The sequence below is a fragment of the Klebsiella sp. R390 genome (assembly GCF_051131745.1).
Classification (GTDB): Bacteria; Pseudomonadota; Gammaproteobacteria; order Enterobacterales; family Enterobacteriaceae; genus Klebsiella.
This window is the reverse complement of the sequence record NZ_CP180445.1, coordinates 3,889,948-3,946,403: the sequence shown is the minus strand read 5'-3', so window position 1 is coordinate 3,946,403 and position 56,456 is coordinate 3,889,948. Positions and strand designations below refer to the sequence as shown.

Genomic DNA, 56,456 nt, shown 5'->3' with positions numbered 1-56,456 from the left:
CAGCGCTTTTTCAGCCGGGTTACGGGAGGTGGTCAGGGTATCCCCAACCGGGGCGCCAAGGATATCTTTAATGGCGCACACCAGCCAGCCAACCTCGCCGCATTTCAGTTCGGTACGGTCAACCTGTTTTGGCGTAAAGATGCCCAGACGGTCAGCGTTGTAGACTTGTCCGGTGCTCATGACTTTGATTTTGTCGCCTTTACGCATGGTGCCGTTTTTAATACGCACCAGCGACACTACGCCGAGGTAGTTATCGAACCAGGAGTCGATGATCAGCGCCTGCAGCGGGCCATCCGCGTCACCTTCCGGTGGCGGGATATCGCGTACCAGACGCTCCAGAACGTCAGGAACACCAATACCGGTTTTCGCCGAGCAGCGCACGGCATCAGCCGCATCAATGCCGACAATGTCTTCAATTTCTTCAGCTACGCGCTCCGGATCGGCAGCAGGCAGGTCGATTTTGTTGAGGACCGGAACCACTTCCAGATCCATTTCCATAGCGGTGTAGCAGTTGGCCAGCGTCTGGGCTTCAACACCCTGACCGGCATCGACTACCAGCAGCGCACCTTCACACGCGGCGAGAGAACGAGACACCTCATAAGAGAAGTCGACGTGGCCCGGCGTGTCGATAAAGTTCAGCTGATAGGTTTCGCCATTGGTCGCTTTATAATCCAGGGTGACGCTCTGCGCCTTGATGGTGATGCCACGCTCACGCTCAAGATCCATGGAGTCCAGTACCTGGGCTTCCATTTCACGATCGGAAAGGCCACCGCAAATCTGGATGATACGGTCAGACAACGTCGATTTACCGTGGTCGATATGAGCGATGATTGAAAAGTTACGTATATTCTTCATATTTAGAGTTAATTTTGCCTTACGCGAATCATGAGGCCGCTGTTCTGTGCCTGACGTTTTTTAATCCGAAAACGCCGCATTCTACACTACATCCACGAAACCAGGAAATGCTCTTACCAGCAGCATAACCGTAACAAATGGTGAGTTGGTCTGAGCGTGGCTAATAAAAAATAAAGGCCAGTGGAATCACTGACCTGGCTCTGAAGAGGGTGTCTCTGTACGCAGTAAATCCGGCGGCAAACCCACGCTAATGATAACGGGCTGCCACGATTGACGAGCGGCTAACCCAGGAGAAAGCCCGCGCGCAATCAGAAATCCGCCAACGCCACCGAGCACCGCACCACACAGTGACGCGAAGTCATTGGCAAACAACACCTGAAAAATGGAAGCCACCACAAACAGCCCGACTAACGGCGCCATATAGACTAACACCGCAGAGCCTAGCAGGCTGCTTTCGGCAATTCCCAGCTCAACTTTCTGCCCGGCGGACAGCGGTTGATCGCTGGGAACGCTAATGGTATGGCTGGTTTGCGGTCCCAGCTTGTTCAGCACCCGACTGCCGCAGCCGGCACGCGAGGCACAGCTGCTACAGGAGGCTTTAACGTCGCAGTGCACCTGCGCCATGCCATTTTGCCAGGAGACGACCGTGGCCCACTCTTTAATCATTGTACTGCCTTGAACTTAATGCTGTCGGAGATGCGTTTAGCCGTTTGCGGCGGCATTTCGCCGACTACGGTTATCTCTGCGTTATCGCGGACCGTCGTGCTCACGGTGCGACGACCGGTGCGTAGCAGCTGATCGCTACTGGTTGAGGTGGCGCGATTAACGTTAATGGAGAAACTAAACAGCCCATCCGAATAGAGGCGGGATTCAACAGGACCATCAATGGTTGGCAGACGGCGTTGGCTGCTGGAGACTTCCGAAACCCCTTGTGGTAGCCAGGTTGGCGCCCAGTTGAAGTTGGCTTTATCGCCCCCTTCCGGCACCGACAGTTGAGGAGGCAGGCTCGCTTTTGCTAGCGTCTCCATACTACTGCTGACTTTATCGCCAACGCTAAAGGAGACGACCCGGAACTGCTCGAGGGTTTCCCCGTCGCGGTCGAGCAAATCAACCCGCATCGGCAGTTTCGTTTCGGCATCCAGCCAGACAATATAGCTATACCGCGTGCCATCGCGCGCGACCACACGAATCACCTCGCACAGACGATCGGCGATACGAGTCCGGCCAACGGAGATAAAGTCGTAGTAGGAAGCCAGCCGCTTGAAATCGGTATAAGCCAGCGACGGTAATGAGTCGACAATGTAGTCGCCATTCAGCGTGAAGGGATCGAGCCCAGGTTCAAAATAGCTGATTTCATTACCACGCAGCACAACTTCCCGGCGCGGGCCATCGAGTTGCAGCAGCTGTGCGAGAGGTTGATTGTTCAGGCGCGCGTGACGATAACGCAGCGACTCAACGCCCTGTTTGTTAATGCTGACAAAAGACAGCTCATAATTCAGGGACTGGCTGGCCAGATTCATTTGCTGCAACAACGCCCCGGACGATGTATCAGCCGAGGCGTTGACAGAGAAGAACAGGCTGCCTGCCATGAGCGACATGGCACACCAAAGTTGCTTCATTACTGCGATTGCGTTCCTAATGTTTGATAACCTGGCACCTGAACAGCGGCTTGCTGAGTCTGGGCTTGCCCAAACTGAAGCTGCTCTGCGTGCAGGCGGCGCTGCAATTCATAATCCTGCAGCATAGCATTAATGCGGCGACGTTGTTCTTGCACCTGCGCCTGCTGACCGCTTCCAGCAGAAGCATCTGCCGGAACGCCAAGGCTTACCGGGCTGGCTTTACCCATCATCGGCATGGTGTTGAACACCGGCGCTTCAGGTTGCTGGGATGATTCGTTCTGCCCATTATACTGCTGAACGCCGACGATAACAGCAAGCGATACGCACGCAGCCACACCCATCTGAGTCAAAGAGCTGGCCCATGGGCGGACTTTTTGCCAGAAAGGCATCTGGCGCCACTGGTGTGGAGCCGGCTGAGATTCAGGAATAAGCGGCACCGCCTGGCGAACAGGTTCATTTTCAATGGCGGCCATAACGCGAGCTGAGATATCAAAATGGAGCATCTCAGCGGTATCGCCTCGCAGCGAATCACGAATGAGATGATAGCTCTCCCAGGTCTTTTGCATTTCAGAAGAACGGCTCAGCTCATTGAGCAGCTCGTTATCCAGCGTTTCACCATCCATTAAGGCCGAAAGTTTTTCTTTCTGCATGCCTGATACCCTTTTCAGTATTCCGCTATCGTCAACGCCTGATGAGCGGTTGAACTTTATTATCAATAGCTTCTCGTGCCCGGAAAATACGCGAACGTACGGTCCCTACCGGACAATCCATGATAGCGGCTATCTCTTCATAGCTCAGGCCATCAAGCTCCCGCAATGTAATTGCCATGCGTAAATCTTCCGGGAGCGATTCAATGGTACGAAAAACTATTTGTCTCAGTTCTTCTGACAACATTAAATTCTCAGGGTTCGAAATTTCTTTCAGTGCCCCACCACTTTCGAAGTTTTCAGCCTCATTGGCGTCAACATCGCTGGACGGCGGGCGGCGCCCCTGAGCTACCAGATAATTCTTCGCCGTGTTGACGGCGATACGATATAACCAGGTATAAAAAGCACTATCTCCCCGGAAGGACTCCAGCGCGCGCCATGCTTTTACGAACGACTCCTGAACGACATCAGGGATATCGCCCGGTGGCACGTAGCGGGAAACCAGGCTCGCAACCTTATGCTGATAGCGTACCACCAGCAGATTAAACGCCTTCTGATCTCCTTTCTGGACCCGTTCAACGAGGACCTGATCCGTTAACTGCTCGCTCATCCGAGGTAATGTCTCCCCAAACCCAATTCCCATGCGCCTTCAAAGCACTACCCAATCACTGCATTATGAGCAAGCAGACGATTGGAGTGTCTGAAAACAATAAAGTTCCGTTACGCCTTTGTTTTTTCTCTGGCAACGGCGGACGATTTGTTATCTCTCATTATAAGTCCCGCAACTCAACGCCAGGTAAGATGATGAAGAAAAGCGTAAGGTCCGCCAGAAGGGTAACGTAACATCGTTTTTATTTCACTATAAAATCTGAAGCTAACGATCTGCTTCGCAAATATTTTCTCTCCTTTACCTGTACGCCGCTCCGCCAACCAGTGTTTAGTTTCCGCAACCAGTCGAAAAAAAAATGTACGATTCATCACAACCAGGTGCTATTGTGGCTTCATCGTGTTTAGTAAATTAAACAAAGCCCATGAATACTACACCTGACTTTTCCTGTGATGTGCTGATTATCGGTAGCGGTGCCGCCGGTTTATCCCTTGCTCTGCGGCTGGCGGAGAATAGCTCCGTGACCATACTGAGCAAAGGCCCAATCAGCGAAGGCTCTACGTTATACGCTCAGGGCGGCATTGCCGCGGTCTTTGATGAGACGGACAGCGTGGAATCCCATGTAGAAGATACCCTTATCGCCGGCGCTGGCCTGTGCGATCGCCATGCGGTCTCTTTCGTCGCCAGCAATGCCAAGCCTTGCGTGCAGTGGCTTATCGATCAGGGCGTCCTGTTTGATACCCAAACTCAGGCTAACGGCGAGCAGAGCTACCATCTGACCCGCGAAGGGGGCCACAGCCATCGTCGTATTCTTCATGCGGCCGATGCGACAGGCAGAGCGGTGGAAACCACGCTCGTCAGCCAGGCACTGTCTCACCCGAATATTCGGGTGCTGGAACGGAGCAATGCGGTCGATCTGATCATTTCCGATAAAATCGGCCTGCCCGGTACGCGCCGCGTCGTTGGCGCCTGGATCTGGAACCGTAATAAAGAAAAGGTAGAAACCTGCAGCGCTAAGTCCGTGGTCCTGGCCACCGGTGGTGCCGCCAAAGTATATCAGTACACTACTAACCCGGATGTCTCTTCCGGCGATGGCATTGCCATGGCGTGGCGAGCGGGCTGTCGCGTCGCTAACCTTGAGTTTAACCAGTTTCACCCCACCGCGTTATACCATCCGCAAGCACGCAATTTCCTGCTGACAGAAGCGTTACGCGGCGAAGGGGCATATCTGAAGCGCCCGGATGGCTCGCGGTTTATGCCCGATTTTGACGAACGCGGCGAACTGGCCCCGCGCGATATCGTCGCCCGCGCCATTGACCATGAAATGAAGCGGCTCGGCGTCGACTGCATGTATCTCGACATCAGCCATAAACCGGAAGCCTTCATCCGTCAGCACTTCCCGATGATCTACGAAAAACTGCTTGGCCTGGGGATCGATCTGACAAAAGAACCGGTACCAATCGTCCCTGCTGCTCACTATACCTGTGGTGGCGTGATGGTCGATGACCACGGCCGCACCGACGTCGACGGACTGTATGCCATTGGCGAGGTGAGCTACACCGGGCTCCACGGGGCTAACCGCATGGCGTCCAATTCGTTGCTTGAATGTCTAGTTTATGGCTGGTCCGCCGCCGAAGATATTATGAAGCGCATGCCGTTTGCCCAACCGGTCAACGGGCTCCCTTCCTGGGATGAGAGCCAGGTTGAGATCCCCGACGAGCTGGTGGTCATTCAGCATAACTGGCATGAGCTGAGATTACTGATGTGGGACTATGTCGGTATCGTACGTACCACACGCCGCCTGGAGCGCGCGTTACGCCGTATCACCATGCTGCAACAGGAACTTGACGAATATTACGCGCGCTTCCGCGTGTCTAACAATTTGCTGGAGTTACGTAACCTGGTGCAGGTTGCAGAGTTGATCGTTCGCTGCGCGATGCTGCGCAAAGAGAGCCGCGGATTACACTATACGCTGGATTATCCAGAGCAGCTCCCAAACAGCGGGCCGTCAATCCTCTCGCCCCTGCTTCACATAAAGAGATAGAAGTCCTGGGTCAGGGCAGTAAACCCTTCAGAGTATTGTTGCTCTGGCCCGCGGATAATCAGGCGATCGCTAAAACACTCTCCCGCCATCGGCGAGAACGCCAACAGCACCCGGTGCGGAGGTCGCATTTCCGTCTCCGCCACATCGGTACGCAAGCGCAAATGCCAACCCATGTTCTGGGCGCGCTGGACAAATGCGTTGCCGATATCCACCGGCAGCACCACACAGAAAAACCCTTCTTCTGTGATACACTCCGCGGCGCAGGTTAAAAGCGTCGCATGATCGAGCGTGGTGGTATATCGCGCCTGTTCGCGCTGCGATGTCGCGCAGGGAACACCTTCAGCAAAAAAAGGCGGATTGCTGACAATCAGTTCATAGCGCCGGGTTTGCGGAGGTTGCCATTGTTGAATATCCGCCTGATGAACCTGGATTCGTGCCGACCACGGAGACGCATCGACGTTTTCCCGCGCCTGGTCTGCCGCATTGTCGTCGAGTTCCACCGCATCTAACGTGACCCGAGCGTCGGTTCGCTGCGCCAGCATCAAGGCCAGCAGGCCGCTACCGGTGCCAATATCCAGCACCTGTTTTACCTGCGCGATCGGTGCCCACGCACCGAGCAAAATGCCATCGGTGCCCACTTTCATTGCACATCGATCGTGAGCAACAAAGAACTGTTTAAACGTAAAACCATTGCGCGGCAGCGCAAACTTCGACTGAGACATCCTTAATAACCTTGCGGACGAAAAACGCCTGGACTTGAGGCTATGCACAATACCGGAGAACAGATAGCCTTACAAACAGATGAACATTATGCCCGTAACGTCTATAATCGTCGGTCCACTCAGAGGTAGATCATGACTGTAACGACTTTTTCCGAACTTGAACTCGACGAAAACCTTCTGGAAGCCCTCCAGGAAAAAGGTTTCACACGCCCGACAGCCATTCAGGCCGCCGCTATTCCGCCTGCGCTTGATGGCCGTGACATTCTCGGTTCAGCCCCGACAGGCACCGGTAAAACTGCGGCATACCTGCTGCCAGCGTTGCAGCACCTGCTTGATTTCCCACGCAAAAAATCCGGACCACCGCGCATTCTCATCCTGACACCAACCCGTGAGCTGGCAATGCAGGTCGCTGACCACGCGCGCGAACTGGCTGCGCACACGCATCTGGATATCGCCACCATTACCGGCGGTGTCGCGTATATGAACCATGCGGAAGTGTTCAGCGAGAATCAGGATATCGTGGTCGCCACCACCGGACGACTGCTGCAATATATTAAAGAAGAAAACTTCGATTGCCGGGCTGTCGAAACGCTGATCCTCGACGAAGCGGACCGTATGCTGGATATGGGCTTCGCCCAGGATATCGAGCACATTGCCGGTGAAACCCGCTGGCGTAAGCAGACCATGCTGTTTTCTGCAACGCTGGAAGGCGATGCGATCAAAGACTTTGCCGAGCGTCTGCTGGAAGAGCCCGTTGAAGTCTCCGCCAGCCCCTCCACCCGTGAACGTAAGAAAATTCACCAGTGGTACTATCGCGCCGATGATATCAAGCATAAAACCGCGCTGCTGATTAACCTGCTGCAACAGCCGGATGCGACCCGTTCCATCGTCTTTGTACGTAAACGCGAGCGTGTTCATGAGCTGGCATCCTGGCTGCGCGAAGCGGGTATTAATACCTGCTGGCTGGAAGGCGAGATGGTGCAGGCTAAACGTAACGAAGCCATTAAGCGCATGACCGATGGCCGCATGAACGTGCTGATTGCCACCGACGTCGCCGCGCGCGGGATCGATATTCCTGACGTAAGCCACGTATTCAACTTCGATATGCCGCGCACGGCCGATACTTACCTGCACCGCATCGGACGCACCGGTCGCGCAGGGAAAAAAGGCATTGCCATTTCTCTGGTCGAAGCCCACGATCATCTGCTGTTGGGGAAAATTGGTCGTTACATCGAGGAGCCGCTGAAGGCGCGCGTAATTGATGAATTACGTCCAACCACCCGTGCACCGAGTGAAAAGCTGACTGGTAAACCTTCCAAGAAGGTGATGGCTAAGCGTGCCGAGCAGAAAAAAGAGAAAGACAAAGATAAGACACGCGTGAAAAAACGTCACCGTGATGCTAAGAATGTGGGTAAGCGTCGTAAACCAAGCGGTAGCGATAGCAGTACTCCGCAGTAAGCAGAGAGCAAAAAAAACGCCGGGATATCCCGGCGTTTTTATTTTCAGGCTTCGACTTACAGGCTTTCTGTAAAAGTACGAGCAATAACGTCACGCTGCTGCTCTGGCGTCAGGGAGTTAAAACGTACGGCATAGCCAGAGACACGAATGGTCAGCTGCGGGTATTTTTCCGGATGTTCAACCGCATCCATCAGCGTTTCACGACGCAGCACGTTAACGTTCAGGTGCTGACCACCTTCAACGCGGACTTCCGGTTTCACATCAAGCGGAACTTCGCGATATTCGATTTCGCCCAGTTTGCTCACCGCAACCACGTCATCTTCCGCAAAACCGCCTTTGGCACACAGGCAGCGCGCTTCGCCTTTTTCGCTATCCAGCAGCCAAAAAGAGTTCAGCAGGTCGTCATTTGCAGCTTTAGTGATTTGGATACCAGTAATCATTTGATGCCTCCCTTAGGCAATAGTTATTCGTCTTCCTGGCCTGTTCGCGGCCAATTGGTAAAACCATTGTTGTATGAGTGTATGTATATCAGTCAACCACCCGGCATTCATTGACCTAAATCAACAAAAACCATGCAGTACAAATGGGTATAGGGGGATATTATTGTTTTACATCAAGTTACGCCATAGCCAATGCAAAATAATTTTGTAAATTTTCAATTATTTTTGCATGTGAAACGTCAACTGCGGCGTGCAGATTTTGTTATGCAGAAAGAAGCAGTTAAGCTATAGCGATGACACTTTGCAGGAGAGCAGAATGACGACCCCATTGACCTGGCACGACGTGCTGGTGGAAGAGAAGCAGCAGCCCTATTTTGTGAATACCCTGAAAACCGTCGCCGAAGAACGCCAGTCGGGGATGACGATTTACCCGCCGCAAAAAGATGTCTTCAACGCCTTTCGTTATACCGAACTTGGCGATGTCAAAGTGGTGATTCTGGGTCAGGATCCTTATCACGGGCCTGGTCAGGCACATGGCCTGGCCTTCTCGGTACTTCCGGGGATCGCGACGCCCCCTTCGCTGCTCAACATGTATAAAGAACTGGAAGGGACCGTCCCTGGTTTCAGCCGCCCTGCGCACGGTTATCTGGAAAGCTGGGCACGGCAAGGCGTGCTGTTGCTCAATACCGTCCTGACGGTACGAGCGGGACAAGCCCATTCTCATGCCAGCCTTGGCTGGGAGACTTTTACCGATAAAGTGATTTCGCTGATCAATGAACATCGTGAAGGGGTGGTATTTTTACTGTGGGGCGCGCATGCGCAAAAGAAAGGCGCGATTATCGATCGCCAGCGCCATTGCGTATTGAAGGCACCGCATCCTTCACCGCTTTCCGCTCATCGCGGCTTCTTTGGCAGCAATCATTTTGTTCAGGCGAATCAGTGGCTGGCCGAGCGAGGCGAGCCGCCCATCGACTGGATGCCGGTGTTACCCGCCAGGCAGGAATAACCCCGTCAGCGTTCTGCAGAGACAAAAATGCCAGCATTACGCTGGCATTTTTTTAGATCAACTCTGCGATCAGGCCTTGTTCTGGCGCCACCATTCAGCGAGCAATACGCCGGTTGCGACAGAGACGTTCAGGCTTTCGACATTGCCGGTGCCTTCGATAGCAACGTTAAGATCCGCGCTGGAAATCGCCGCATCGGACAAACCATCACGCTCCTGACCTAACGCCAGCACCATTTTCTTCGGCAGCTCAGCTTTGTGCAGCGGCGTACCGTTGTGGCTGGAGGTCGAGACAATCGCATAGCCCGCTTTACGGAACTGCTCCAGGGTGTCGAGGAAGCTGTCACCGGTGATCGGCTCAACGTGTTCCGCGCCACCTTCTGCGGTACGGATCGCCGCACCAGATTCCAGCATACCGGCATCCTGTACGACCACGCCCTTCACGCCGAAATGCGCGCAGCTACGCATGATCGCCCCGAGGTTGTGCGGGTTGCCAACATCTTCCAGCGCCAGCACGCAATCTTCGGCATCGGCTTTAGCAACCCACTGCGCCACGGAGGTCCCGTTGCGTTTCTTGATCAGGAAGCATACCCCACCATGGTGTTCGGTACCGGAGGCTTTGGCCAGTTCGGCTTCATCAACAACATGATAAGCTTTGCGATTCGCCGCCATCCAGCGCAACGCTTCTTTGAAGCGTGGGGTCACGCTCTGGATAAACCAGGCGCGAACGATCGCATCCGGACGGCTCTGGAACAGTGCCTGGCAGGCATTTTCACCATAGACGCGGGTCTCTTCCGCACGCTGACGACGCAGCACTTCCGGATCGATAAAGCTTTTGCCGCTGATCCCACCGTGGTCTGGTTTGGCCGGCGCGTCATCATTCGGTGCACGCGAAACGGTGCGCCATGGAGAACCACCATCGCGATCGAAATCATCACGTTTACGATCGTCACGTTTGCGGTCATCGCCGCGGCTGTTTCGCTCATCGCGGGCAGGGCGGCTACGGCCGTCAACACGAGATTTTCCTGGGCGACCTCCCCCTTTCCCGGTTCGCGGGTTATGGGTACGTCTGTCAGAATCATCATCACTGCGGACATACATCACTTTGACCTTGCCGCTTTTATTTTTCAGTTCGTCGCTCATCAATTTTCTCCACCTGCGCTGCGCGAAGCGCGCAGATTACCCGATGTGTCACCGCCGCGCCATTCTTTCGTTTAAAAGATAGGGTCTATTGTACTCATCGAACAAAACGCATTGTTGTTTACTCGTCGCTAATCAATAATATGTAACATTACAGAAACAAATCGGCCACGTGCCACGCTGCAACCCATAACCAGAGGTTAGTTATGAATACCGTTTGTGCCAGTTGTCAGGCTCTGAACCGCATCCCCGACGAACGTAGCGCCGATGGCGCGAAGTGCGGACGCTGCGGCCACGATCTTTTTGACGGCGATGTGATCAACGCGACCGGGGCAACGTTGGATAAACTACTCAAGGACGATCTGCCCGTTGTTGTTGATTTCTGGGCGCCCTGGTGTGGCCCCTGCCGTAATTTTGCCCCCATCTTCGAAGACGTTGCGGAAGAGCGTAGCGGCAAGATGCGCTTCGTGAAAGTCAATACCGAAGCTGAACGCGAGCTCAGCGCACGTTTCCGCATCCGCAGTATCCCGACCATTATGATGTTTAAAAATGGTGAAGTCATCGACATGCTGAACGGTGCAGTACCAAAAGCACCGTTTGACAGCTGGCTTAACGAAGCCAACCAACAGTAAACCTGCTGGGGCACTGCTTGTGCCCCCTTTTTACCTCTGCGACAATGGCGTTTTTTCTTAGCGACCCTTTATGATGGACAACGCCGTTCTTCGTCTTCGCGCCGAACGTCTCGCTCGCGCGACCCGGCCTTTTCTCGCTCGTGGTAACCGTATTCACCGCTGCCAGCGCTGCTTACTGCCGCTCAAACAGTGCCTGTGCGCCACGCTAGTCCCGGCCACAGCCACCAGCCGTTTCTGTCTGGTAATGTTTGATACCGAGCCGATGAAGCCCAGTAATACCGGGCGGCTCATTGCCGATATTCTGCCGAATACCACCGCTTTTCAATGGTCGCGAACGGAACCACCGCAGGCGCTACTTGATGCTGTCGCCGATCCAAATTACCAGCCGATGGTTGTATTCCCGGCCTCTTATGCGGGAGCCGAACGCCAGGTACTGAGCGCGCCGCCAGCGGGTAAACCGCCGCTGTTTATTATGCTCGACGGCACCTGGACGGAAGCGCGAAAAATGTTTCGTAAAAGCCCGTATCTTGACGCGCTGCCGGTCATCTCTGTCGATCTCTCACGTATTTCGGCCTATCACCTGAGAGAAGCGCATGCCGAGGGGCAGTATTGCACCGCGGAAGTGGCCATTGCGCTGCTGGATCTTGCCGACGATCGGAAGGCCGCCCGCGCACTTGGCGATCATTTTAGTCTGTTCCGTTCCCGCTATCTGGCGGGAAAAACCCAGCATAAGGGCAGTATCACAGCACAAATAGCAGAAAGCGTTTAAAATCATTCGGTCACTGGGGATCAAAGGAGACCGGTATGAGCCAAAGAGGCCTGGAAGCGCTGCTGCGTCCGAAGTCGATTGCCGTTATTGGCGCGTCAATGAAACCGCAGCGTGCCGGTTATCTGATGATGCGCAACCTGCTGGCCGGTGGATTTAACGGCCCGGTGTTGCCCGTTACGCCCGCCTGGAAAGCCGTTCAGGGCGTGCTGGCATGGCCCACCATCGACAGCCTGCCCTTCACTCCGGACCTTGCGGTGCTTTGTACCAATGCCCGACGCAATCTTTCTCTGCTGGAAGCGTTAGGGCAAAAAGGGTGTAAAACCTGCATTATTCTCTCCTCTCCGCCGGACCAGTACCCTGCGCTGCTTGAATGCGCAACCCGTTACCAAATGCGCCTGCTTGGCCCCAACAGCCTCGGTCTACTCGCCCCGTGGCAGGGTCTGAATGCCAGCTTTTCTCCGGTTCCGATTCATCGTGGCAAACTGGCGTTTATCTCTCAGTCAGCGGCGGTTTCGAATACCATTCTCGACTGGGCGCAGCAGCGTGAGATGGGCTTCTCTTACTTTATTGCCCTCGGGGACAGCCTCGATATCGACGTAGACGATCTCCTCGATTTTCTGGCCCGCGACAGTAAAACCAGCGCTATTCTTCTCTATCTTGAGCACCTGAGCGATGCCCGTAGCTTTGTTTCCGCCGCACGCAGCGCATCACGTAATAAACCGATTCTGGTGATAAAAAGCGGCCGTAGTCCGGCGGCGCAACAGCTGCTGCACGTCAATTCCGGTATGGATCCGGCCTGGGACGCTGCGATTCAACGCGCGGGCCTGCTGCGAGTACAGGATACTCATGAGCTCTTCTCCGCAGTTGAAACCCTCAGTCATATGCGTCCACTGCGGGGTGAAAAGCTGATGATAATCAGCAACGGTGCCGCCCCGGCGGCGCTGGCGCTGGACGAACTGTGGCTACGCAACGGTAAGCTGGCCACGCTTAGCGACGAGACCTGTAGCCAGTTGCGCCAGGCCCTGCCAACCGGTATTGGTATCGCAAACCCGCTGGATCTCCGTGATGATGCCAGCAGTGAACATTACCTCAAGGCGCTGAACGTTCTGCTGGATAGTCATGACTATGATGCCCTGTTGGTGATCCACTCTCCCAGCGCCGCCGCGCCGGGAACGGAAAGCGCACTGGCGCTGATTGACGCGCTGAAGCAGCACCCACGTGGGAAATATGTCACGGTACTGACGAACTGGTGTGGCGAATACTCATCCCAGGAAGCTCGTCGTCTGTTTAGCGATGCGGGTCTGCCAACCTACCGTACGCCGGAAGGGACCATTACCGCATTTATGCACATGGTGGAATACCGACGTAACCAGAAACAACTGCGGGAAACACCGGTGCTGTCAGATATGGTGACGGCAAATACTGAACAAGCCCATATGCTGTTGCAGCAGGCGATTAACGAAGGCGCACATTCGCTAGATACCCATGAGGTCAGTCCGGTGTTACACGCGTATGGCATCCATACGCTACCGACCTGGATTGCCGCCGACAGCGCCGAAGCCGTACATATCGCCGAACAAATTGGTTACCCGGTGGCCCTGAAGCTTCGCTCGCCGGATATTCCGCACAAATCCGAAGTTCAGGGCGTCATGCTCTATTTGCGAACGGCCACCGAAGTCCAACGGGCGGCGGACGCCATTTTTGACCGCGTAAAAATGGCCTGGCCTCAGGCGCGTATTCACGGTCTGCTGGTGCAAAGCATGGCGAACCGTGCCGGGGCGCAGGAACTGCGTGTTGTTGTTGAGCACGATCCGGTTTTTGGCCCACTGATTATGCTGGGTGAAGGTGGTGTCGAATGGCGGGCGGAAGATCAGGCCGCCGTGGCTCTGCCACCGCTCAATATGAACCTTGCCCGCTATCTGGTGATCCAGGCGATCAAAAGCAAGAAGATCCGTGGCCGCAGCGCGCTACGTCCGCTGGATGTTTCCGGTCTGAGCCAGCTGCTGGTTCAGGTGTCGAATCTGATCGTTGATTGCCCGGAGATCCAGCGGCTGGACATCCATCCGCTGCTGGCCTCGGGGAACGAGTTCACGGCGCTCGACGTCACGCTAGGCCTTGCCCCGTTTAGCGGCGACAGCGAAAGCCGGCTGGCTATCCGCCCCTACCCTCAACAGCAAGAAGAATGGGTGGTGATGAAAAATGGCGAGCGCTGCCTGTTCCGTCCTATTCTGCCGGAAGATGAACCGTTGCTGATGGCATTCATCGCTCAGGTGACGAAAGAGGATCTGTATTATCGCTATTTCAGCGAAATCAATGAATTTACCCACGACGACTTAGCCAATATGACGCAGATCGACTACGATCGAGAAATGGCGTTTGTTGCCGTGCGTGCCACCGCCGAGGGGAATGAAATTCTCGGTGTAACAAGAGCCATTTCCGATCCTGATAATATTGATGCGGAATTTGCCGTGCTGGTCCGTTCCGACCTGAAAGGCCTGGGGCTTGGCCGGCGGCTGCTGGAGAAACTGATCACCTACACGCAGAGCCACGGCCTGCAGCGGTTAAATGGCATCACGATGCCAAATAACAGAGGCATGATTGGCCTGGCCAGAAAACTGGGATTCACGGTTGATATTCAGCTGGAAGATGGGATTGTCAGTTTATCCCTACAGTTTACACCGCAATAATCATAAACTGGCGGCCGCAATTGTTGACCACATTCGCGAACAGTAATGTTATTATTGCCCGCTTACGTCGTCTGCATGGTACAGAAGACCCTTCAATAAACAGAGAAGAAACGCACTGTGATGTTGTCAAAATTTAAGCGTAATAAACATCAACAACACCTTGCCCAACTCCCTAAGCTTTCTCAGTCAGTTGATGATATCGAGTTCTATTACGCGCCTGCGGATTTTCGTCAGGCGTTACTGGCCAAGATAGCCCACGCCACCCAGCGTATTTGTATTATTGCGCTCTATCTCGAGCAGGATGATGGCGGCAAAGGAATTCTGCAGGCACTGTACGACGCCAAACGCCAGCGTCCGGAGTTAGATGTACGCATTCTGGTTGACTGGCACCGCGCCCAACGTGGGCGTATCGGCGCCGCTGCGGCAAATACCAATGCCGACTGGTACTGTCGCATGGCGCAGGAAAATCCTGGCGTCAATGTCCCGGTATATGGCGTACCGGTGAATACCCGAGAAGCCTTGGGTGTTCTCCACTATAAAGGTTTTATCATTGATGATTGCGTCCTCTACAGCGGCGCAAGCCTGAACGATGTCTACCTGCACCAGCACGATAAATATCGTTACGATCGTTACCAGTGTATTCGCAACGCCAAAATGGCCGATGTGATGTTCGATTGGGTCGATCACAACCTGGTCCAGGGGCGTGGTGTTAACCGTCTCGACAGCGCCAGCCGTCCGAAAAGCCCGGAAATCAAAAATGAGATCCGTCAGTACCGCCAGGACCTGCGTGACAGCAGCTATCATTTTGTCGGCAATGCTGATGACGATCGGCTGTCGGTCACCCCGCTGGTTGGCCTCGGCAAATCGAGCCTCCTGAACAAAACCATTTTTCACCTTATGCCCTGTGCTGAGCATAAGCTGACTATCTGTACCCCCTACTTCAACCTTCCCGCGCTGCTGGTGCGTAATATTATCCAGTTGCTGCGTAGCGGCAAGAAAGTCGAGATTATCGTTGGCGATAAAACGGCGAATGACTTCTATATTCCGGAAGATCAGCCGTTTAAGATTATCGGGGCGCTCCCGTATCTGTATGAAATTAACCTCCGCCGCTTTCTGAGCCGGCTGCAGTATTACGTCAATACGGACCAGCTGGTAGTGCGACTGTGGAAGGATGAGGACAACAGCTATCACCTGAAAGGGATGTGGGTTGATGATGAGTGGATGTTGTTGACCGGCAACAACCTCAATCCGCGTGCCTGGCGCCTGGATCTGGAAAACGCCATCCTCATTCACGATCCGCAGCAACAGCTGGGTGCGATGCGCGAAAAAGAGCTGCATCTGATCCGCGAGCATACCACCATCGTTAAACACTATCGCGATCTGCAAAGCATCGCGGATTATCCGGTTAAAGTGCGAAAACTGATTCGCCGCCTGAGGCGTATTCGTATTGATCGACTGATCAGCCGTATTCTCTGAACATCTGCCCCGTCTTGCCGGGGCTTTTTTCTGGAATGTGTATGCGTAATTTCATCATTCTTGCCCCACTACTGCTCACTGGTTGTAGCCATATGGCTAACGATTCGTGGCGCGGCCAGGATAAAGCTCAGCACTTTATTGCGTCGGCGATGCTCTCGGCTGCCGGGAATGAGTATGCCCAACATCAGGGCTACAGCCGTGACCGCAGTGCGGCAATTGGCTTTATGTTTTCCGTTAGTCTGGGGGCATCGAAAGAGCTGTGGGACAGCCGCCCTGCAGGAAGCGGCTGGAGCTGGAAAGACTTCGCATGGGATGTCGCCGGTGCCACAACGGGTTACGCCGTGTGGCAACTGGCGCATCAGTAATATCTAGAGTCTCAGCCCTTTGCCTTTACGGTGCAGCATCAGAGAGACCAGCAGCGCGATGGCGCACATCACGGTAACGTACCAATAGAAGACGTGTTCGATACCAACTGATTTCAGCGATAATGCAACGTACTCAGCGGAACCGCCAAACAACGCATTCGCCACCGCATAGGACAGGCCGACCCCTAAGGCTCGTACCTGCGCCGGGAACATCTCCGCTTTCAGAATACCGCTGATCGAAGTATAAAAACTCACAATCATCAACGCACAAATAACCAGCGCAAACGCGGCATAAGGTGAGGTCACATTCTGTAAGGCGCTTAAAATCGGCACCGTAAAGAGCGTTGCTAATGCGCTAAAGCAGATCATTGATGTCCGACGGCCAATTTTATCTGACAGCGCCCCGAACAGCGGCTGCGCCAGCATGTAGACGAACAGTGCCGCGGTCATGATCACGCTTGCCGTACTGGCACTCATCCCTGCCGTATTGACCAGATATTTCTGCATATAGGTCGTAAAGGTATAAAAAATTAACGACCCCGCGGCGGTAAAGCCCAGCACCATCATAAATGCTTTACGGTTGCGCCATAGCCCTTTGAAAGAACCCGCTTCTTTTAACGCTCGGGTCTCTTGCTTAGAGGTTTCATCCAACTGGCGACGCAGCCATAAGGCGACGACGGCGAGCACGGCCCCTAGCGCAAATGGGATCCGCCATCCCCATGCATGCAGTTGTTCATCGTTGAGGATTTGCTGTAAGGCCACGACCACAAGTACGGCCAGTAACTGTCCGCCAATCAGCGTGACGTACTGGAATGAGGCGTAGAAGCCTTTTTTACCTTCGACAGCGACCTCACTCATATAGGTTGCACTGGTCCCGTACTCCCCTCCGACGGAGATCCCCTGGAACAGGCGCGCTACGAGTAATAGTGCGGGAGCCCAGGTACCTATTGTTTCGTAGCCGGGTAAACAGGCAATGACCAGCGAGCCTGCACACATCATGCAGACGGAAATGAGCATTGAGGTTTTACGGCCACGGCGATCAGCGATACGTCCGAACAGCCACCCTCCAATGGGGCGCATCAGAAAGCCTGCAGCGAAAACCCCGGCGGTTTGCAATAGCTGAGTGGTCGTGTTTCCTGAAGGAAAAAAGATGTGTGCAAAATAGAGAGAGCAGAATGAGTAGACGTAAAAATCAAACCATTCGACCAGATTACCCGAAGATGCACCTACAATTGCCCATATGCGACGACGAGTGTCGCTGTGCTCCAGCGAGCCCCGTTCGTTAAGACTACTTTCTGCCATTGTTATTCTGCTCCAGCAAGGACTGCAATCTGTCTGGGCGTTCCACGTCACTGAGACAAATCAATTAGTAAACTAAATGTTATATAATTGTTATTTGATTATATGTGAATGAATTCACATTTTTTTCCGTCATCTGGTTTTCGGGATTAACGCTACAACATGGCCAGGGATAAAGTGGAATATGGTGAGGAGGCGGCGACAGCAGGCTTTTATGTTGCTGCTAAGTGTGGGTGTCGTGCCATTTTATGATGAATGGAGACTTTCGTGGGAATAAAACGCAGACAATACAAAAGGCCCGGTCTTTCGACTGAGCCCTTTGCTTTAGCAGATAAACAAAAAAACCCCATGCTTTCGCATGAGGTTTCTTTGTTTTATTTGATGCCTGGCAGTTCCCTACTCTCACATGGGGAGACCCCACACTACCATCGGCGCTACGGCGTTTCACTTCTGAGTTCGGCATGGGGTCAGGTGGGACCACCGCGCTATCGCCGCCAGGCAAATTCTGTTATCAGGATGCTAAAAGCACCCCAACTAATCTGTATCAGGCTGAAAATCTTCTCTCTGTCCACCAAAACAGCTTTGGCGTTGTAAGGTTAAGCCTCACGGTTCATTAGTATCGGTTAGCTCAACGTATCGCTACGCTTACACACCCGACCTATCAACGTCGTCGTCTTCAACGTTCCTTCAGGACTCTCAAGGAGTCAGGGAGAACTCATCTCGGGGCAAGTTTCGTGCTTAGATGCTTTCAGCACTTATCTTTTCCGCATTTAGCTACCGGGCAATGCCATTGGCATGACAACCCGAACACCAGTGATGCGTCCACTCCGGTCCTCTCGTACTAGGAGCAGCCCCCCTCAATTCTCCAGCGCCCACGGCAGATAGGGACCGAACTGTCTCACGACGTTCTAAACCCAGCTCGCGTACCACTTTAAACGGCGAACAGCCGTACCCTTGGGACCTACTTCAGCCCCAGGATGTGATGAGCCGACATCGAGGTGCCAAACACCGCCGTCGATATGAACTCTTGGGCGGTATCAGCCTGTTATCCCCGGAGTACCTTTTATCCGTTGAGCGATGGCCCTTCCATTCAGAACCACCGGATCACTATGACCTGCTTTCGCACCTGCTCGCGCCGTCACGCTCGCAGTCAAGCTAGCTTATGCCATTGCACTAACCTCCTGATGTCCGACCAGGATTAGCTAACCTTCGTGCTCCTCCGTTACTCTTTGGGAGGAGACCGCCCCAGTCAAACTACCCACCAGACACTGTCCGCAACCCGGATCACGGGTCTACGTTAGAACATCAAACATTAAAGGGTGGTATTTCAAGGTTGGCTCCACGCAGACTGGCGTCCACGCTTCAAAGCCTCCCACCTATCCTACACATCAAGGCTCAATGTTCAGTGTCAAGCTATAGTAAAGGTTCACGGGGTCTTTCCGTCTTGCCGCGGGTACACTGCATCTTCACAGCGAGTTCAATTTCACTGAGTCTCGGGTGGAGACAGCCTGGCCATCATTACGCCATTCGTGCAGGTCGGAACTTACCCGACAAGGAATTTCGCTACCTTAGGACCGTTATAGTTACGGCCGCCGTTTACCGGGGCTTCGATCAAGAGCTTCTCCTTACGGATAACCCCATCAATTAACCTTCCGGCACCGGGCAGGCGTCACACCGTATACGTCCACTTTCGTGTTTGCACAGTGCTGTGTTTTTAATAAACAGTTGCAGCCAGCTGGTATCTTCGACTGATTTCAGCTCCATGAGCAAGTCACTTCACTTACCATCAGCGTGCCTTCTCCCGAAGTTACGGCACCATTTTGCCTAGTTCCTTCACCCGAGTTCTCTCAAGCGCCTTGGTATTCTCTACCTGACCACCTGTGTCGGTTTGGGGTACGATTTGATGTTACCTGATGCTTAGAGGCTTTTCCTGGAAGCAGGGCATTTGTTACTTCAGCACCGTAGTGCCTCGTCATCACACCTCAGCGTTAACAGAAGTCCGGATTTACCTAAACTTCCCGCCTACATGCTTAAACCGGGACAACCGTCGCCCGGCTAACATAGCCTTCTCCGTCCCCCCTTCGCAGTAACACCGAGTACAGGAATATTAACCTGTTTCCCATCGACTACGCCTTTCGGCCTCGCCTTAGGGGTCGACTCACCCTGCCCCGATTAACGTTGGACAGGAACCCTTGGTCTTCCGGCGAGCGGGCTTTTCACCCGCTTTATCGTTACTTATGTCAGCATTCGCACTTCTGATACCTCCAGCAACCCTCACAGGCCACCTTCAACGGCTTACAGAACGCTCCCCTACCCAACAACACATAGTGTCGCTGCCGCAGCTTCGGTGCATGGTTTAGCCCCGTTACATCTTCCGCGCAGGCCGACTCGACCAGTGAGCTATTACGCTTTCTTTAAATGATGGCTGCTTCTAAGCCAACATCCTGGCTGTCTGTGCCTTCCCACATCGTTTCCCACTTAACCATGACTTTGGGACCTTAGCTGGCGGTCTGGGTTGTTTCCCTCTTCACGACGGACGTTAGCACCCGCCGTGTGTCTCCCGTGATAACATTCTTCGGTATTCGTAGTTTGCATCGGGTTGGTAAGTCGGGATGACCCCCTAGCCGAAACAGTGCTCTACCCCCGAAGATGAGTTCACGAGGCGCTACCTAAATAGCTTTCGGGGAGAACCAGCTATCTCCCGGTTTGATTGGCCTTTCACCCCCAGCCACAAGTCATCCGCTAATTTTTCAACATTAGTCGGTTCGGTCCTCCAGTTAGTGTTACCCAACCTTCAACCTGCCCATGGCTAGATCACCGGGTTTCGGGTCTATACCCTGCAACTTAACGCCCAGTTAAGACTCGGTTTCCCTACGGCTCCCCTATACGGTTAACCTTGCTACAGAATATAAGTCGCTGACCCATTATACAAAAGGTACGCAGTCACCTAACAAGTAGGCTCCCACTGCTTGTACGTACACGGTTTCAGGTTCTTTTTCACTCCCCTCGCCGGGGTTCTTTTCGCCTTTCCCTCACGGTACTGGTTCACTATCGGTCAGTCAGGAGTATTTAGCCTTGGAGGATGGTCCCCCCATATTCAGACAGGATACCACGTGTCCCGCCCTACTCTTCGAGTTCACAACGTGTGCATTTTAGTGTACGGGGCTATCACCCTGTACCGCCGGACTTTCCAGACCGTTCCACTAACACACGCGCTGATTCAGACTCTGGGCTCCTCCCCGTTCGCTCGCCGCTACTGGGGGAATCTCGGTTGATTTCTTTTCCTCGGGGTACTTAGATGTTTCAGTTCCCCCGGTTCGCTTCGTTAAGCTATGTATTCACTTAACGATAGTGTGACGAATCACACTGGGTTTCCCCATTCGGAAATCGCCGGTTATAACGGTTCATATCACCTTACCGACGCTTATCGCAGATTAGCACGTCCTTCATCGCCTCTGACTGCCAGGGCATCCACCGTGTACGCTTAGTCGCTTAACCTCACAACCCGAAGCTGTTTCGTAAAACAGTTCGCGTTGCGAAAATTTGAGAGACTCGAACACACCGCTTTTCCTTTCTTATTACGGAGAAAGGAAACAGTGTGTCGTTTCAATTTTCAGCTTGATCCAGATTTTTAAAGAGCAAATATCTCAAACGTGATTCCGGAGAACCAGTTTTGAGATATTGAGGTCGGCGACTTTCACTCACAAACCAGCAAGTGGCGTCCCCTAGGGGATTCGAACCCCTGTTACCGCCGTGAAAGGGCGGTGTCCTGGGCCTCTAGACGAAGGGGACACTGAAGTCTCAATCGCAAGACGCCTTGCTATTTACTTTTCATCAGACAATCTGTGTGGACACTACAAAGGCAGGTTCTTTCAGGTAAGGAGGTGATCCAACCGCAGGTTCCCCTACGGTTACCTTGTTACGACTTCACCCCAGTCATGAATCACAAAGTGGTAAGCGCCCTCCCGAAGGTTAAGCTACCTACTTCTTTTGCAACCCACTCCCATGGTGTGACGGGCGGTGTGTACAAGGCCCGGGAACGTATTCACCGTAGCATTCTGATCTACGATTACTAGCGATTCCGACTTCATGGAGTCGAGTTGCAGACTCCAATCCGGACTACGACATACTTTATGAGGTCCGCTTGCTCTCGCGAGGTCGCTTCTCTTTGTATATGCCATTGTAGCACGTGTGTAGCCCTACTCGTAAGGGCCATGATGACTTGACGTCATCCCCACCTTCCTCCAGTTTATCACTGGCAGTCTCCTTTGAGTTCCCGGCCGGACCGCTGGCAACAAAGGATAAGGGTTGCGCTCGTTGCGGGACTTAACCCAACATTTCACAACACGAGCTGACGACAGCCATGCAGCACCTGTCTCAGAGTTCCCGAAGGCACCAAAGCATCTCTGCTAAGTTCTCTGGATGTCAAGAGTAGGTAAGGTTCTTCGCGTTGCATCGAATTAAACCACATGCTCCACCGCTTGTGCGGGCCCCCGTCAATTCATTTGAGTTTTAACCTTGCGGCCGTACTCCCCAGGCGGTCGACTTAACGCGTTAGCTCCGGAAGCCACTCCTCAAGGGAACAACCTCCAAGTCGACATCGTTTACAGCGTGGACTACCAGGGTATCTAATCCTGTTTGCTCCCCACGCTTTCGCACCTGAGCGTCAGTCTTTGTCCAGGGGGCCGCCTTCGCCACCGGTATTCCTCCAGATCTCTACGCATTTCACCGCTACACCTGGAATTCTACCCCCCTCTACAAGACTCAAGCTTGCCAGTTTCAAATGCAGTTCCCAGGTTGAGCCCGGGGATTTCACATCTGACTTAACAAACCGCCTGCGTGCGCTTTACGCCCAGTAATTCCGATTAACGCTTGCACCCTCCGTATTACCGCGGCTGCTGGCACGGAGTTAGCCGGTGCTTCTTCTGCGAGTAACGTCAATCACTAAGGTTATTAACCTTAATGCCTTCCTCCTCGCTGAAAGTACTTTACAACCCGAAGGCCTTCTTCATACACGCGGCATGGCTGCATCAGGCTTGCGCCCATTGTGCAATATTCCCCACTGCTGCCTCCCGTAGGAGTCTGGACCGTGTCTCAGTTCCAGTGTGGCTGGTCATCCTCTCAGACCAGCTAGGGATCGTCGCCTAGGTGAGCCATTACCCCACCTACTAGCTAATCCCATCTGGGCACATCTGATGGCATGAGGCCCGAAGGTCCCCCACTTTGGTCTTGCGACGTTATGCGGTATTAGCTACCGTTTCCAGTAGTTATCCCCCTCCATCAGGCAGTTTCCCAGACATTACTCACCCGTCCGCCGCTCGTCACCCAGAGAGCAAGCTCTCCTGTGCTACCGCTCGACTTGCATGTGTTAGGCCTGCCGCCAGCGTTCAATCTGAGCCATGATCAAACTCTTCAATTTAAGTTTGATGCTCGTGAATTAAACTTCGTAATGAATTACGTGTTCACTCAGAGACTTGGTATTCATTTTTCGTCCGAGGACGTTAAGAATCCATGTCACTTTGAGTGCCCACACAGATTGTCTGATAAATTGTTAAAGAGCAGTGCCGCTTCGCTTTTTCTCAGCGGCGCGGGGTGTGCATAATACGCCTCCCCACTTCAGAGTCAAGCATTTATTTTTTGCTTTTCTCTGTCAGGTAACTCGACTGGCTTTCAGTGGAGAACCCTGCTGGCCCGGCGGCTTGTTGGCCGTTGTTCCGTGTCAGTGGAGGCGCATTATAGGCAGTAATTCTGACGTGACAAGTTTAAATTCACAAAAATGATTCGTTCGCTTACTTATTAATCAATTTCGCATTCGGACTTTAATTCTTGCCTGGTTTTTAAACAAAAACGAGCCCATTGGGCCCGTTTTTGTCGTTTTGTGATTTACTGCACTGCGACGATATGGTCGTTTTTAACCACCAGCTGGACTTCTTTGCCAGGAATCAGCTCACCGGAAAGAATTTGCTGCGCCAGTGGGTTTTCGATCTGCTGCTGGATAGCGCGTTTTAACGGACGCGCGCCGTACACCGGATCGTAACCATTCGCGCTCAGCAGTTTCAGCGCTTCATCGGACATATGAACGTCGTAACCACGTTCTTCCAGACGTTTGTACAGACGCTGCAGCTGAATCTGCGCAATAGAAGCTATGTGTTTTTCACCCAAAGGATGGAAGACCACCACTTCATCGATACGGTTAATGAACTCCGGGCGGAAGTTCTGGCTGACCACACCCAGAATCAGATCTTTCATATGGCCGTAATCCAGCTCCCCGAAACGCTCCTGAATCAAGTCCGAACCGAGGTTGGAGGTCATGATCACCACCGTATTGCGGAAATCGACCGTTCTCCCCTGCCCATCGGTCAGACGACCGTCGTCCAGCACCTGCAACAGAATGTTGAACACATCCGGATGGGCCTTTTCGACTTCATCCAGCAAAATGACGGAATACGGACGGCGACGAACCGCTTCAGTCAGATAGCCCCCTTCTTCATAGCCGACATATCCCGGAGGTGCACCGACCAGACGCGAGACGGAGTGTTTCTCCATAAACTCGGACATATCGATACGCACCATTGCATCGTCGCTGTCGAACATAAAGTTAGCCAGCGTTTTGCAAAGCTCGGTTTTACCGACACCGGTTGGCCCGAGGAACAGGAACGATCCGATTGGACGGTTAGGGTCAGACAGCCCGGCACGGCTACGACGAATCGCATTGGATACCGCTTCAACCGCTTCGTTCTGACCGATCACCCGACTGTGCAGTTCCTGCTCCATCCGCAGCAGTTTTTCACGCTCGCCTTCCATCATTCGCGCCACCGGAATACCGGTCCAGCGGGCCAGTACTTCGGCAATTTCCGCGTCGGTCACTTTGTTTCGCAACAGACGCATGGTTTTGCCTTCCGACTGGGTGGCAGCCGCAAGCTGTTTCTCCAGCTCCGGAATTTTACCGTACTGCAGTTCAGACATCCGCGCGAGGTCACCAACGCGACGCGCTTGCTCAATCGCGATTTTCGCCTGTTCCAGCTCGGCTTTGATCGTCTGGGTTCCGGAGAGTGACGCTTTTTCCGCCTTCCACTCTTCTTCTAATACTGAATACTGACGCTCTTTATCCGCCAGCTCTTCATTGAGCATATCCAGCCGTTTCAGGCTGGCCTCATCGGCCTCTTTCTTCAACGCCTGCTGCTCCAGCTTGAGCTGGATAATACGTCGGTCAAGTCGGTCGAGCTCTTCCGGCTTCGAGTCAATCTGCATACGAATGCTGGATGCAGCCTCATCGATCAGGTCGATGGCTTTATCCGGCAGCTGGCGGTCAGCAATATAACGATGCGACAAGGTTGCGGCTGCGACGATCGCCGGGTCGGTGATCTGTACGTGGTGATGCAGCTCGTAACGCTCTTTTAAACCGCGCAGAATCGCGATGGTATCTTCCACTGACGGTTCAGCCACGAACACTTTCTGGAAACGACGCTCCAGCGCGGCATCTTTCTCAATATACTGACGATACTCATCGAGCGTGGTCGCGCCGACGCAGTGCAGCTCCCCACGCGCCAGCGCAGGTTTGAGCATGTTGCCGGCATCCATTGCGCCGTCGGCTTTCCCGGCCCCCACCATGGTATGAAGCTCATCAATAAACAGGATGACGTTGCCTTCCTGTTTCGAGAGATCGTTCAGCACGCCTTTCAGGCGCTCTTCGAACTCACCACGATACTTCGCCCCGGCGACCAGTGCCCCCATGTCCAGCGCCAGTACGCGGCGGCCTTTCAGCCCTTCCGGCACTTCGCCGTTAACGATACGCTGCGCCAGTCCTTCCACGATGGCGGTTTTACCGACACCGGGTTCCCCAATCAGAACCGGGTTATTTTTAGTGCGCCGCTGCAACACCTGGATTGTCCGACGAATTTCTTCATCACGGCCGATCACCGGATCCAGTTTGCCTTGTTCAGCCCGCTCGGTCAGATCGACCGTAAATTTCTTCAATGCCTGACGTTGGTCTTCGGCACCCTGATCGTTCACGCTTTCACCTCCGCGCATTTGTTCAATCGCCTGAGTCACATTGGCGGTTGTTGCTCCGGCAGATTTTAAAAGGTCGGTCAGCGTACCGCGTGATTCAAGCGCCGCCAGAACGAACAGCTCTGACGAAATAAAGTTGTCCTTCCTCTTTTGCGCCAGCTTGTCGCAAAGATTCAGAATACGCACGAGATCCTGAGACGGCTGCACGTCACCGCCGGTGCCTTCCACCTGCGGTAAACGGCTCAACGCCTGAGTGATGGCCGTGCTTAACTCTCCGGCATTAATGCCAGCAGAAGTTAATAAAGGACGTACCGATCCCCCTTCCTGATTCAGCAAGGCGCTCATTAGATGAAGAGGTTCGATGAATTGGTTGTCGTGCCCAAGTGCAAGTGACTGGGCATCGGCAAGAGCAAGCTGGAATTTATTGGTAAGACGATCCAGACGCATAACTCCTCCCATAACAGGTCAAATTTGCTACTGGAGATTAAATGAGGTCATCCCTCAATTATTCAAGGTTAAAGACCTGAACTATGCGAAAAATATGTTTGCCGTCTGGATCGTCTTGACTCGCGAGGTTAGCTCAACCAGATGAAACTCGCCATACGACCCGTCGTCTTATCACGGCGATAAGAGAAAAAATCATCCTTTTCGCTTAGCGTACAGCGATCGCCGCCGAAGATCTGCGTCACGCCCACGTTAGCCAGGCGCTGGCAGGCAAGCTGATAAATATCGGCAAAGTATTTCTCACCAACCGGCCGAAAAGCGCTCTCGGCCTTCGGGTCTTTACTCATAAAGGCATCGCGCACTTCCGGGCCGACTTCAAACGCCTCGGGGCCGATGGCCGGGCCGAGCCAGGCCAGAATGTTTTCTGGCTTATCGGCAAAGCAAGCGACGGTTGCTTCGAGCACGCCGTCGCATAATCCGCGCCAGCCGGCATGTGCAGCGGCAATTTCAGTTCCTGCACGATTGCAAAAAAGCACCGGCAGGCAGTCTGCGGTCATCACGGCACACACCGTGCCCGGCATATTGCAGTATGACGCATCCGCCCGCTTTGACTCATATGGCCCGCCGTCCAGTTTCAGCACGGCAGTGCCATGCACCTGCTCCAGCCAGACCGGATACGACGGTAACCCGCCTGCGGCAAACATCCGCCGGCGGTTCTCTTCCACATGCTGCAGATTGTCTCCGCAATGGGCACCCAGATTGAGTGAATCGTACGGTGGCAGGCTGACGCCGCCAACACGCGTGGAGCTACAGGCCGCCACGCCTTCCGGCACAGGCCATTGCGGTACAATCAGTTTAGTCATAACCAGTCGATATCGTCCTTGTGGTCTTCGTAATCAGCACGCATTGCGTCAATCAGATCAACCATATCCTGTGGAATAGGCGCATGCCATTCCATCTCAATACCGCTGATCGGATGGTACAGACGCAACATCGTCGCGTGCAGAGCCTGACGATCAAACTTGCGCAGCGCAGTAATAAACGCTTCTGAAGCACCCTTCGGCGGGCGCGGACGGCCGCCATAGACCTGATCGCCCACCAGCGGATGGGTGATATGCGCCATATGCACACGGATCTGGTGCGTACGACCGGTTTCCAGACGCAGACGCAGGCGCGTATGGATACGGAAGTGCTCCATAATACGATAGTGAGTGACCGCCGGTTTACCCATCGGGTGCACCGCCATGTGCGTACGCTTAGTCGGGTGACGGCTGATAGGTTCTTCTACCGTTCCGCCGGAAGTCATGTGGCCAATCGCCACCGCTTCATACTCACGGGTGATTTCACGCAGCTGCAGCGACTCCACCAGGCGAGTTTGCGCCGGGATAGTCTTGGCGACGACCATCAGGCCAGTCGTGTCTTTATCCAGACGGTGAACGATACCCGCGCGCGGGACATCGGCAATCGGCGGATAATAGTGCAGCAGCGCATTCAGCACAGTACCGTCGGGATTGCCCGCGCCCGGGTGTACGACCAGGTCGCGCGGTTTGTTAATGACGAGGATGTCATCATCTTCATAAACGATATTGAGCGGAATATCCTGCGGTTCGAAGCGGACGTCTTCTTCGATTTCAACATCGATGGAGACCAGCTCTCCCCCTAAAACTTTCTCTTTCGGCTTGTCGCTGACAGCGCCGTTTACCAGCACTCGCTGGTCAAGGATCCAATCTTTTATTCGCGATCGCGAATAATCAGGGAACATTTCGGCCAAAGCCTGATCTAAGCGTTGACCGAGTTGATTTTCGGACACCGTTGCGGTGAGTTGTACTCGTTGTGCCATATACAGCTTCTTCGTTTAACGTTGGGTTTTACGGCTTTGCCGTTTAATATAGTGTGCTATTGTAGCTGGTCTTAATCGGGAGCAGGAACAGAGATTCTCCCGCATAAACATTTTGAGGAAGTCAAAACGTCATGACGCGCATGAAATACCTGGTGGCAGCGGCCACACTGAGCCTGGCTTTGGTGGGTTGCTCCGGCTCAAAGGAGGAGGTGCCTGATAATCCGCCGAATGAAATCTACGCGACCGCTCAGCAAAAGCTGCAGGACGGTAACTGGAAACAGGCAATAACGCAACTGGAAGCGTTGGATAACCGCTACCCGTTCGGACCTTATTCCCAGCAGGTACAGCTCGACCTGATTTATGCGTATTACAAAAATGCCGATCTACCGCTGGCTCAGGCAGCCATCGACCGCTTTATTCGTCTGAACCCGACACATCCTAACATTGATTACGTCATTTATATGCGTGGTCTGACAAATATGGCTCTGGATGACAGTGCGCTGCAAGGATTCTTCGGGGTCGATCGTTCTGACCGCGATCCACAGCACGCACGTGATGCCTTTAACGACTTCTCCAAACTGGTACGCGGTTATCCGAACAGCCAGTATGCGACCGACGCCTACAAACGTATGGTGTTCCTGAAAGATCGCCTGGCGAAGTACGAGCTGTCGGTCGTGGATTACTACACCGACCGTGGTGCATGGGTTGCCGTAGTGAACCGTGTTGATGGCATGCTGCGCAGCTATCCGGATACACAGGCCACTCGCGATGCATTGCCGAAGATGGAAAACGCCTATCGCCAGATGCAAATGAATGCCCAGGCCGATAAAGTAGCGAAAATCATCGCGGCTAACGGCAAAAACACCTGATCGCATTTCAGATAAGCAAAACGGCAGCGATGAGCTGCCGTTTTTTATTGCTCAGACACCAAAGCTGAAGCGTTTTAGCGTCGAGTCATCCTATCAAATATGACGCCCTTTCCCCTATTCGACAAGTAAAATCTCACCTGTTCCTGCCCTGCCTCACAAAATGAATTCGTTGACAAAAAGTGACATTAAAATGTGATCTTAATCACACATCTTGACATTGGGCGAGGTATGCTGAGTTCACCAAGACGGGAAAGACAAGAGGTAAAATTTATGACAATGAACATTACCAGTAAACAAATGGAAATTACTCCGGCAATCCGCCAGCACGTCGCAGACCGTCTCGCCAAATTGGATAAATGGCAAACCCACTTAATCAACCCGCACATCATTCTCTCTAAAGAGCCGCAGGGTTTTGTCGCTGACGCAACCATCAACACGCCGAATGGCCACCTGGTTGCCAGTGGAAGAAGTGAAGATATGTACGTCGCTATCAACGAATTAATCAACAAGCTGGAACGGCAGCTGAATAAAGTGCAACACAAAGGGGAAGCCCGCCGCGCCGCAACATCGGTGAAAGAGGCAGGCTTTGTGGAAGAAGAAGAGTAATCCTTAACTTAATATTGTGTAACGCCACGCGCCTTCGGGCGCGTTTTTTATTGACAGGATGAAAACAGTACGGGTACTGTAACTGCCATCAACCAAAGGACATCACCGTGAAACAACTACCGTTCTTCTTCGCATTCTTTTTTACCTTCCCCTGAACGGGAGGCGATTCGTCGTGTGATAAAGAATGCGAAGACGAACAACAAGGCCTCCCAAACGGGAGGCCTTTTTTATTGATAAATGAATAACAAGAAAGGCAACACAATATGACCGAGGAAAACCCGTTACTGGCCCTGCGCGATAAGATCAGCGCACTGGATGAAAAGCTGCTCGCGCTGCTGGCAGAACGCCGCGGACTGGCTGTAGAAGTCGGTAAAGCAAAGCTGGCATCGCACCGTCCGGTCCGTGATATCGATCGCGAGCGCGACCTGTTGGAGCGCCTGATGACGCTGGGAAAAAGCCATCACCTGGATGCCCACTACATCACACGCCTGTTCCAGCTGATTATTGAGGATTCGGTACTCACTCAACAAACGCTGCTGCAGCAACACCTGAATAAAATCAATCCGCATTCAGCGCGGGTGGCGTTCCTCGGGCCAAAGGGGTCATATTCACATCTTGCCGCACGCCAGTACGCCGCTCGCCACTTCGAGCAGTTTATCGAGAGCGGTTGCGCTAAATTTGCCGATATCTTCAATCAGGTAGAAACCGGACAGGCTGACTATGCTGTCGTCCCCATTGAAAACACCAGCTCCGGCGGGATCAACGACGTCTACGATCTGCTGCAACATACCAGCCTGTCGATCGTTGGCGAGCTGACGATCCCCATCGATCACTGTGTGCTGGTCTCGGCGTCAACCGATCCGCAACGTATTCAGACCGTGTATAGCCACCCGCAGCCGTTTCAGCAGTGCAGCCAGTATCTGAGCCGTTATCCGCACTGGAAAATTGAATATACCGAAAGCACCTCGGCGGCGATGGAGAAAGTGGCTCAGGCTAACTCTCCTACCGTTGCCGCTCTGGGTAGCGAAGCCGGTGGCGCGCTGTACGGCCTGCAGGTGCTTGAGCACTGCCAGGCAAATCAAACACAAAACATCACCCGCTTCCTGGTGCTGGCACGCAAAGCGGTGAACGTTTCCGATCAGGTTCCGGCAAAAACCACGCTACTGATGGCGACCGGCCAACAGGCGGGCGCGCTGGTTGAAGCGCTTCTGGTACTGCGCAATCACAACCTGATCATGACCAAGCTGGAGTCGCGCCCGATTCACGGTAACCCGTGGGAAGAGATGTTTTATCTGGATATCCAGGCCAACCTCGAATCAATCCCTATGCGTAAGGCACTGAAAGAGTTGGCCGAGATTACCCGTTCAATGAAGGTTCTCGGCTGCTACCCGGGCGAAAACGTGGTGCCGGTCGATCCGATTTAACGCTCAATAAATACCGGTTTCGTCATCCCTGCCACCGCAACCGGCAGGGTGAAGATGGCGCCGGAGAGCGGGTATTGCTGTACTTCGTCGGCGTCCATATTTTCCCGGGTGGTAGTGATGTACAGCGTACGCATATCCGCGCCGCCAAAACAGACCATCGTCGGGCAGCGCACCGGCAGCCGGTAGGTTTCCAGCGCTTCTCCGCTCGGGGAAAAGCGGGCAATTCGCCAGCCGTCAAACATCGCACTCCAGTAGCACCCTTCTTCGTCGATAGCCGCCCCGTCAGGAATCCCCTCTCCCGGTTGAAAACGCCGAAATACTTCCCGCTTGCCGGGTTCACCCTGTGCATCCAGTGGCGTACGGTAAATAACGGCATTTGGCGTATCAGAGGTATACATCCAGCGCTTATCATCGCTAAATGCCAGGCCATTGGCACCATGTATGTCACACTGAATCACCCGAGGCGTCAGGTCATGGTTAATCCGCATCAGCAGCGCACCGTTAAAATCTCCCGGCCCCCAGAATGTCCCGGCGTAAAAGCGCCCCTCGCGGTCGGTGCCACCATCGTTAAAGCGTGCCAGCTGCGGGTTACTTGGGTTATCACAAATTTTACGTCGCAGCAGCCCGTGGGCATCGGTTAACCAAATAGCGCTGCGCAGCGCCACGATGAAGCCACCTTTCTCGCGCAGAGAGAAGCAGCCCACTTCTTCGGGAAACTGCAGGATCTGATGTTCACCACTGTTGATGTCATAGCGGTGGATTTCACACTCAAGGATATCGGCCCAGTAGAGCGCCTGCTCGGTCTCGCTCCAGGTCGGGCATTCCGGCAGATGTCCTGCGTAATCAAACAGCGGTTGTGGTTCAGCCATCGTTGTTATCCCTATAAAAAAAGCCAGCGGGTTTCCCCTCTGGCTTTGATTATATACGGTTTTCCGTTACTGCCGGTTATCATTCGCCTGACGCAGCAGCGTCCGGCTTTCGCTCTGGAAGCGCTGAGCATAATCGCCAAACCAGTGCTCCACTTTGCGGAAGCTGTCGATAAACGCCTGTTTATCTCCCTGCTCCAGCAGGCCAATCGCTTCGCCAAAACGCTGGTAGTAACGTTTAATCAGCGCCAGGTTATTTTCTGACGACATGATAATGTCGGCATACAGCTGTGGGTCCTGGGCAAACAGACGGCCCACCATCGCCAGCTCAAGGCGGTAGATCGGTGATGACAACGCCAGCAGCTGCTCCAGCCGGACGTTTTCTTCCGCCAAATGCAGGCCGTAAGCAAAGGTCGCGAAGTGGCGCAGCGCCTGAATAAAGGCCATATTCTGGTCATGTTCAACGGCGCTGATACGGTGCAGGCGCGCGCCCCAGACCTGAATTTGTTCCAGGAACCACTGATACGCTTCCGGCTGACGACCGTCACAGTACACCACGACCTGCTTAGCCAGGCTTCCACTGTCCGGGCCGAACATCGGGTGCAGGCCCAACACTGGGCCATGGTGCGCCGCCAGCATCGCCTGCAACGGTTCTGCTTTAACCGACGCCAGGTCCACCAGGATGCAATCCGCCGGTAATGGCGGCAGGCGGGCAATCGTCTCTACCGTGGTATGAATAGGCACGCTGACGATAACCATCCCGGCATCGGCAACAATCTCTGTCGCGCGTGGCCAGTCTTCTTTTTCGAGAATACGGACCTGGTAGCCTGAAAGCGTCAGCATTTTCTCAAACAGACGCCCCATCTGCCCGCCGCCGCCAACAATCACTACCGGACGCAGATTCGGACACAGCGTTTTAAAGCCTTTGTCGTTCTCGCTGGAATATGACTCGCGCATGACGCGACGCAGCACGTCTTCGATAAGATCTGGCGGGACGCCAAGCGCTGACGCTTCTTCCCGCCGGGAAGCCAGCATCGCTGCTTCACGTTCCGGAACGTAAATCGGCAGGCCATACTGGCTTTTAACTTCTCCGACCTCCGCAACCAGCTCCAGGCGGCGTGCCAGTAATCCCAGCAGCGCCTTATCGACTTCATCAATTTGATCGCGTAACGCGGTCAGTTCAGCAACCATACTTTCCTCTTACCCCAGACGAGCCGCCAGATGACCGCGCAGATCTTTATCAAGTTCGCGGAGCAGTGCATCGGTGGTTTCCCAGCTGATACAGGCATCGGTAACGGATACGCCGTATTTCATATCACAACGCGGTTGCTCAGAAGACTGATTACCCTCGTGGATATTACTTTCAATCATCAGACCAATAATGGAGCGATTACCATCTTTGATCTGTGCAACGACGGATTCTGCAACCGCAGGCTGGCGGCGGTAGTCTTTGTTAGAATTACCATGACTGCAATCTACCATCAGCGACGGTTTCAGTCCCGCCTGCGCCATCTCTTTTTCGCATTTCTCGACATCTTCCGGGCCGTAGTTCGGCGATTTTCCGCCGCGCAGGATCACATGGCCATTAGGATTGCCCTGGGTTTGCAGCAGACACACCTGACCCGCCTGGTTAATCCCGACAAAACGGTGTGGCATCGCGGCGGCACGCATGGCGTTGATTGCAGTTGCCAGACTGCCGTCGGTGCCGTTTTTAAAGCCAACCGGCATCGACAGACCTGACGCCATTTCACGGTGAGTCTGAGATTCGGTGGTACGTGCACCGATTGCAGACCAGCTAAAGAGATCGCCGAGGTACTGCGGGCTGTTCGGATCCAGCGCTTCTGTTGCCAGCGGTAACCCCATGCTCACCAGCTCAACCAGCAGGCGACGCGCAATCTTCAGACCGCCTTCAACATCAAACGAGCCATCCATATGCGGATCGTTAATCAGCCCTTTCCAGCCCACGGTGGTACGAGGCTTTTCAAAATAGACGCGCATCACCAGGTAGAGGCTATCGCTGACCTCTGCGGCAAGGGCTTTAAAACGATGAGCGTACTCAATTGCCGCTTCAGGATCGTGAATTGAACAAGGACCACACACGACCAGCAGGCGCGGATCGCGGCCGGCGATAATGTCAGAGATAGTCTGGCGGGACTGCGCAATCTGCGCTTCTTGTTCAAGGCTCAGCGGGAATTCAGCTTTCAGCTGATCCGGCGTGATCAAAACCTGTTCGTCGGTAATATGTACGTTGTTCAGCGCGTCTTTTTGCATGATGGCGATCCTGTGTAGCTCGTTTGCGATAATGGGTTCCTCGGCTGAGGAGTGACGTAACGATACCACACGCAGTAAAGATTTCAATCCATAATCCGTAAATTTTAGTTTACACCAGCAAATTAAATAGGCTGAAAATCGCCATTTCGTGTAAACTTATTTATACATTTCCGCAAAAGTGATACCCAGAGCGTCACTTTACTCCTAATGCCTTTACGAAAAATCCTGGGTGAAATTACCGCAAGGATTCGGCAGTGATTAATGACGGCCCTCGCCAACAATGGTATCCTGCGCCAGGGCATCAACGATCTGCACTTCATGCATTAATGACGAACCTGACGGATCCGTTAATGAAACAGTTTCACCGTCTTATTTTTATATTTTTATTATTTATCGTGGGCTACCCTGTTTTCGCCTCCGAGCCACCGAAAAATGTTCGGGCTATTGTTTCAGGTATTGTCACTTATACCCGCTGGCCTGCATTATCCGGTCTGCCTAAATTATGTATTTTTTCTACCTCACATTACGTACAGAGCCTTGCTCAGGAAAAACCTGAAGCGTTGCCATATCGGCCGGTCATTGTTCACAATACGCAAGAAGCAATGAATACGGTCTGTGATGGGTTTTATTTTGGCAGCGAGTCGCCGTCTCAACAGGCAGAACTCACCGCAAAATACCAATCCCGTCCCCTTTTGCTGATCGCAGAACAAAATAGCGAATGCGCGATCGGTAGTGCTTTTTGCCTGATTATCAATGACGAAAGGGTCAGATTCTCCGTGAATCTGGATGTCCTGACGCACAGCGGCGTACGGGTTAATCCAGACGTACTGATGCTTGCCCGGAATAGCGCACATGAATAAGGATTTATCACAGGCTCCACGCCCAACGTTTAAAAGAGCGCTGCGACGTATCAGCGTGATAAGCGTGGTGATCTCAATGACGCTGGTCTGGATGCTGCTGAGCACCGCCTCGGTATTTACGCTTAAGCAATATGCGCAAAAGAACCTGGCGCTGACCGCCGCCACCATGAGTCGAAGCCTTGAGGCCGCGCTGGTATTTGATGACAGTTCCGCCGCGGAAGAAACCCTGGCGACGCTCGGGAAACAGGGACAATTCTCTGAAGCCCTGGTGCTGGACAACCAGCAAAACCGCTTTGCGGTCTGGCGGAATACCGATCTGGTCCGCCACGAAAAGCTGAGCGGTATCATCAGCCAGTGGCTGTTCCCGGAGCCGACCACGCAACCAATCCTACATCAAGGAAAAGTCATCGGCGAGCTTCGACTGAAGGCGCTGGACAGCATGATCGGTCATTTCCTCGGGATCTCGATTATCGTATTAACCGGCAGTATTCTGCTGGCTTCTGTTATTTCCTTATTACTGACTCACTCACTGCATCACGGTATTATCACCGCTCTGCAAAGTATTACTGAAGTGGTCCACGACATTAGGGAAAATCGCCATTTCTCTCGCCGGGTTCCGGAAGAACACATTGAGGAATTCCATCTTTTTGCCCAGGACTTTAATAGCCTGCTGGGCGAAATGGAGGACTGGCAGCAGCAGCTGCAGGCTAAAAATGCCCAGCTGTTACGCTCGTCCCTGCATGACCCGCTGACCGGACTGGCCAACCGTGCCGCATTCCGCAGCATTATCACCGCATTAATGAAGGATGACACCGCGCGCCACCGCTCAGCATTACTGTTTCTCGATGGCGACAACTTTAAACTGATTAATGACAACTGGGGCCATGCAACAGGTGACAAAGTCCTGATCGACGTCGCCAGTCGGCTGATGGCCTTTGCCAACAAGCACCATCAGGCATGGCGTTTAGGCGGCGACGAGTTTGCCATCCTGCTGCGCGATGTTCACTCAGAGGCGGAAGTGCAGGCACTTTGCGCCACGTTATCGACGCTGTTTCTCGAGCCGTTTAATTTGCACAACGGCCATACGGCAACCTTGTCTCTCAGCATTGGCTATGCGTTGGCCTGGGAACATCATTCCGCAGAAAGCCTGCAGGAGTTCGCCGATCAAAATATGTATCGGAAAAAACACCAGCGCATTCAGCAAGTACAAAATTAAAGGGATCCAACATGCTCAGGAAATATTTTGCGCCCGCACTGATAGCAGTGGCTTTACTCAGTGGCTGCCAGACGGCACCGCAAGGGAAATTCTCTGCGGAACAAATTGCCGCAATGCAGTCATACGGTTTTACAGAAAGTGAGGGCGACTGGTCGCTGGGTTTATCCGACAGTATTTTGTTTGATAAAAACGACTACCATCTGCGCAGCGACAGCCAGGCGCAAATCCAGAAAATGGCCTCCCGACTGGCCGCAACCGGCATTACGCACGGCCGACTGGATGGCCACACCGATAACTACGGTGAGGACAGCTACAACGAAGCGTTGTCGCTTAAACGTGCTGATATCGTCGCTGATGCATGGACGAAAGGAGCCAACATCCCGCGCAGTAATTTAACCACCCGCGGGTTAGGTAAAAAGTATCCGATTGCCAGTAATGATACGGCGAAAGGCCGTGCTGAAAACCGCCGCGTCACGGTGGTGATCAGCACGCCTTAAGCGCCTTAGTCGACGGAATTCACGAGCCTGACGCCCGCAGCAGTACGCCAGCGGAGATAATCAATCACCAGGCATACCGCCAGACTGACGCCCATCAATGGCAGCGCCAGCCCTAACATTACCGCTATTACCAGCGAAATGGCACGGGCTGGCCATCCGAGATTCACCCACGCCTGAACCAGCGTATTTGCCGGGTTAAAAGTGGCGTGGGCCGGACGACGGATCCACCACAAACGATATCCCACCACGATCATTACGCACAGCGCGATACCAAAGGCGATCAGTAGCAACTGGTTAGCAAGTCCAAACAGAATCCCCATATGGAAATCCACCCCCCAGCGGGTCAGTTTGGCCATCAGCGGGAAATCAGCAAACCGGGTACGGTCCACTACCTGCATCCGTTCACCATCAATCGCCACCGCATCAACCTGGGTCGGCCAGCTTCTGTCGATCTCAGTGACCGTCCACGCCCGGTCGGCCGATGCAGGTGGGCGGATCTCCAGCTTGCTGGCATCCAGGCCCGCCGCCTGCGCCACCGTCAGCACGCGATCAAACTGCTCGCCCGATGCTGATGGCATGGCTTCCGTCATCGCCATATGCCCCATATGATGTTCAGCATGCGGGTCCTGCGGCATCGGCATCGCGCTATTCAGTTGGGCATTTACCTGCGGCGTCAGCCAGCCGAACGCGGCACGCATTTTATCGACGTTACCACCCGCCCACTGCGACCAGGTCAGACCGGTAGCAGAAAAAAGCAGCATGCCCGCCAGCAGCGACCAGCCCAAAGAGACATGCAAACGACGGTGGTTCTGCATCCGGTTGTTGATCCGTCGACGGGGACGGGTCATCGCCCAGAGCACGATCCCCCCGAGCGCCGCCACCCACATCCACGATGCCGCCAGCTCGCTATAAAGCCGCCCGCTATTCCCTAGCAGCAGCGATCGGTGGGCGTAATCGATCCACTGGCGCAGTGGTAAAATCCCGCTGGTTCCGTAGACGGTCATGTCCCCCACCACCTTCAGCGTCACCGGGTCGATAAAAATCGCCCGCGTTTCAGACTCCCCCAGCTGCGGGTCAGCAAACATCACCCGGGTGGTTTCACCGGCGCTGAGTGCCGGACGTACCGCCTGTAAACGAAGGTTACCGTTAGTGGCGTCTTGCGCCGCCGCCAGCTGTAAGCTCAGGGGCTGGCTTTCGCCGTTGAGCGTGCCGCGCAGGGCATCCTGATAAAGCCAGTTCTCCAGTTGCGGAGTGGCGACATACAGCGTACCGGTCAAGGCGGCCACAAAGATAAACGGCCCGATAAACAGACCAATGTAAAAATGGAGACGTCGCAGCAGGTTCAGCCATGCCGCGCGCGAGGTGCAGGTTGTCATACTTTTCCTTTCTGAAAGCAAAAGAGAACGTTGCGCAGTGCGCACATTATTTTTAGAAAGCGGGAAAAGCAGAACAGCGCGGCGGTGCGCGGGTTTCCGGGTAAAGCCAGGGGAAGTAATGTCGGCGTTTCAGCACCAGACAAGGGAAGAGGACCCGCACGCGACGCAGGACGATAGAGAGCAACACCGCCAGCGCAAAGAGCAGCCCCGGGACGTGGGCTAACAGCACGCAATAGCCGCAGGCTTCGGCATGGTCAAGCGGCTGAGAGTGCGTTGATGAGGGATCATGGGGCGTTGCAGAATGCGGTTCTGTCATATCCTGCGTCATGCCCATCATCGCATGGTGCATGCCGGGCATAGCGCTCATCGGATCTTTTTGCAACGAAACTGAAATCAGGGGTGCGATCACGATCAGCAGGATCGAAAAAAGCGCCAGCCATGCGGCTCGCCGTTCGATTGTTGCGTGTTGAGAAATATCGCTGACCACCGCCCCTCCGAGATGAAGGGATATTGTAAATGATTTACATCACGATGGTTAAATTTAAGATAAAAAAAGGGCCGGCCCATCAGGCCAGCCCTTTTCATCAGGATGTCGCGAAAGCGAATCTTAGTTAAGACGCTCTTTGATACGAGCAGACTTACCGGTACGCTCACGCAGGTAGTACAGTTTAGCTTTACGTACAGCACCACGACGTTTAACAGCAATGCTGTCAACTACCGGAGAGTGAGTCTGGAAGACACGCTCAACGCCTTCGCCGTTGGAAATTTTACGAACAGTGAATGCAGAGTGCAGACCGCGGTTACGAATAGCGATAACCACGCCCTCGAATGCCTGCAGACGTTTTTTGGAACCTTCAACAACCCATACTTTCACTTCCACGGAATCACCCGGGCGGAAGGAAGGTACGTCCTGCTTCATCTGTTCTTGTTCAAGTTGCTTAATAATGTTGCTCATAATTTAATCTCTTATCCTGGGTAAACTGATATTGGGGGCTTACGCCGTCCCATCATGTTTATGCTGCTGTTGTGCGTGTTCAGTTTTGAACTGCGCCAGCAACTTTGCTTGCTCTTCAGTCAGAGCCAGGTTTTCCAAAAGTTCAGGTCTTCTAAGCCAGGTCCGGCCCAGCGACTGTTTCAAACGCCAGCGACGTATCTCAGCATGGTTTCCCGACAGCAATACTGGCGGTACTTCCATCTCTTCTAACACTTCAGGACGAGTATAGTGTGGGCAGTCCAGCAACCCATCAGCAAAGGAATCTTCCGTTGCTGAAGCTTCATGGCCCAGAACTCCCGGAATGAACCGGGAAACGGAGTCAATCAGCGTCATTGCCGGTAACTCTCCACCGCTGAGAACGTAATCACCGATTGACCATTCTTCGTCAATTTCGGTCTGGATTACGCGCTCGTCTATCCCTTCGTAGCGACCGCACACCAGAATCAGTTTCTGATTCGTTGCCAGTTCGCTGACGCCTGCTTGATCAAGCTTGCGTCCCTGAGGTGACAGATAAATCACCTTAGCGCCTTCACCTGCCGCGGCTTTTGCTGTGTGAATGGCGTCCCGTAAGGGTTGCACCATCATTAACATCCCCGGTCCGCCGCCGTAAGGACGATCGTCCACGGTACGGTGCCGGTCATGAGCAAAGTCACGAGGACTCCAGCTCTGGATGCTCAGCAGGCCATTTTTTACTGCCCGGCCAGTTACCCCGTAATCGGTAATTGCGCGGAACATTTCAGGAAACAGGCTAATTATGCCAATCCACATAGCGCCGTCTTTTACCGTTTATCCGGATAATTTAAAAACCAGGATCCCAGTCTACTTCGATTGTACGAGTAGCGAGATCGACTTTCTTGATAACCTGCCCATCGAGGAACGGAACCAACCGCTCCTTGATGCCAAATGCATCTTTCAGGTTTGCCTTAATGACGAGAACGTCATTTGACCCGGTTTCCATCATATCGATGACTTTACCCAGGCCATAGCCTTCCGTGGTGACTACCTGGCAACCCATCAGGTCTTTCCAGTAATAGTCGCCCTCTTCGAGCTTCGGCAACTGCGAGGAATCTACGACAATTTCACAATTAGTCAGCAGGTTCGCAGCATCGCGATCGTCAATGCCTTTCAGCTTAATCACGATGTCCTGATTGTGGTGGCGCCAGCTTTCCAGCTCAACAACCTGCCACTGACCCGCCTTCTGGATTAACCAGGGCTGGTAGTCAAAAATGCTTTCAGCGTCTTCGGTGGAGGAAAACACTCTGAGCCAACCACGGATACCGTAGGAAGAACCCATCTTGCCCAATACGATCGGATCAACAGGTGCTTGTGCGGTGTGTTGCTTGCTCATCATGACCACCGTGACAGATTAAGCTGTTTTGTTTGCTGCTTTGATCAGCGTAGCTACGCGATCGGAAACTGTCGCACCCTGGCCAACCCAGTGAGCGATACGGTCCAGATCCAGACGAGTTTCTTCTTCGTTCGCGGAAGCGATCGGGTTGAAGAAACCAACGCGCTCGATGAAGCGACCGTTACGTGCATTACGGCTGTCGGTGACAACAACCTGGTAGAACGGACGCTTTTTAGCGCCGTGACGAGCTAAACGAATAGTTACCATAACATCCTCTTGTGTGAATAGAACACCCGGGCCCCATCGAGGAACGGAGCCCGGGTGTCATATTAAAAGCCCGAAAATTTTACTGATTTCTGTGCAAAAATCAATTCAAAACTGCAATACGCTAAATAATTCGAGTTGCAGGCAGGCGGTAAGTGAGTAAATCCCCGGGAGCGTACACAAGTACGCGACCGGGGTGAACGAACGCAGCCAACGCATCTGCGGCTTGAATGATGACGCGTATTAGCGACCTGGGAATCCTGGCGGCATCATCCCTTTCATGCCACGCATCATCTTCATCATGCCGCCTTTCGACTTCATCTTCTTCATCATGCGCTGCATATCGTCAAACTGCTTGAGCAGACGGTTCACGTCCTGCACCTGCATGCCGCAACCCGCGGCGATACGGCGTTTACGTGAACCTTTAATGATTTCAGGTTTGGCACGCTCTTTCAGGGTCATCGAGTTGATGATCGCTTCCATCCGCACCAGCACTTTGTCGTCCATCTGCGACTTGACGTTGTCAGGGATCTGCCCCATACCCGGCAGTTTGCCCATCAGGCTAGCCATACCGCCCATGTTTTTCATCTGGCGCAGTTGCTCAAGGAAGTCGGTCAGGTCGAAGCCATCGCCCTTCTTCAGCTTGGAAGCGAGTTTCTCGGCCTGTGCGCGGTCAACCTTGCTCTCGATATCTTCGATCAGCGACAGCACATCGCCCATGCCGAGAATACGGGATGCAATACGATCCGGATGGAACGGCTCCAGCGCTTCGGTTTTTTCGCCAACGCCGAGGAACTTGATCGGTTTGCCGGTGATATGGCGAATAGACAGCGCCGCACCGCCACGCGCATCACCATCAACCTTGGTCAGCACCACGCCGGTCAGCGGCAGCGCTTCGTTAAAGGCTTTGGCGGTATTCGCGGCATCCTGGCCGGTCATCGCATCCACGACAAACAGCGTTTCTACCGGATTCAATGACGCGTGGACCTGCTTAATTTCGTCCATCATCGCTTCATCTACGTGCAGACGACCGGCGGTATCCACCAGCAGCACGTCGTAGAATTTCAGCTTCGCTTCTTTCAGCGCCGCGTTGACGATATCAACAGGCTTCTGGCCCACGTCGGACGGGAAGAAATCAACGCTAACCTGCTCGGCCAGCGTTTCCAGCTGTTTAATCGCTGCCGGGCGATAAACGTCCGCGGAGACAACCAGCACTTTCTTCTTGTGCTTCTCACGCAGGAATTTACCGAGCTTGGCGACGCTGGTGGTTTTACCTGCCCCTTGCAGGCCCGCCATCAGCACGACAGCCGGTGGCTGTGCGGCTAAATCCAGCGCCTGGTTCTCTTCGCCCATCGCCGCAACCAGTTCGTTACGGACGATTTTGACGAATTCCTGGCCCGGGGTCAGGCTTTTATTAACTTCATGACCCACCGCGCTCTCTTTGACGCGGCTGATGAAATCACGCACGACAGGCAGAGCAACGTCCGCCTCCAGCAGCGCCATGCGCACTTCGCGCAGGGTGTCTTTAATATTGTCTTCGGTAAGGCGTCCGCGGCCGCTAATGTTGCGCAGCGAACGCGACAAACGATCGGTTAAATTATCAAACATTGTCTCTCGCCTGAGGTGGAAACTGTCGGTCGCGGTAGCGACACGAAAAACACGGATTTGGCGCAGTATAACACGACATGAAGCGCGATGTGATGCAACGGTTGGAGCAGACGTCGCGTAACGCTATACTGCTTATCTTTCTTACTTATTTAGTCAACAGTCGACGCCCATATGCCTGTTTTTGCTCTACTCGCGCTTGTCGCCTATTCCATCAGCCTTGCGCTGATCGTCCCCGGCTTACTGCAAAAAAACAGCAGCTGGCGGCGGATGGCGATACTTTCCGCAACAATTGCGTTGATTTGTCATGCTTTTGCGCTGGAGTCACGTATTTTCCCCGGCGGCGAGAGCGGGCAAAATCTGAGCCTGCTTAACGTCGGCTCGCTGGTAAGCCTGATGATCTGTACGGTGATGACGATTGTAGCGTCACGCAATCGTGGCTGGCTGCTGCTGCCCATCGTCTATGCATTTGCGCTAATTAATCTGGCTTTCGCTACCTTCGTCCCCAACGAATACATCACTCACCTCGAAACCACGCCGGGGATGCTGGTGCATATCGGTCTGTCGCTGTTCTCTTACGCGACGCTGATCATTGCCGCGCTGTACGCGCTGCAGCTGGCATGGATTGACTATCAGCTGAAAAACAAAAAACTCGCTTTCAGCCATGAAATGCCACCGCTGATGAGTATTGAGCGTAAAATGTTTCATATCACCCAGGTTGGCGTGGTTCTGCTGACCCTGACGCTCTGCACCGGCCTGTTCTACATGCAGAATCTGTTCAGCACGGAAAACATCGATAAAGCCGTCCTGTCGATCGTGGCGTGGTTCGTCTATATCGTTCTGCTATGGGGACATTATCATGAAGGCTGGCGCGGTCGCCGGGTCGTCTGGTTTAACGTCGCCGGGGCCGGACTGCTGACGCTGGCCTATTTCGGCAGTCGCGTGCTGCAACAGTTAATGAGTTAACCCAGACTACAAGCCTGGCCCGGCAGGTATCATCGAGACAAATAGCCCACCGGGTCAGGCGCTAAGGAGTCCCCCCTGGAACACATATCTACCACCACGCTGATCGTCACACTGATCATCATGGTGATCATCTCCGCCTATTTCTCTGGTTCAGAGACCGGCATGATGACGCTGAACCGCTACCGTCTGCGCCACATGGCCAAACAGGGCAACCGCCAGGCGAAGCGTGTCGAAAAACTGCTGCGTAAACCAGACCGCTTAATCAGCCTGGTGCTGATCGGCAACAACCTCGTCAACATCCTCGCCTCCGCACTCGGGACGATTGTCGGTATGCGCCTGTATGGCGATGCTGGGGTGGCGATTGCCACCGGCGTATTGACCTTTGTGGTGCTGGTTTTTGCCGAAGTCCTGCCGAAAACCATTGCCGCGCTGTATCCGGAAAAAGTGGCCTACCCCAGCAGTTTCTTGCTGGCACCGTTGCAAATACTGATGATGCCGCTGGTGTGGTTTCTTAACACCATCACCCGCCTGCTGATGCGCATGATGGGCATCAAAGCCGATATCATCGTCAGCGGCGCGCTGAGCAAAGATGAGCTGCGCACCATCGTGAACGAGTCGCGGACCCAGATCTCCCGCCGTAACCAGGACATGCTGCTGTCGGTGCTGGATCTCGAAAAAGTGAGCGTCAACGACATTATGGTCCCACGTAATGAAATCATTGGGATTGATATTAACGACGACTGGAAGGCCATCGTTCGCCAGCTGACCCACTCCCCGCACGGGCGCATTGTGTTGTATCGTGGCTCGCTGGATGACGCCATCAGCATGCTGCGTGTGCGTGAAGCTTACCGCCTGATGACCGAGAAAAAAGAGTTCACCAAAGAGGTGATGCTGCGCGCCGCGGATGAAATTTATTACGTTCCGGAAGGAACGCCGCTCAGCACACAGCTGGTCAAATTCCAGCGGAATAAGAAGAAGGTGGGCCTGGTGGTCGATGAATATGGCGATATCCAGGGCCTGGTGACGGTAGAAGACATTCTCGAAGAGATCGTCGGTGATTTCACCACCTCGATGTCACCCACGCTAGCGGAAGAAGTGACGCCACTAACTGACGGCACGGTGATTATCGACGGCAGCGCCAACGTCCGTGAAATCAATAAAGCCTTTAACTGGCACCTGCCGGAAGATGAAGCGCGGACGGTAAACGGTATTATTCTGGAAGCGCTGGAAGAGATACCGGTTCCCGGCACGCGCGTGCGTATCGAGCAATACGATATCGATATTCTCGACGTTCAGGACAACATGATTAAGCAAGTCAAAGTCATGCCGGTCAAACCGATTCGCGAAAGCGTCGCCGAGTAATCATTCGGCAAATCAGATACGGCGGGCCTGTGGTTCGCCGTTTTTTTTGCCCCGGAAACGGGCAGAAGATAAGAGAAAGAGAAAAACGGCCACCCGCTGGCGGCCGTTTGGAAGCGAATTACTTCGCTTTTGCCACGGTGACCATCGCCGCGCGAATGGTACGACCGTTCAGGGTATAGCCTTTTTGCATCACGCCCAGCACGTTGCCCGCAGCCACATCGTCGGACTCAACCATCGCGATGGCCTGATGGACGTTAGGATCCAGCGGTACGTTGGTATCGGCAATCACTTCCACGCCGAATTTGCGCACAACATCCAGCATCGACTTCAGCGTCAGCTCGATACCCTCAACCATGGAGGCCATGTCAGGGTTAGCTTTGTCCGCAACTTCCAGTGCGCGATCCAGACTGTCGATAACCGGCAGCAGCTCGTTGACGAACTTCTCAAGCGCAAATTTATGCGCTTTTTCGATATCCAGTTCGGTACGACGACGCAGGTTATCTTCATCGGCTTTCGCGCGCAGTTTCACTTCCAGTTCACGTTTCTGTGCTTCAGCAAGCTGTGCTTCCAGATTCGCAATTGTTTCATCGCGCGGATCCACCTGCTCAGCCGAAACTTCAGGCTCAACAGCCTCAACGCTCTCGTGCTGTTCCGTGATAATTTCTTCCGGGGCTTGCCCGTCAGGCGTTTTCTGTTCTTTACTACTCATGAATTTCTCCGCGTTTTTTTTCGCATTCATCTCGCTAACTTCGCTTATTATGGGGATCCGTTTCCGGGTTTCAAGGGAAGCCGTCAGATTGTCATCATTCATTTAACGCAAGGACATCCAGAACATGAAGAATCATTTCAAGTGTATAGGCATTGTGGGACACCCTCGTCACCCAACCGCGCTGACCACACATGAAATGCTCTGGCGCTGGTTAAGCGGCAAAGGCTACGAGGTCCTGGTCGAACAACAGATCGCGCATGAACTTCAGCTTAGCAATGTCAAAACCGGCACGCTGGCCGAAATTGGTCAGCAGGCGGATCTGGCGGTGGTAGTCGGCGGCGACGGCAACATGCTCGGCGCAGCGCGGACCCTGGCGCGTTACGATATCAACGTCATCGGCATTAACCGTGGGAATCTCGGCTTTTTGACCGACCTTGACCCGGATAACGCCCTGCAGCAGCTCGCGGACGTACTGGAAGGCCACTACATCTCCGAAAAACGCTTTTTACTGGAAGCGCAGGTGTGTCAGCAAGACTGCCAGAAACGCATCAGCACTGCGATTAATGAAGTGGTGCTGCACCCGGGTAAAGTCGCGCATATGATTGAGTTTGAGGTCTACATTGATGAGGTGTTTGCCTTCTCGCAGCGCTCGGATGGCCTGATTATCTCCACCCCAACGGGCTCGACCGCCTACTCGCTGTCCGCCGGCGGCCCGATTCTGACACCGTCACTGGACGCGATTACCCTGGTCCCGATGTTCCCGCATACGCTATCGGCCCGCCCGCTGGTGATTAACGGCGACAGCACCATTCGCCTGCGCTTCTCCCAGCGCTGCAGCGATCTGGAGATCAGCTGTGACAGCCAGATAGCGCTGCCGATTCAGGACGGCGAAGATGTGCTGATCCACCGCTGCGATTATCACCTGAATCTCATTCACCCCAAAGATTACAGCTATTTCAATACATTGAGTACCAAGCTCGGCTGGTCCAAAAAATTGTTCTGATTTTTACTACCGCCTCTTTACTGGATAAAAAACCAGTCTATACTGTACGAAAACACAGTAATGGTTTTTCATACAGGAAGGCGGTTATGCTGGCGCAACTCACCATCAGTAATTTTGCTATCGTTCGTGAACTGGAAATTGACTTTCACAGCGGCATGACCGCGATCACCGGGGAAACCGGTGCCGGGAAATCTATCGCCATTGATGCGCTGGGGCTGTGCCTGGGCGGAAGAGCAGAAGCAGACATGGTGCGACGTGGCGCCAGCCGCGCAGACCTTTGCGCCCGTTTCGCCTTGAAAGATACACCGGCAGCCCAACGCTGGCTGGAAGAGAACCAGCTGGAAAGCGGGTGTGAGTGTTTACTACGTCGCGTTATCAGCACAGATGGCCGCTCCCGGGGCTTTATTAACGGCACCGCCGTCCCGCTCTCCCAGCTGCGCGAACTCGGCCAGTTGCTTATCCAGATCCACGGCCAGCATGCACACCAGCGGCTGACCCGCCCCGAACATCAAAAAGCACTCCTCGATGGTTACACCTGTGAGTATGCGCTTACTCAGCGTATGGCTGAACACTACCACCAGTGGCACCAAAGCTGCCGCGAACTGGCGCAACATCAGCAACAAAGCCAGGAGCGCGCCGCGCGGGCCGACCTGCTGCAATACCAGTTAAAAGAGCTCAATGAGTTTAACCCGCTAGCGGGTGAGTACGAACAAATCGACGAAGAGTATAAGCGTCTGGCCAACAGCGGCCAGCTGCTGACGACCTGCCAGCACGCGTTGACGGTACTTGCCGACAGCGAAGAAGCTAACCTGCAGAGCCAGCTCTACACCGCCAGGCAGCTGGTGACCGAGCTCGCCGGCATGGATGGCAAACTCTCCGGCGTGCTGGACATGCTCGAAGAAGCAGCCATTCAGCTCAGCGAAGCCACCGACGAACTGCGTCACTATCACGACCGCCTGGATCTCGACCCGAACCGCCTGTTCGAGCTGGAGCAACGCATCTCACGCCAGATTGCCCTGGCGCGTAAACATCAGATCACCCCGGAAGAGCTCCCGGCCTTTTATCAGGCCCTGCTGGAAGAACAGCGTCTGCTGGACGATAGCGCCGGCTCGCTGGAATCCCTGAGCCATAGCGTCGTCGAACATCATCAGCTGGCACTGGAAACCGCCCGTCAGCTGCACGACCTGCGTCAACGCAGTGCGGAAGAGCTGACTCAGCTGATTACTGAAAGTATGCACTCACTTTCCATGCCTCACGGGGTGTTTGCCATCGATGTTGCCTTCGATGAGCGTCATCTTACCGCCGAAGGGGCTGACCGCATTGAGTTCCGCGTTACCACCAACCCGGGGCAACCGCTGCAGCCGATTGCGAAAGTGGCCTCCGGCGGCGAACTCTCGCGTATCGCATTATCTATCCAGGTCATTACCGCTCGCAAAATGGAAACCCCGGCCCTGATTTTCGATGAAGTCGATGTCGGAATTAGCGGCCCGACGGCGGCAGTGGTTGGCAAACTGCTGCGCCAGTTAGGCGAATCCACTCAGGTAATGTGCGTGACTCACCTGCCTCAGGTTGCCGGGTGTGGCCACCATCATTTCTATGTCTGCAAAGAGACCGATGGCGAAATGACGGAAACGCATATGCATCCGCTAGATAAACGGGCGCGACTGCAGGAGCTTGCCCGCCTGCTGGGCGGTAGCGAAGTTACGCGCAACACCCTCGCCAACGCGAAAGAGTTGCTCGCCGCGTAAACTTTTTGAATTTCGCAGAGTCATAGTGAACAGCAAATTGCCGCAAGACCTGCAGCCGAAGGTTTCCAACCGGGCAAAGGTCTATTATTATCGGCATATTACAGATGAGCCACGTACTGCTCGGGCCCGAAAAGGAATAAAATCACTATGCGCTGTAAAACGCTGACTGCTGCCGCAGCGGTTCTTCTTATGTTGACCGCAGGCTGTTCCACTCTGGAACGAGTGGTTTACCGTCCTGATATCAACCAGGGTAACTATCTGGCACCCAACGATGTAGCAAAAATTCGTGTCGGCATGACGCAACAACAGGTTGCTTATGCGCTGGGTACCCCAATGATGTCGGATCCGTTTGGCACTAACACCTGGTTCTATGTTTTCCGTCAGCAGCCTGGGCATGAAAAAATTACCCAGCAGACACTGACGCTGACGTTCGATAGCAGCGGCGTGTTAACCAATATTGATAACAAACCGGCGCTGACTAACGAGTAATCGGGTAAGTATCGGTCCAGAAATGCAAAAAGCGCTCATTGAGCGCTTTTTTTATCACCGCAATTACCGCCGTTACTTGCCGGCGCTTTTTTCCGCACGCTGGCGCCGCAGTTCTTTTGGGTCAGCAATCAGGGGACGGTAGATTTCAACCCGATCGCCATCATGCACCGCATCGTGCAGCTTAGCGGGACGGCTGTATATCCCGACCTTATTTTTGGTCAGATCGATATCGTCGCGCAGCGTCAGCAGACCGCTGGCCTGAATCGCCTGCTCGACGGTCGCCCCCTCTTCCAGCTTCACGCTTTGCAAATACTGTTTTTCCGGCAGCGCATAGGCAACTTCAACTACAATTTTAGCCGACACGATAAACCTCTTTGGCCCGGGCGGTGAATGCCTGCACCATGTTTATCGCCAGCTCTTTAAAGATGCGGCCAAACGCCATCTCGATCAGCATATTGGTGAATTCAAAATCGAGGTGAAACTCAATTTTGCAGGCATCCGGGCTTAACGGGATAAACTTCCAGCCACCAATCAATTTCTTAAACGGGCCATCGACCAGGCTCATCAAAATGCTGTGGTTGCTGGTAAGCGTATTGCGAGTGGTGAACGTCTTGCTGATGCCTGCCCTGGACACATCAACCGCCGCCATCATTTGCGTCGGCCCAGATTCCAGCACACGGCTCCCGGTGCAGCCAGGCAAGAAATCAGGATAGGACTTCACGTCATTCACGAGTTGATACATCTGTTCCACGCTGAAAGGCACCAGCGCAGTACGGCTAATCTGAGGCATAGCAAGTTCCACATTTAAACACGGCGCAAATAATATCATTTATCTGGCGCTAAAAAAAACGCTGTGCCACAACTCGTGCTAAGATAGCGCATTACACCTCGCAGGATGGATTGAGGTACTGTATTCCCGTTTAGCAATGACTTCAGGACATTATGACCAAGAAAAAAGCCCACAAACCTGGATCAGCCACCATTGCGCTGAATAAACGCGCCCGCCATGAATACTTTATTGAAGATGAATACGAGGCTGGTCTTGTTCTGCAAGGGTGGGAAGTTAAATCTCTGCGCGCTGGCAAAGCCAACATCGGCGACAGCTACGTTATCCTGAAAGATGGCGAGGCCTATCTCTTCGGTGCAAACTTTACGCCGATGGCCGTGGCCTCCACCCACTACGTGTGCGATCCAACTCGTACCCGTAAGCTGCTGCTCAATCAGCGCGAGCTGGATAACCTGTACGGCCGTATCAACCGTGAAGGCTATACCGTTGTGGCCCTGTCACTGTACTGGAAGAACGCCTGGTGCAAAGTGAAAATCGGCGTCGCGAAAGGTAAAAAACAGCACGATAAGCGTACCGACCTCAAAGATCGTGAGTGGGCGCTGGATAAAGCCCGCATTATGAAACACGCGGGCCGCTAATCCCCTCCTCAGGGCCAGCCCAGCTGGCCCTTCTGCGCTATATCGTTGTTGATGCTGCTTTTTTACCCACTCCCATGAAATAATCATCCTACGCAGTACTGGTAACCTCATTCACTAATCTGTTATACTTGCCGTAACGCATTGGGGCTGATTCTGGATTCGACGGGATTTGCGAAACCCAAGGTGCATGCCGAGGGGCGGTTGGCCTCGTAAAAAGCCGCAAAAAAATAGTCGCAAACGACGAAAACTACGCTTTAGCAGCTTAATAACCTGCTCTGAGCCCTCTCTCCCTAGCTTCCGCTCTTAAGACGGGGATCAAAGAGAGGTCAAACCCAAAAGAGATCGCGTGGAAACCCTGCCTGGGGTTGAAGCGTTAAAACTAATCAGGCTAGTCTGGTAGTGGCGTGTCAATCCGCAGGTGCCAGGCGAATGTAAAGACTGACTAAGCATGTAGTACCGAGGATGTAGGAATTTCGGACGCGGGTTCAACTCCCGCCAGCTCCACCAAAATTCTCCATCGGTGATTACCAGAGTCATCCGATGAAGTCCTAAGAGCCCGCACGGCACAAGCCCTGCGGGCTTTTTTGTGCCCTCAATTTGTCCTGCGAAGTCCGAAGAGAACTAATTAAATCCGAACCTTTTAGGCCCATTGATAGGCCCAACGAAAAGCTCTATTGTTTTCGTTGGGCCTAAACGCATGGAGACTCCCCATGGCAAGAAAAACCAAGCCGTTAACCGATACGGAAATCAAAGCCGCCAAACCTAAAGATGCCGATTACCAGCTTTATGATGGTGATGGGCTGACCCTGTTAATAAAGTCCAGCGGTAGTAAACTCTGGCAGTTCCGTTACTATCGGCCTCTAACCAAACAGCGAACCAAACAGAGCTTCGGTGCCTACCCTGCTGTCTCCCTTTCTGATGCGCGTAAACTCAGAGCTGAATCTCGAGTTTTATTGGCGAAAGACATTGATCCACAGGAACATCAGAAAGAACAGGTGAGAAATTCTCAAGAGGCCAAAACCAACACTTTCCTGTTAGTTGCCGAGCGTTGGTGGAATGTGAAGAGAGCCAGCGTAACAGAGGATTATGCCGACGATATCTGGCGCTCGCTTGAGAGAGATGTTTTCCCAGCAATCGGTGATATCAGTATCACTGAGATTAAGGCTCATACTCTGGTTAAAACAGTTCAGCCGGTTCAGGCCAGGGGTGCATTAGAGACTGTCCGACGCCTTTGTCAGCGTATTAACGAAGTCATGATTTATGCGCAGAACACTGGCCTGATTGATGCGGTCCCCAGCGTGAACATCGGGAAAGCATTCGAGAAACCGCAGAAGAAAAACATGCCAAGTATCCGCCCGGATCAGCTACCACAGTTAATGCAAACGATGCGTACAGCAAGTATAAGTTTGCCCACGCGGTGTCTGTTCATGTGGCAGCTTCTCACCATCACCCGCCCTGCCGAAGCCGCTGAAGCTCGATGGGATGAGATCGATTTTGATGCCAGCGAATGGAAAATCCCTGCAGCCCGAATGAAGATGAACCGGGACCATACGGTTCCACTATCCGAGGAGGCTCTCTCTATTCTGGAAATGATGAAGTCACTCAGTGGTGGCCGGGAATTTATCTTTCCCAGTCGCATTAAGCCTACCCAGCCGATGAACAGCCAGACAGTGAATGCAGCCCTTAAGCGTGCTGGTTTAGGAGGCGTACTCGTATCTCACGGCTTGCGTTCTATCGCCAGCACAGCACTAAATGAGCAAGGATTTTCACCTGATGTCATTGAAGCCGCACTTGCTCATGTGGACAAAAATGAGGTACGTCGTGCTTACAACCGAAGCGATTACCTTGAGCAACGTCGTCCGATGATGCAATGGTGGGCTGATTTTGTTATTTCAGCCGACAAAGGAACCATAATTACACCAAACACTGGTGTACTGAGACTTGTTGGATAAAAAATCAGGCGATTTGTTACATTAAAAATAGCGTTAAAATCACGCTATTTTTTTTACCAACCTTGACTCGAACTGTTGCTTCGAAGGCCGCTCTTACTTCAGCATTTTCGCGTGCCCAGCGTACGATAGTTGTGAGAAGCTCATCTTCATTAAGATCCAATCCCTCATTTTGTGCTTTCATTTTTTGCACAAAACTCATTAAATCCTGTTCGATAGCCTTTCCGGCTACGGTTCTGTTTTTCCAGCCTCCATTTGACGGAACATTTTTGTGGAGTAACCTTATTACCTCCTGCTTTACCGGAATATAGTGCTCAGCTTTTGCCTTTCCTCCTTTTTTGGCTGATTGCCGCCGGCCCTCACTCACCATTTTTTCACTATCAATCAATTGATTGAAATCCACAGCCCCACGACATTCATTCAAAGTTCGATTAGCGTGTAGAAAGGACTCAACCGCCATTTCTTGATCGACATCCCATATGTCTCTTCCCCAAAGCTGAAATACTCCGGCAGCGAACAGCGTATCTTTGAAGGTCTGTTTCAATCCTAGAGCCGAGTGCATCAAAGGTATGGTTGTCCATTTTAGCTTTAGCCGCTTCCAACATGCATCATGCTCGATGTACTGAGCCCTTAACTGTGAGACCTCATCTTTTACTTGGTCATTGTCCTCCGCGAGAAACAATAGTCCTTCCATCAAGGCATTCTTAAACGGCCACTCTGAAGACGTAAGAAGTCTATGCAGGTCCTTGCGTTGAACTTCGAACTCACTACAAAAAATTTTTAACATGCCAATTTAACCCCTTTATTTTCAATGCATTAACACAGAGACAGTATTGTAAAAAAAAACTTTTTGGCAAGTTAATTTTTTTTAAAACGCAGAAAGGCTATCTTCATCCCATCCCAAAACGCACAACCTACGAGAAACGTTGATGAACATATCCAATGCAAAAATGATACGGATTACATCTGTAATGAAAAAAATTGGCGTGGCCCGTTCGACTATCTATGATTGGCTTAACCCAAAATCCCCACGTTACGATGCGACATTTCCAAAACGTCGTCGCCTTGGTAAACAATCCATTGGCTGGCTTGAATCAGAAATTGACGAATGGATTTTACTTCGAGAGCCAGTATCTTCCTGAAGATATCGGCCAATATGATCATTTTTTATCCATAATCGAAATTTGAGGAACTCTAACGCATGCATAAATTAAAATATAGCATCACCTCTCATAGAAAAATTACATTAATATAAACTTTAAGACAATAATCATCAGATTATTCAAAGCGTACTTATAACGTGAAATATCTCTAGATTAAATCCACAAGACTTATAAACGCGCATATTAAAACAGGAATTCGCCATGTCATTAAAAGTAACATTTTCAACCAATCATGCATCTACAATTGATTATTATAAAAGAGTAAGTAAGCTTTCAGGTAGGTCTCTATCATCTATTTTATCAGAAGAGTTACAGAGAGCTTCGCAGTCACATGAAAATAAAAAGCCACCTATGCTTACGGATAAATCTAGCCAAAAAAAACTGATATAGAACTTTATGAAGGAATTTGGAAAGAGAAGATTTTATTACCTCAAAACGTCCTCGACGCAATGGAGGTTAGAAACAATGTTAACACAAACAGAATGTGCAGATTTGAAAAGAAAAAAATAAAGGTAAAACTTGAAGAGATAATTGAAAATGGAGAAATAAAAAATGCTATTTACATCTATACAGAGAGAAAATTGAACCATGAAAGATGGCTAACCGAGGGTATTGGTGTAATACTACTTTTAAGAAAAGTAGTTCATAATGATATTTTTTTTGACATAAAAAGGGCCATATTAGTTCCGATTATTGAACTTATTTCTTACAGAATAGATAGCATCCTAGAGAAGCATAATATAAATACTTCTTTCCCGCATATTTGCTGGATCCCGATTTACTACATAAACAACAAGGCTGTAGTGATACCTGTGATACGAAAATGTGATGTTTCATTAGCGGCTAAGTCAGAAGGAGAAACTATTATAATCAATCCATTTAACGAGTGAATCAATAACAAAGGAGATTAGCTAACAGCTGACAAGTAGGTCAGAAAGACATGATTTTAAAAAACTGAATGTTCAGATAGAGATTCAAGGTGAGAAGCAAGCAGTTTGTGGGAAGGTAGCAATAATTAATAGCTGACACTGGAGTTAAGCATCATGGCTCATTTTCTTTATCATCAATGCAAGGACTCGAAAGAATGTGAAGAGTTTGGAGATAAACCTGAGATGAAAGAAATCTGCAAAGCTTTGTTGATAAGCCCTGGAAAAATAATAATCGATAAGCAACTCGCACCAGACAGTTCGGATATTTTGAGAAAAGTGATCAATCGAGACATGAGCAAAGGAGATGACCTAGTTATTTTAGATCTCAACAGTCTGGGGAGTAATGCAGAAATGATTCAAGAGAATATAATACGATGCGCTAGAAAGGCTATACGCATCCATTGTTACTTCCCTCAAAAGGAGCTAACCCCGACTGCTGAGGGATATATTTTTACTTTATTACTTCCAAAGATACAAAATGGATGCTGGAAGATGAACTTAGCGGAGCTGAAGACAAGAAATATTACTAAACCATTAGGGAGAAGAGAAGGAAGCAAACATCGTGAAAGCATTGAGCAAGCTAAGCGCAGAGGTCTGACTCAATCGCAAACTGCAAAAGCATTGGAGATTAGCATATCAACAGTTAAACGTAATTGGAATAGTGGAATTATAGGTTAATTCAGCATACTAATTGTAGAGTGACTTTTATATAGCCATCACAGGCTGGGGCTGACTTTATCTTAAATTTAGATGTTGGAAAGGTATTATAATGGGTATGCTTCCTTAGTAAGTCAAATAACCAACTAATGGTAGAATTACTAATCAATTAATTATCAGATGACTACGGTGTGGGGATACTCAGATCTGGTGCCATTATATTCCTTAATCATCAGTAAGGTACAACCCTGCTTGTGTAGTAATAACTCATATGGTCTCGGACAGACTGTAGGACCAAACACATAGGTATATTGATATGAATTATGTAAAACTTTATCGGATGAAGATTAACGCATTGTTGAATGCCCTGACGAATATATATCCAAGAGTTATTGCCGTAAGAGTGGACCTTCATTATCCGGGGATTGTCGATAACGGTGATAATATTTGCTGCTTCCCTAACCTAGAACCAGGTGTGATGTCGCGGATGCGTAGCTCCCTTAAGGCTAAACTGGAAGCGGATAAGGTTCGCAAACAACGAGAGGGTAAACGTATCTATCGCTGCCCTATGTTTATTATGTGGGCAAGAGAGTTTTCAGAATCAGGTAAATGCCATTACCACATTTGCCTGTTGTTCAACAAAGATGCTTACTATCATCTCGGTGATTACAAGCAAGAAGACAACCTGAGAGGAATGATTACCGGGGCATGGTACAGCGCCCTGGGACTGGAACTAGACGATCACCAAGGTCTGGTGCATTTTCCAGATAATTGCCGGTATGTGCTGGATACCTACAACCCTGACTTTAAAGAACATTACCAGGAGCTGCTTGAGCGTCTGGATTATCTGAGCAAAGTCGAAACCAAAGTTTTTGGTGAAGGGGATCGTAACTTCGGTTGCAGTCAAATCGATTTGTAACTACTTGTGGTCTTCTCTATGTGGGAAGGCCTTTTTTACATTTGAGATAAATGGTATGTCACTGAACCAAACAAATCAATCCGATAGCTGTTTTCCGCCTACACCTACCGAAAAATAAGCGATGTAGTATATTTACGTATCTACTCAGGTAATTCACTCATATCGTCTAACGTTCTGCCAGTGTCTGAATATCCCTGCTGACATATTTATTTTCGGTAACGAATACGGTCTTCAATCTTCTGGATCGCGTTAAGTGCTTCATGACCTAGCTCCTCTTCGTCGCAAAGACTGCGTAAACGTTGTAGGTCATCGGCGTCACCAAACTGCCCAATCACTTGAATGGAAAAGGAAGCTATGCGCGCCAGATCATTCATTAATCCGTGTTGGTGGTACGTCTTCTGCGACCCAAGGTTGGTCAATGCATCGCGGCAGATAGCCAGGGCTGTTTTCGGATAGCACGCTGCAACGTTAATTCTTGTACCATCCGTAGACAACATTCGAGATGTTGAAGACCAAAGTGCTCCGGCACTTGCCGAAGAGGAGTAATCCAGTAATGTAGTCCGTGCACCGAGAGTCTGAGGTGAAGACTCGAGTTCGCAAATGCTTAACCGGCAAGCCCAGTAAGCTAATTCCCCGCAGGCCCGCATAGTTTCATCAACATCGATAGTCGATGTCACAGTGGCAGGAAGTGGGAGGTCTAAAATCCCCATCGCTTCGTGTGCTGCGAAAAACACCTCGACTGTATCTTGTGGCATAACCGACTTTTTGGCTGGCAGCCTAAGCCAAGGTTCAATAGCCTCAGAAACTGATGAGTCACCGAAATCTGCGAGCTGACGAATCAGAATATCGACAAACGAAACATACTCGGTGCTTGCCCCTTTGAG

Annotated in this window: 54 protein-coding genes, 1 tRNA gene, 3 rRNA genes, 1 other RNA gene and 1 other annotated feature (2 of these 60 only partly in view); of the genes, 28 read left to right on the top strand and 31 right to left on the bottom strand. The window is 52.5% G+C overall.

Going from position 1 to position 56,456, the window contains the following annotated elements:
* The 5 genes from lepA to rpoE all read right to left on the bottom strand — a co-directional run.
* Nucleotides 1-855: the beginning of a translation elongation factor 4 gene (gene lepA, locus ACMYSP_RS18565; RefSeq protein ID WP_434583513.1), read on the bottom strand. The gene continues 945 nt to the left of window position 1, outside the view; 855 of the gene's 1,800 nt are visible here — the first part of the coding sequence; the start codon lies at nt 853-855; its stop codon lies beyond the left edge, outside the window.
* Nucleotides 856-1,041: 186 nt separating this feature from the next.
* The gene (gene rseC, locus ACMYSP_RS18560) at nt 1,042-1,521 is read right to left on the bottom strand and encodes a SoxR-reducing system protein RseC (protein WP_123755415.1); all 480 of its coding nucleotides are present in this window, start codon (nt 1,519-1,521) and stop codon (nt 1,042-1,044) included.
* Nucleotides 1,518-2,474, bottom strand: coding sequence for a sigma-E factor regulatory protein RseB (gene rseB, locus ACMYSP_RS18555; RefSeq protein ID WP_434583511.1), 957 nt, complete (start codon nt 2,472-2,474; stop codon nt 1,518-1,520). The genes rseC and rseB overlap by 4 nt, the downstream gene beginning before the upstream one ends.
* Nucleotides 2,474-3,124 (bottom strand): anti-sigma-E factor RseA, encoded by a 651-nt coding sequence (gene rseA, locus ACMYSP_RS18550; protein ID WP_434583509.1) that lies wholly within the window; start codon nt 3,122-3,124, stop codon nt 2,474-2,476. The genes rseB and rseA overlap by 1 nt, the downstream gene beginning before the upstream one ends.
* A 31-nt stretch (nt 3,125-3,155) precedes the next feature.
* A complete protein-coding gene (gene rpoE / locus ACMYSP_RS18545; RefSeq protein ID WP_004866461.1) occupies nt 3,156-3,731 on the bottom strand; it encodes an RNA polymerase sigma factor RpoE in 576 nt (191 codons plus the stop codon).
* A gap of 421 nt (nt 3,732-4,152) precedes the next feature.
* Between rpoE and nadB the strand changes: the two genes are divergently transcribed.
* Nucleotides 4,153-5,772, top strand: a complete 1,620-nt coding sequence (gene nadB, locus ACMYSP_RS18540) for an L-aspartate oxidase (protein ID WP_434583507.1) — start codon at nt 4,153-4,155, stop codon at nt 5,770-5,772.
* Here nadB and trmN read toward each other — a convergent pair.
* Complete coding sequence (trmN, locus tag ACMYSP_RS18535) at nt 5,757-6,494, bottom strand: tRNA(1)(Val) (adenine(37)-N(6))-methyltransferase TrmN (protein WP_434583505.1); 738 nt, start codon at nt 6,492-6,494, stop codon at nt 5,757-5,759. The two genes, nadB and trmN, sit on opposite strands and share 16 nt — an antisense overlap.
* A 132-nt stretch (nt 6,495-6,626) precedes the next feature.
* On the opposite strand from trmN, the gene srmB reads away from it, so the two are divergent.
* Complete coding sequence (gene srmB / locus ACMYSP_RS18530) at nt 6,627-7,952, top strand: ATP-dependent RNA helicase SrmB (protein WP_434583504.1); 1,326 nt, start codon at nt 6,627-6,629, stop codon at nt 7,950-7,952.
* 56 nt (nt 7,953-8,008) lie between these two features.
* On the opposite strand, the gene grcA is transcribed toward srmB, so the two are convergent.
* Nucleotides 8,009-8,392, bottom strand: coding sequence for an autonomous glycyl radical cofactor GrcA (grcA, locus tag ACMYSP_RS18525; RefSeq protein ID WP_434583503.1), 384 nt, complete (start codon nt 8,390-8,392; stop codon nt 8,009-8,011).
* Nucleotides 8,393-8,708: 316 nt separating this feature from the next.
* Here grcA and ung point away from each other — a divergent pair, with 316 nt between their 5' ends.
* The gene (ung, locus tag ACMYSP_RS18520; protein WP_434583502.1) at nt 8,709-9,398 is read left to right on the top strand and encodes a uracil-DNA glycosylase; all 690 of its coding nucleotides are present in this window, start codon (nt 8,709-8,711) and stop codon (nt 9,396-9,398) included.
* A gap of 69 nt (nt 9,399-9,467) precedes the next feature.
* On the opposite strand, the gene ACMYSP_RS18515 is transcribed toward ung, so the two are convergent.
* Nucleotides 9,468-10,538, bottom strand: a complete 1,071-nt coding sequence (locus tag ACMYSP_RS18515) for a tRNA/rRNA methyltransferase (protein ID WP_123755423.1) — start codon at nt 10,536-10,538, stop codon at nt 9,468-9,470.
* A gap of 203 nt (nt 10,539-10,741) precedes the next feature.
* Between ACMYSP_RS18515 and trxC the strand changes: the two genes are divergently transcribed.
* The 5 genes from trxC to ACMYSP_RS18490 all read left to right on the top strand — a co-directional run bounded on the left by trxC (nt 10,742) and on the right by ACMYSP_RS18490 (nt 16,464).
* Complete coding sequence (trxC, locus tag ACMYSP_RS18510) at nt 10,742-11,167, top strand: thioredoxin TrxC (protein ID WP_434583501.1); 426 nt, start codon at nt 10,742-10,744, stop codon at nt 11,165-11,167.
* A gap of 70 nt (nt 11,168-11,237) precedes the next feature.
* A complete protein-coding gene (locus tag ACMYSP_RS18505; RefSeq protein ID WP_434583500.1) occupies nt 11,238-11,936 on the top strand; it encodes a tRNA-uridine aminocarboxypropyltransferase in 699 nt (232 codons plus the stop codon).
* Nucleotides 11,937-11,971: 35 nt separating this feature from the next.
* The gene (locus ACMYSP_RS18500) at nt 11,972-14,623 is read left to right on the top strand and encodes a bifunctional acetate--CoA ligase family protein/GNAT family N-acetyltransferase (RefSeq protein ID WP_434583499.1); all 2,652 of its coding nucleotides are present in this window, start codon (nt 11,972-11,974) and stop codon (nt 14,621-14,623) included.
* A gap of 120 nt (nt 14,624-14,743) precedes the next feature.
* On the top strand, nt 14,744-16,099 hold the full coding sequence (pssA, locus tag ACMYSP_RS18495) for a CDP-diacylglycerol--serine O-phosphatidyltransferase (protein WP_123755427.1): 1,356 nt from the start codon (nt 14,744-14,746) through the stop codon (nt 16,097-16,099).
* Nucleotides 16,100-16,140: 41 nt separating this feature from the next.
* A complete protein-coding gene (locus tag ACMYSP_RS18490; protein ID WP_434583498.1) occupies nt 16,141-16,464 on the top strand; it encodes a YfiM family lipoprotein in 324 nt (107 codons plus the stop codon).
* Between the two features lie 3 nt (nt 16,465-16,467).
* On the opposite strand, the gene ACMYSP_RS18485 is transcribed toward ACMYSP_RS18490, so the two are convergent.
* From ACMYSP_RS18485 to rluD, 8 genes are all read right to left on the bottom strand, one after another.
* Entirely contained in the window at nt 16,468-17,766 is a 1,299-nt protein-coding gene (locus ACMYSP_RS18485) for an MFS transporter (RefSeq protein WP_434583497.1), read from the bottom strand.
* A gap of 380 nt (nt 17,767-18,146) precedes the next feature.
* A 5S ribosomal RNA gene (rrf, locus tag ACMYSP_RS18480) occupies nt 18,147-18,262 on the bottom strand.
* A gap of 93 nt (nt 18,263-18,355) precedes the next feature.
* Nucleotides 18,356-21,261 (bottom strand): 23S ribosomal RNA (locus tag ACMYSP_RS18475).
* Between the two features lie 218 nt (nt 21,262-21,479).
* Nucleotides 21,480-21,555: transfer RNA gene (locus tag ACMYSP_RS18470), tRNA-Glu, on the bottom strand.
* Between the two features lie 85 nt (nt 21,556-21,640).
* A 16S ribosomal RNA gene (locus tag ACMYSP_RS18465) occupies nt 21,641-23,182 on the bottom strand.
* The 16S, 23S and 5S rRNA genes sit together here with 1 tRNA gene alongside, the layout of an rRNA operon.
* Nucleotides 23,183-23,646: 464 nt before the next feature.
* Nucleotides 23,647-26,220, bottom strand: a complete 2,574-nt coding sequence (gene clpB, locus ACMYSP_RS18460; RefSeq protein ID WP_434583496.1) for an ATP-dependent chaperone ClpB — start codon at nt 26,218-26,220, stop codon at nt 23,647-23,649.
* 128 nt (nt 26,221-26,348) lie between these two features.
* Nucleotides 26,349-27,080, bottom strand: a complete 732-nt coding sequence (gene yfiH / locus ACMYSP_RS18455) for a purine nucleoside phosphorylase YfiH (RefSeq protein ID WP_434583495.1) — start codon at nt 27,078-27,080, stop codon at nt 26,349-26,351.
* Entirely contained in the window at nt 27,077-28,057 is a 981-nt protein-coding gene (gene rluD, locus ACMYSP_RS18450) for a 23S rRNA pseudouridine(1911/1915/1917) synthase RluD (protein WP_123756924.1), read from the bottom strand. Before rluD ends, yfiH begins: the two co-directional genes overlap by 4 nt.
* A gap of 131 nt (nt 28,058-28,188) precedes the next feature.
* On the opposite strand from rluD, the gene bamD reads away from it, so the two are divergent.
* The 4 genes from bamD (at nt 28,189) to pheA (ending at nt 30,956) form a co-directional block, all read left to right on the top strand.
* Nucleotides 28,189-28,926 (top strand): outer membrane protein assembly factor BamD, encoded by a 738-nt coding sequence (gene bamD / locus ACMYSP_RS18445; RefSeq protein ID WP_434583494.1) that lies wholly within the window; start codon nt 28,189-28,191, stop codon nt 28,924-28,926.
* A gap of 270 nt (nt 28,927-29,196) precedes the next feature.
* Nucleotides 29,197-29,532 carry a ribosome-associated translation inhibitor RaiA gene (raiA, locus tag ACMYSP_RS18440; protein WP_004866516.1) on the top strand — a complete coding sequence of 112 codons (336 nt, stop codon included), beginning with the start codon at nt 29,197-29,199 and terminating at the stop codon, nt 29,530-29,532.
* A gap of 106 nt (nt 29,533-29,638) precedes the next feature.
* Nucleotides 29,639-29,763 (top strand) — a sequence feature (Phe leader region).
* Nucleotides 29,640-29,687: a pheA operon leader peptide PheL gene (gene pheL, locus ACMYSP_RS18435; RefSeq protein ID WP_125294913.1), complete on the top strand. Its 48-nt coding sequence runs from the start codon at nt 29,640-29,642 to the stop codon at nt 29,685-29,687. (Overlaps the previous feature by 48 nt.)
* A gap of 32 nt (nt 29,764-29,795) precedes the next feature.
* Nucleotides 29,796-30,956, top strand: coding sequence for a bifunctional chorismate mutase/prephenate dehydratase (gene pheA, locus ACMYSP_RS18430; protein ID WP_434583493.1), 1,161 nt, complete (start codon nt 29,796-29,798; stop codon nt 30,954-30,956).
* Here the strand turns inward: pheA and ACMYSP_RS18425 are convergent.
* The 3 genes from ACMYSP_RS18425 to aroF form a co-directional block, all read right to left on the bottom strand.
* Nucleotides 30,953-31,825: an SMP-30/gluconolactonase/LRE family protein gene (locus tag ACMYSP_RS18425; protein WP_434583492.1), complete on the bottom strand. Its 873-nt coding sequence runs from the start codon at nt 31,823-31,825 to the stop codon at nt 30,953-30,955. The two genes, pheA and ACMYSP_RS18425, sit on opposite strands and share 4 nt — an antisense overlap.
* Before the next feature lie 66 nt (nt 31,826-31,891).
* The gene (gene tyrA / locus ACMYSP_RS18420) at nt 31,892-33,013 is read right to left on the bottom strand and encodes a bifunctional chorismate mutase/prephenate dehydrogenase (protein WP_434583490.1); all 1,122 of its coding nucleotides are present in this window, start codon (nt 33,011-33,013) and stop codon (nt 31,892-31,894) included.
* Nucleotides 33,014-33,022: 9 nt separating this feature from the next.
* Complete coding sequence (gene aroF / locus ACMYSP_RS18415) at nt 33,023-34,093, bottom strand: 3-deoxy-7-phosphoheptulonate synthase AroF (protein WP_123756920.1); 1,071 nt, start codon at nt 34,091-34,093, stop codon at nt 33,023-33,025.
* A gap of 350 nt (nt 34,094-34,443) precedes the next feature.
* On the opposite strand from aroF, the gene ACMYSP_RS18410 reads away from it, so the two are divergent.
* From ACMYSP_RS18410 to ACMYSP_RS18400, 3 genes are read left to right on the top strand one after another with little or no spacing between them, the layout of a single operon-like run.
* Nucleotides 34,444-34,953: a YfiR family protein gene (locus ACMYSP_RS18410; protein WP_434587167.1), complete on the top strand. Its 510-nt coding sequence runs from the start codon at nt 34,444-34,446 to the stop codon at nt 34,951-34,953.
* The gene (gene dgcN, locus ACMYSP_RS18405) at nt 34,946-36,169 is read left to right on the top strand and encodes a diguanylate cyclase DgcN (protein WP_434583488.1); all 1,224 of its coding nucleotides are present in this window, start codon (nt 34,946-34,948) and stop codon (nt 36,167-36,169) included. The genes ACMYSP_RS18410 and dgcN overlap by 8 nt, the downstream gene beginning before the upstream one ends.
* Before the next feature lie 11 nt (nt 36,170-36,180).
* Nucleotides 36,181-36,666 (top strand): OmpA family protein, encoded by a 486-nt coding sequence (locus tag ACMYSP_RS18400; protein WP_434583486.1) that lies wholly within the window; start codon nt 36,181-36,183, stop codon nt 36,664-36,666.
* 5 nt (nt 36,667-36,671) lie between these two features.
* Here ACMYSP_RS18400 and ACMYSP_RS18395 read toward each other — a convergent pair whose 3' ends face one another.
* The 7 genes from ACMYSP_RS18395 to ffh form a co-directional block, all read right to left on the bottom strand.
* Nucleotides 36,672-38,042: a PepSY-associated TM helix domain-containing protein gene (locus ACMYSP_RS18395; RefSeq protein ID WP_434583485.1), complete on the bottom strand. Its 1,371-nt coding sequence runs from the start codon at nt 38,040-38,042 to the stop codon at nt 36,672-36,674.
* 52 nt (nt 38,043-38,094) lie between these two features.
* Entirely contained in the window at nt 38,095-38,529 is a 435-nt protein-coding gene (locus ACMYSP_RS18390; RefSeq protein ID WP_434583483.1) for a DUF2946 domain-containing protein, read from the bottom strand.
* Nucleotides 38,530-38,649: 120 nt separating this feature from the next.
* Nucleotides 38,650-38,997, bottom strand: a complete 348-nt coding sequence (rplS, locus tag ACMYSP_RS18385; protein ID WP_434583481.1) for a 50S ribosomal protein L19 — start codon at nt 38,995-38,997, stop codon at nt 38,650-38,652.
* 39 nt (nt 38,998-39,036) lie between these two features.
* Nucleotides 39,037-39,804 carry a tRNA (guanosine(37)-N1)-methyltransferase TrmD gene (gene trmD, locus ACMYSP_RS18380; protein ID WP_123756914.1) on the bottom strand — a complete coding sequence of 256 codons (768 nt, stop codon included), beginning with the start codon at nt 39,802-39,804 and terminating at the stop codon, nt 39,037-39,039.
* A gap of 31 nt (nt 39,805-39,835) precedes the next feature.
* A complete protein-coding gene (gene rimM, locus ACMYSP_RS18375; protein WP_004866548.1) occupies nt 39,836-40,384 on the bottom strand; it encodes a ribosome maturation factor RimM in 549 nt (182 codons plus the stop codon).
* A gap of 18 nt (nt 40,385-40,402) precedes the next feature.
* Nucleotides 40,403-40,651 carry a 30S ribosomal protein S16 gene (gene rpsP / locus ACMYSP_RS18370; protein ID WP_434583479.1) on the bottom strand — a complete coding sequence of 83 codons (249 nt, stop codon included), beginning with the start codon at nt 40,649-40,651 and terminating at the stop codon, nt 40,403-40,405.
* Between the two features lie 240 nt (nt 40,652-40,891).
* Complete coding sequence (gene ffh / locus ACMYSP_RS18365) at nt 40,892-42,256, bottom strand: signal recognition particle protein (RefSeq protein WP_123756912.1); 1,365 nt, start codon at nt 42,254-42,256, stop codon at nt 40,892-40,894.
* A 171-nt stretch (nt 42,257-42,427) separates the two neighbouring features.
* Here ffh and ACMYSP_RS18360 point away from each other — a divergent pair, with 171 nt between their 5' ends.
* Both ACMYSP_RS18360 and ACMYSP_RS18355 read left to right on the top strand, forming a co-directional pair.
* The gene (locus tag ACMYSP_RS18360; protein ID WP_123756911.1) at nt 42,428-43,219 is read left to right on the top strand and encodes a cytochrome C assembly family protein; all 792 of its coding nucleotides are present in this window, start codon (nt 42,428-42,430) and stop codon (nt 43,217-43,219) included.
* A 75-nt stretch (nt 43,220-43,294) separates the two neighbouring features.
* Nucleotides 43,295-44,581, top strand: a complete 1,287-nt coding sequence (locus ACMYSP_RS18355; RefSeq protein ID WP_434587165.1) for an HlyC/CorC family transporter — start codon at nt 43,295-43,297, stop codon at nt 44,579-44,581.
* A gap of 118 nt (nt 44,582-44,699) precedes the next feature.
* Here ACMYSP_RS18355 and grpE read toward each other — a convergent pair whose 3' ends face one another.
* On the bottom strand, nt 44,700-45,290 hold the full coding sequence (grpE, locus tag ACMYSP_RS18350) for a nucleotide exchange factor GrpE (RefSeq protein ID WP_148060401.1): 591 nt from the start codon (nt 45,288-45,290) through the stop codon (nt 44,700-44,702).
* Nucleotides 45,291-45,414: 124 nt separating this feature from the next.
* On the opposite strand from grpE, the gene nadK reads away from it, so the two are divergent.
* The 3 genes from nadK to bamE all read left to right on the top strand — a co-directional run bounded on the left by nadK (nt 45,415) and on the right by bamE (nt 48,530).
* The gene (gene nadK / locus ACMYSP_RS18345) at nt 45,415-46,293 is read left to right on the top strand and encodes an NAD(+) kinase (protein ID WP_004866566.1); all 879 of its coding nucleotides are present in this window, start codon (nt 45,415-45,417) and stop codon (nt 46,291-46,293) included.
* Nucleotides 46,294-46,379: 86 nt separating this feature from the next.
* Nucleotides 46,380-48,041: a DNA repair protein RecN gene (gene recN, locus ACMYSP_RS18340; protein ID WP_434583478.1), complete on the top strand. Its 1,662-nt coding sequence runs from the start codon at nt 46,380-46,382 to the stop codon at nt 48,039-48,041.
* Nucleotides 48,042-48,188: 147 nt separating this feature from the next.
* On the top strand, nt 48,189-48,530 hold the full coding sequence (gene bamE, locus ACMYSP_RS18335) for an outer membrane protein assembly factor BamE (protein WP_123756906.1): 342 nt from the start codon (nt 48,189-48,191) through the stop codon (nt 48,528-48,530).
* Between the two features lie 72 nt (nt 48,531-48,602).
* Here the strand turns inward: bamE and ACMYSP_RS18330 are convergent, their stop codons facing one another.
* Both ACMYSP_RS18330 and ACMYSP_RS18325 read right to left on the bottom strand, forming a co-directional pair.
* A complete protein-coding gene (locus tag ACMYSP_RS18330) occupies nt 48,603-48,893 on the bottom strand; it encodes an RnfH family protein (RefSeq protein ID WP_434583476.1) in 291 nt (96 codons plus the stop codon).
* The gene (locus ACMYSP_RS18325) at nt 48,883-49,320 is read right to left on the bottom strand and encodes a type II toxin-antitoxin system RatA family toxin (protein ID WP_217426898.1); all 438 of its coding nucleotides are present in this window, start codon (nt 49,318-49,320) and stop codon (nt 48,883-48,885) included. Before ACMYSP_RS18325 ends, ACMYSP_RS18330 begins: the two co-directional genes overlap by 11 nt.
* Before the next feature lie 152 nt (nt 49,321-49,472).
* On the opposite strand from ACMYSP_RS18325, the gene smpB reads away from it, so the two are divergent.
* The 3 genes from smpB to ACMYSP_RS18310 all read left to right on the top strand — a co-directional run bounded on the left by smpB (nt 49,473) and on the right by ACMYSP_RS18310 (nt 51,907).
* On the top strand, nt 49,473-49,955 hold the full coding sequence (gene smpB / locus ACMYSP_RS18320; RefSeq protein ID WP_434583474.1) for an SsrA-binding protein SmpB: 483 nt from the start codon (nt 49,473-49,475) through the stop codon (nt 49,953-49,955).
* Between the two features lie 143 nt (nt 49,956-50,098).
* Nucleotides 50,099-50,462: a transfer-messenger RNA gene (ssrA, locus tag ACMYSP_RS18315) on the top strand.
* Between the two features lie 203 nt (nt 50,463-50,665).
* Nucleotides 50,666-51,907: an integrase gene (locus ACMYSP_RS18310; protein ID WP_372477997.1), complete on the top strand. Its 1,242-nt coding sequence runs from the start codon at nt 50,666-50,668 to the stop codon at nt 51,905-51,907.
* 16 nt (nt 51,908-51,923) lie between these two features.
* On the opposite strand, the gene ACMYSP_RS18305 is transcribed toward ACMYSP_RS18310, so the two are convergent.
* Nucleotides 51,924-52,691 (bottom strand): hypothetical protein, encoded by a 768-nt coding sequence (locus tag ACMYSP_RS18305; RefSeq protein ID WP_434583472.1) that lies wholly within the window; start codon nt 52,689-52,691, stop codon nt 51,924-51,926.
* Nucleotides 52,692-52,833: 142 nt separating this feature from the next.
* On the opposite strand from ACMYSP_RS18305, the gene ACMYSP_RS18300 reads away from it, so the two are divergent.
* The 5 genes from ACMYSP_RS18300 (at nt 52,834) to ACMYSP_RS18280 (ending at nt 55,572) form a co-directional block, all read left to right on the top strand.
* A complete protein-coding gene (locus tag ACMYSP_RS18300; RefSeq protein ID WP_171825040.1) occupies nt 52,834-53,046 on the top strand; it encodes an AlpA family phage regulatory protein in 213 nt (70 codons plus the stop codon).
* Between the two features lie 222 nt (nt 53,047-53,268).
* A complete protein-coding gene (locus ACMYSP_RS18295) occupies nt 53,269-53,457 on the top strand; it encodes a hypothetical protein (protein ID WP_434583471.1) in 189 nt (62 codons plus the stop codon).
* Between the two features lie 59 nt (nt 53,458-53,516).
* Nucleotides 53,517-53,957, top strand: a complete 441-nt coding sequence (locus ACMYSP_RS18290) for a hypothetical protein (RefSeq protein ID WP_434583469.1) — start codon at nt 53,517-53,519, stop codon at nt 53,955-53,957.
* 153 nt (nt 53,958-54,110) lie between these two features.
* Entirely contained in the window at nt 54,111-54,674 is a 564-nt protein-coding gene (locus ACMYSP_RS18285) for a hypothetical protein (protein WP_253909514.1), read from the top strand.
* 295 nt (nt 54,675-54,969) lie between these two features.
* Nucleotides 54,970-55,572 (top strand): inovirus Gp2 family protein, encoded by a 603-nt coding sequence (locus ACMYSP_RS18280; RefSeq protein WP_372477999.1) that lies wholly within the window; start codon nt 54,970-54,972, stop codon nt 55,570-55,572.
* A 206-nt stretch (nt 55,573-55,778) separates the two neighbouring features.
* On the opposite strand, the gene ACMYSP_RS18275 is transcribed toward ACMYSP_RS18280, so the two are convergent.
* Nucleotides 55,779-56,456, bottom strand: the final stretch of a protein-coding gene (locus ACMYSP_RS18275; RefSeq protein ID WP_372478000.1) for an NERD domain-containing protein. 2,637 nt of this gene lie beyond the right edge of the window; only the last 678 of its 3,315 coding nucleotides appear in the window; its start codon lies beyond the right edge, outside the window — the gene reads right to left on this strand; it ends in the stop codon at nt 55,779-55,781.

What these genes read in the sequence shown, in the direction of transcription:
- grpE (WP_148060401.1), bottom strand. Translation starts at nt 45,290, where the DNA reads ATGAGTAGTAAAGAACAGAAAACGCCTGACGGGCAAGCCCCGGAAGAA.
- recN (WP_434583478.1), top strand. Translation starts at nt 46,380, where the DNA reads ATGCTGGCGCAACTCACCATCAGTAATTTTGCTATCGTTCGTGAACTG.
- rseC (WP_123755415.1), bottom strand. Translation starts at nt 1,521, where the DNA reads ATGATTAAAGAGTGGGCCACGGTCGTCTCCTGGCAAAATGGCATGGCG.
- nadB (WP_434583507.1), top strand. Translation starts at nt 4,153, where the DNA reads ATGAATACTACACCTGACTTTTCCTGTGATGTGCTGATTATCGGTAGC.
- ACMYSP_RS18500 (WP_434583499.1), top strand. Translation starts at nt 11,972, where the DNA reads ATGAGCCAAAGAGGCCTGGAAGCGCTGCTGCGTCCGAAGTCGATTGCC.
- srmB (WP_434583504.1), top strand. Translation starts at nt 6,627, where the DNA reads ATGACTGTAACGACTTTTTCCGAACTTGAACTCGACGAAAACCTTCTG.
- ACMYSP_RS18360 (WP_123756911.1), top strand. Translation starts at nt 42,428, where the DNA reads ATGCCTGTTTTTGCTCTACTCGCGCTTGTCGCCTATTCCATCAGCCTT.
- rluD (WP_123756924.1), bottom strand. Translation starts at nt 28,057, where the DNA reads ATGGCACAACGAGTACAACTCACCGCAACGGTGTCCGAAAATCAACTC.
- tyrA (WP_434583490.1), bottom strand. Translation starts at nt 33,013, where the DNA reads ATGGTTGCTGAACTGACCGCGTTACGCGATCAAATTGATGAAGTCGAT.
- ACMYSP_RS18310 (WP_372477997.1), top strand. Translation starts at nt 50,666, where the DNA reads ATGGCAAGAAAAACCAAGCCGTTAACCGATACGGAAATCAAAGCCGCC.
- ACMYSP_RS18490 (WP_434583498.1), top strand. Translation starts at nt 16,141, where the DNA reads ATGCGTAATTTCATCATTCTTGCCCCACTACTGCTCACTGGTTGTAGC.
- ACMYSP_RS18325 (WP_217426898.1), bottom strand. Translation starts at nt 49,320, where the DNA reads ATGCCTCAGATTAGCCGTACTGCGCTGGTGCCTTTCAGCGTGGAACAG.
- aroF (WP_123756920.1), bottom strand. Translation starts at nt 34,093, where the DNA reads ATGCAAAAAGACGCGCTGAACAACGTACATATTACCGACGAACAGGTT.
- trxC (WP_434583501.1), top strand. Translation starts at nt 10,742, where the DNA reads ATGAATACCGTTTGTGCCAGTTGTCAGGCTCTGAACCGCATCCCCGAC.
- ACMYSP_RS18280 (WP_372477999.1), top strand. Translation starts at nt 54,970, where the DNA reads ATGAATTATGTAAAACTTTATCGGATGAAGATTAACGCATTGTTGAAT.
- ffh (WP_123756912.1), bottom strand. Translation starts at nt 42,256, where the DNA reads ATGTTTGATAATTTAACCGATCGTTTGTCGCGTTCGCTGCGCAACATT.
- ACMYSP_RS18505 (WP_434583500.1), top strand. Translation starts at nt 11,238, where the DNA reads ATGATGGACAACGCCGTTCTTCGTCTTCGCGCCGAACGTCTCGCTCGC.
- clpB (WP_434583496.1), bottom strand. Translation starts at nt 26,220, where the DNA reads ATGCGTCTGGATCGTCTTACCAATAAATTCCAGCTTGCTCTTGCCGAT.
- ACMYSP_RS18300 (WP_171825040.1), top strand. Translation starts at nt 52,834, where the DNA reads ATGAACATATCCAATGCAAAAATGATACGGATTACATCTGTAATGAAA.
- rseB (WP_434583511.1), bottom strand. Translation starts at nt 2,474, where the DNA reads ATGAAGCAACTTTGGTGTGCCATGTCGCTCATGGCAGGCAGCCTGTTC.
- smpB (WP_434583474.1), top strand. Translation starts at nt 49,473, where the DNA reads ATGACCAAGAAAAAAGCCCACAAACCTGGATCAGCCACCATTGCGCTG.
- ACMYSP_RS18285 (WP_253909514.1), top strand. Translation starts at nt 54,111, where the DNA reads ATGGCTCATTTTCTTTATCATCAATGCAAGGACTCGAAAGAATGTGAA.
- rseA (WP_434583509.1), bottom strand. Translation starts at nt 3,124, where the DNA reads ATGCAGAAAGAAAAACTTTCGGCCTTAATGGATGGTGAAACGCTGGAT.
- trmN (WP_434583505.1), bottom strand. Translation starts at nt 6,494, where the DNA reads ATGTCTCAGTCGAAGTTTGCGCTGCCGCGCAATGGTTTTACGTTTAAA.
- ACMYSP_RS18515 (WP_123755423.1), bottom strand. Translation starts at nt 10,538, where the DNA reads ATGAGCGACGAACTGAAAAATAAAAGCGGCAAGGTCAAAGTGATGTAT.
- ACMYSP_RS18290 (WP_434583469.1), top strand. Translation starts at nt 53,517, where the DNA reads ATGGAGGTTAGAAACAATGTTAACACAAACAGAATGTGCAGATTTGAA.
- ACMYSP_RS18305 (WP_434583472.1), bottom strand. Translation starts at nt 52,691, where the DNA reads ATGTTAAAAATTTTTTGTAGTGAGTTCGAAGTTCAACGCAAGGACCTG.
- ung (WP_434583502.1), top strand. Translation starts at nt 8,709, where the DNA reads ATGACGACCCCATTGACCTGGCACGACGTGCTGGTGGAAGAGAAGCAG.
- dgcN (WP_434583488.1), top strand. Translation starts at nt 34,946, where the DNA reads ATGAATAAGGATTTATCACAGGCTCCACGCCCAACGTTTAAAAGAGCG.
- rplS (WP_434583481.1), bottom strand. Translation starts at nt 38,997, where the DNA reads ATGAGCAACATTATTAAGCAACTTGAACAAGAACAGATGAAGCAGGAC.
- ACMYSP_RS18295 (WP_434583471.1), top strand. Translation starts at nt 53,269, where the DNA reads ATGTCATTAAAAGTAACATTTTCAACCAATCATGCATCTACAATTGAT.
- rimM (WP_004866548.1), bottom strand. Translation starts at nt 40,384, where the DNA reads ATGAGCAAGCAACACACCGCACAAGCACCTGTTGATCCGATCGTATTG.
- yfiH (WP_434583495.1), bottom strand. Translation starts at nt 27,080, where the DNA reads ATGACTAAACTGATTGTACCGCAATGGCCTGTGCCGGAAGGCGTGGCG.
- pheA (WP_434583493.1), top strand. Translation starts at nt 29,796, where the DNA reads ATGACCGAGGAAAACCCGTTACTGGCCCTGCGCGATAAGATCAGCGCA.
- bamD (WP_434583494.1), top strand. Translation starts at nt 28,189, where the DNA reads ATGACGCGCATGAAATACCTGGTGGCAGCGGCCACACTGAGCCTGGCT.
- nadK (WP_004866566.1), top strand. Translation starts at nt 45,415, where the DNA reads ATGAAGAATCATTTCAAGTGTATAGGCATTGTGGGACACCCTCGTCAC.
- rpoE (WP_004866461.1), bottom strand. Translation starts at nt 3,731, where the DNA reads ATGAGCGAGCAGTTAACGGATCAGGTCCTCGTTGAACGGGTCCAGAAA.
- raiA (WP_004866516.1), top strand. Translation starts at nt 29,197, where the DNA reads ATGACAATGAACATTACCAGTAAACAAATGGAAATTACTCCGGCAATC.
- ACMYSP_RS18400 (WP_434583486.1), top strand. Translation starts at nt 36,181, where the DNA reads ATGCTCAGGAAATATTTTGCGCCCGCACTGATAGCAGTGGCTTTACTC.
- pssA (WP_123755427.1), top strand. Translation starts at nt 14,744, where the DNA reads ATGTTGTCAAAATTTAAGCGTAATAAACATCAACAACACCTTGCCCAA.
- ACMYSP_RS18485 (WP_434583497.1), bottom strand. Translation starts at nt 17,766, where the DNA reads ATGGCAGAAAGTAGTCTTAACGAACGGGGCTCGCTGGAGCACAGCGAC.
- grcA (WP_434583503.1), bottom strand. Translation starts at nt 8,392, where the DNA reads ATGATTACTGGTATCCAAATCACTAAAGCTGCAAATGACGACCTGCTG.
- bamE (WP_123756906.1), top strand. Translation starts at nt 48,189, where the DNA reads ATGCGCTGTAAAACGCTGACTGCTGCCGCAGCGGTTCTTCTTATGTTG.
- ACMYSP_RS18410 (WP_434587167.1), top strand. Translation starts at nt 34,444, where the DNA reads ATGAAACAGTTTCACCGTCTTATTTTTATATTTTTATTATTTATCGTG.
- ACMYSP_RS18395 (WP_434583485.1), bottom strand. Translation starts at nt 38,042, where the DNA reads ATGACAACCTGCACCTCGCGCGCGGCATGGCTGAACCTGCTGCGACGT.
- trmD (WP_123756914.1), bottom strand. Translation starts at nt 39,804, where the DNA reads ATGTGGATTGGCATAATTAGCCTGTTTCCTGAAATGTTCCGCGCAATT.
- ACMYSP_RS18425 (WP_434583492.1), bottom strand. Translation starts at nt 31,825, where the DNA reads ATGGCTGAACCACAACCGCTGTTTGATTACGCAGGACATCTGCCGGAA.
- rpsP (WP_434583479.1), bottom strand. Translation starts at nt 40,651, where the DNA reads ATGGTAACTATTCGTTTAGCTCGTCACGGCGCTAAAAAGCGTCCGTTC.